54 protein-coding genes, 1 riboswitch and 1 other annotated feature (2 of these 56 cut by a window edge) are annotated in these 57,671 nt (G+C 43.4%); of the genes, 16 read left to right on the forward strand and 38 right to left on the reverse strand.

Annotation, left to right across the window (positions count from 1 at the left end; genetic code table 11):
- The 7 genes from pyk to dnaE all read right to left on the reverse strand — a co-directional run.
- A protein-coding gene (pyk, locus tag JNUCC41_RS01400) for a pyruvate kinase (RefSeq protein WP_192206043.1) crosses the window boundary here: on the reverse strand, positions 1-1,453 show its 5' portion. It extends 308 nt beyond the left edge of the window; the window shows 1,453 of its 1,761 coding nt (coding positions 1-1,453); the start codon lies at positions 1,451-1,453; its stop codon lies beyond the left edge, outside the window.
- Between the two features lie 101 nt (positions 1,454-1,554).
- Entirely contained in the window at positions 1,555-2,514 is a 960-nt protein-coding gene (gene pfkA / locus JNUCC41_RS01405) for a 6-phosphofructokinase (protein ID WP_192206044.1), read from the reverse strand.
- A 279-nt stretch (positions 2,515-2,793) separates the two neighbouring features.
- Positions 2,794-3,792: an acetyl-CoA carboxylase carboxyl transferase subunit alpha gene (accA, locus tag JNUCC41_RS01410; protein ID WP_098369978.1), complete on the reverse strand. Its 999-nt coding sequence runs from the start codon at positions 3,790-3,792 to the stop codon at positions 2,794-2,796.
- Positions 3,789-4,652, reverse strand: a complete 864-nt coding sequence (accD, locus tag JNUCC41_RS01415) for an acetyl-CoA carboxylase, carboxyltransferase subunit beta (RefSeq protein ID WP_192206045.1) — start codon at positions 4,650-4,652, stop codon at positions 3,789-3,791. The genes accA and accD overlap by 4 nt, the downstream gene beginning before the upstream one ends.
- Positions 4,653-4,742: 90 nt before the next feature.
- Positions 4,743-5,372 (reverse strand): FadR/GntR family transcriptional regulator, encoded by a 630-nt coding sequence (locus tag JNUCC41_RS01420; protein ID WP_192206046.1) that lies wholly within the window; start codon positions 5,370-5,372, stop codon positions 4,743-4,745.
- A 5-nt stretch (positions 5,373-5,377) separates the two neighbouring features.
- Entirely contained in the window at positions 5,378-6,619 is a 1,242-nt protein-coding gene (locus JNUCC41_RS01425; protein WP_192206047.1) for an NADP-dependent malic enzyme, read from the reverse strand.
- 112 nt (positions 6,620-6,731) lie between these two features.
- A complete protein-coding gene (dnaE, locus tag JNUCC41_RS01430) occupies positions 6,732-10,091 on the reverse strand; it encodes a DNA polymerase III subunit alpha (protein ID WP_342614272.1) in 3,360 nt (1,119 codons plus the stop codon).
- A 183-nt stretch (positions 10,092-10,274) separates the two neighbouring features.
- Between dnaE and JNUCC41_RS01435 the strand changes: the two genes are divergently transcribed.
- Both JNUCC41_RS01435 and ytrI read left to right on the forward strand, forming a co-directional pair.
- Complete coding sequence (locus tag JNUCC41_RS01435) at positions 10,275-10,610, forward strand: sporulation membrane protein YtrH (RefSeq protein WP_098369973.1); 336 nt, start codon at positions 10,275-10,277, stop codon at positions 10,608-10,610.
- Positions 10,607-11,110 (forward strand): sporulation membrane protein YtrI, encoded by a 504-nt coding sequence (gene ytrI / locus JNUCC41_RS01440; RefSeq protein ID WP_192206049.1) that lies wholly within the window; start codon positions 10,607-10,609, stop codon positions 11,108-11,110. The genes JNUCC41_RS01435 and ytrI overlap by 4 nt, the downstream gene beginning before the upstream one ends.
- A 55-nt stretch (positions 11,111-11,165) precedes the next feature.
- Here ytrI and JNUCC41_RS01445 read toward each other — a convergent pair whose 3' ends face one another.
- Positions 11,166-12,104, reverse strand: a complete 939-nt coding sequence (locus JNUCC41_RS01445; RefSeq protein ID WP_192206050.1) for a DHH family phosphoesterase — start codon at positions 12,102-12,104, stop codon at positions 11,166-11,168.
- A 168-nt stretch (positions 12,105-12,272) separates the two neighbouring features.
- On the opposite strand from JNUCC41_RS01445, the gene JNUCC41_RS01450 reads away from it, so the two are divergent.
- Positions 12,273-12,575, forward strand: coding sequence for a YtpI family protein (locus JNUCC41_RS01450; protein ID WP_192206051.1), 303 nt, complete (start codon positions 12,273-12,275; stop codon positions 12,573-12,575).
- Positions 12,576-12,602: 27 nt separating this feature from the next.
- Here the strand turns inward: JNUCC41_RS01450 and JNUCC41_RS01455 are convergent, their stop codons facing one another.
- The 3 genes from JNUCC41_RS01455 to JNUCC41_RS01465 all read right to left on the reverse strand — a co-directional run bounded on the left by JNUCC41_RS01455 (position 12,603) and on the right by JNUCC41_RS01465 (position 15,089).
- Positions 12,603-13,922 carry a DRTGG domain-containing protein gene (locus tag JNUCC41_RS01455; RefSeq protein ID WP_137018167.1) on the reverse strand — a complete coding sequence of 440 codons (1,320 nt, stop codon included), beginning with the start codon at positions 13,920-13,922 and terminating at the stop codon, positions 12,603-12,605.
- Positions 13,923-13,993: 71 nt separating this feature from the next.
- On the reverse strand, positions 13,994-14,218 hold the full coding sequence (locus tag JNUCC41_RS01460; protein ID WP_098369970.1) for a hypothetical protein: 225 nt from the start codon (positions 14,216-14,218) through the stop codon (positions 13,994-13,996).
- A 190-nt stretch (positions 14,219-14,408) separates the two neighbouring features.
- Positions 14,409-15,089, reverse strand: coding sequence for a metal-dependent hydrolase (locus JNUCC41_RS01465; protein WP_192206052.1), 681 nt, complete (start codon positions 15,087-15,089; stop codon positions 14,409-14,411).
- Between the two features lie 119 nt (positions 15,090-15,208).
- Here JNUCC41_RS01465 and JNUCC41_RS01470 point away from each other — a divergent pair, with 119 nt between their 5' ends.
- Both JNUCC41_RS01470 and JNUCC41_RS01475 read left to right on the forward strand, forming a co-directional pair.
- Positions 15,209-16,306, forward strand: a complete 1,098-nt coding sequence (locus JNUCC41_RS01470) for a M24 family metallopeptidase (RefSeq protein WP_192206053.1) — start codon at positions 15,209-15,211, stop codon at positions 16,304-16,306.
- 454 nt (positions 16,307-16,760) lie between these two features.
- Entirely contained in the window at positions 16,761-17,195 is a 435-nt protein-coding gene (locus JNUCC41_RS01475) for a universal stress protein (protein WP_192207994.1), read from the forward strand.
- A gap of 56 nt (positions 17,196-17,251) precedes the next feature.
- Here JNUCC41_RS01475 and argH read toward each other — a convergent pair whose 3' ends face one another.
- Positions 17,252-18,631, reverse strand: a complete 1,380-nt coding sequence (gene argH / locus JNUCC41_RS01480) for an argininosuccinate lyase (protein ID WP_192206054.1) — start codon at positions 18,629-18,631, stop codon at positions 17,252-17,254.
- Complete coding sequence (locus JNUCC41_RS01485) at positions 18,628-19,833, reverse strand: argininosuccinate synthase (protein WP_192206055.1); 1,206 nt, start codon at positions 19,831-19,833, stop codon at positions 18,628-18,630. Before JNUCC41_RS01485 ends, argH begins: the two co-directional genes overlap by 4 nt.
- 212 nt (positions 19,834-20,045) lie before the next feature.
- Here JNUCC41_RS01485 and JNUCC41_RS01490 point away from each other — a divergent pair, with 212 nt between their 5' ends.
- The gene (locus JNUCC41_RS01490; RefSeq protein WP_076364723.1) at positions 20,046-20,360 is read left to right on the forward strand and encodes a hypothetical protein; all 315 of its coding nucleotides are present in this window, start codon (positions 20,046-20,048) and stop codon (positions 20,358-20,360) included.
- Between the two features lie 59 nt (positions 20,361-20,419).
- Here the strand turns inward: JNUCC41_RS01490 and JNUCC41_RS01495 are convergent, their stop codons facing one another.
- From JNUCC41_RS01495 to JNUCC41_RS01510, 4 genes are all read right to left on the reverse strand, one after another.
- Positions 20,420-20,932 (reverse strand): MogA/MoaB family molybdenum cofactor biosynthesis protein, encoded by a 513-nt coding sequence (locus JNUCC41_RS01495; RefSeq protein ID WP_192206056.1) that lies wholly within the window; start codon positions 20,930-20,932, stop codon positions 20,420-20,422.
- The gene (locus JNUCC41_RS01500; protein ID WP_192206057.1) at positions 20,929-21,771 is read right to left on the reverse strand and encodes an EcsC family protein; all 843 of its coding nucleotides are present in this window, start codon (positions 21,769-21,771) and stop codon (positions 20,929-20,931) included. The genes JNUCC41_RS01495 and JNUCC41_RS01500 overlap by 4 nt, the downstream gene beginning before the upstream one ends.
- Before the next feature lie 209 nt (positions 21,772-21,980).
- Positions 21,981-23,186: an acetate/propionate family kinase gene (locus tag JNUCC41_RS01505; protein ID WP_192206058.1), complete on the reverse strand. Its 1,206-nt coding sequence runs from the start codon at positions 23,184-23,186 to the stop codon at positions 21,981-21,983.
- Between the two features lie 181 nt (positions 23,187-23,367).
- Complete coding sequence (locus JNUCC41_RS01510) at positions 23,368-24,354, reverse strand: class I SAM-dependent methyltransferase (RefSeq protein ID WP_076364715.1); 987 nt, start codon at positions 24,352-24,354, stop codon at positions 23,368-23,370.
- Between the two features lie 408 nt (positions 24,355-24,762).
- On the opposite strand from JNUCC41_RS01510, the gene JNUCC41_RS01515 reads away from it, so the two are divergent.
- The gene (locus JNUCC41_RS01515) at positions 24,763-25,074 is read left to right on the forward strand and encodes a FliH/SctL family protein (protein WP_192206059.1); all 312 of its coding nucleotides are present in this window, start codon (positions 24,763-24,765) and stop codon (positions 25,072-25,074) included.
- Positions 25,075-25,161: 87 nt separating this feature from the next.
- On the opposite strand, the gene tpx is transcribed toward JNUCC41_RS01515, so the two are convergent.
- The 5 genes from tpx to sppA form a co-directional block, all read right to left on the reverse strand.
- A complete protein-coding gene (gene tpx / locus JNUCC41_RS01520; protein WP_034309176.1) occupies positions 25,162-25,662 on the reverse strand; it encodes a thiol peroxidase in 501 nt (166 codons plus the stop codon).
- Between the two features lie 179 nt (positions 25,663-25,841).
- Positions 25,842-26,318: a GerW family sporulation protein gene (ytfJ, locus tag JNUCC41_RS01525; protein WP_192206060.1), complete on the reverse strand. Its 477-nt coding sequence runs from the start codon at positions 26,316-26,318 to the stop codon at positions 25,842-25,844.
- Positions 26,319-26,333: 15 nt separating this feature from the next.
- Positions 26,334-27,026, reverse strand: coding sequence for a DUF2953 domain-containing protein (locus tag JNUCC41_RS01530; RefSeq protein WP_192206061.1), 693 nt, complete (start codon positions 27,024-27,026; stop codon positions 26,334-26,336).
- Between the two features lie 98 nt (positions 27,027-27,124).
- On the reverse strand, positions 27,125-27,664 hold the full coding sequence (locus tag JNUCC41_RS01535) for an RDD family protein (protein WP_228467486.1): 540 nt from the start codon (positions 27,662-27,664) through the stop codon (positions 27,125-27,127).
- A gap of 12 nt (positions 27,665-27,676) precedes the next feature.
- Entirely contained in the window at positions 27,677-28,678 is a 1,002-nt protein-coding gene (sppA, locus tag JNUCC41_RS01540; RefSeq protein ID WP_192206062.1) for a signal peptide peptidase SppA, read from the reverse strand.
- A gap of 206 nt (positions 28,679-28,884) precedes the next feature.
- On the opposite strand from sppA, the gene JNUCC41_RS01545 reads away from it, so the two are divergent.
- Entirely contained in the window at positions 28,885-29,685 is an 801-nt protein-coding gene (locus JNUCC41_RS01545; protein ID WP_192207996.1) for an NAD kinase, read from the forward strand.
- Between the two features lie 35 nt (positions 29,686-29,720).
- Here the strand turns inward: JNUCC41_RS01545 and JNUCC41_RS01550 are convergent, their stop codons facing one another.
- From JNUCC41_RS01550 to JNUCC41_RS01570, 5 genes are read right to left on the reverse strand one after another with little or no spacing between them, the layout of a single operon-like run.
- Positions 29,721-30,491 (reverse strand): TatD family hydrolase, encoded by a 771-nt coding sequence (locus JNUCC41_RS01550; protein WP_192206063.1) that lies wholly within the window; start codon positions 30,489-30,491, stop codon positions 29,721-29,723.
- Between the two features lie 15 nt (positions 30,492-30,506).
- Positions 30,507-31,250 carry an ABC transporter ATP-binding protein gene (locus JNUCC41_RS01555; RefSeq protein WP_192206064.1) on the reverse strand — a complete coding sequence of 248 codons (744 nt, stop codon included), beginning with the start codon at positions 31,248-31,250 and terminating at the stop codon, positions 30,507-30,509.
- Positions 31,234-32,016: an ABC transporter permease gene (locus JNUCC41_RS01560; protein ID WP_192206065.1), complete on the reverse strand. Its 783-nt coding sequence runs from the start codon at positions 32,014-32,016 to the stop codon at positions 31,234-31,236. Before JNUCC41_RS01560 ends, JNUCC41_RS01555 begins: the two co-directional genes overlap by 17 nt.
- Positions 32,013-32,297 carry a thiamine-binding protein gene (locus JNUCC41_RS01565; protein WP_034309193.1) on the reverse strand — a complete coding sequence of 95 codons (285 nt, stop codon included), beginning with the start codon at positions 32,295-32,297 and terminating at the stop codon, positions 32,013-32,015. Before JNUCC41_RS01565 ends, JNUCC41_RS01560 begins: the two co-directional genes overlap by 4 nt.
- 11 nt (positions 32,298-32,308) lie before the next feature.
- Positions 32,309-33,313 (reverse strand): ABC transporter substrate-binding protein, encoded by a 1,005-nt coding sequence (locus JNUCC41_RS01570; protein WP_192206066.1) that lies wholly within the window; start codon positions 33,311-33,313, stop codon positions 32,309-32,311.
- Positions 33,314-33,447: 134 nt separating this feature from the next.
- Positions 33,448-33,557, reverse strand: a riboswitch (TPP riboswitch).
- A gap of 291 nt (positions 33,558-33,848) precedes the next feature.
- Between JNUCC41_RS01570 and JNUCC41_RS01575 the strand changes: the two genes are divergently transcribed.
- Positions 33,849-34,676, forward strand: a complete 828-nt coding sequence (locus JNUCC41_RS01575) for a protein-glutamine gamma-glutamyltransferase (protein WP_228467488.1) — start codon at positions 33,849-33,851, stop codon at positions 34,674-34,676.
- A gap of 68 nt (positions 34,677-34,744) precedes the next feature.
- Here JNUCC41_RS01575 and rarD read toward each other — a convergent pair whose 3' ends face one another.
- The 7 genes from rarD to ezrA form a co-directional block, all read right to left on the reverse strand.
- Positions 34,745-35,674 carry an EamA family transporter RarD gene (rarD, locus tag JNUCC41_RS01580; RefSeq protein WP_192206067.1) on the reverse strand — a complete coding sequence of 310 codons (930 nt, stop codon included), beginning with the start codon at positions 35,672-35,674 and terminating at the stop codon, positions 34,745-34,747.
- A gap of 80 nt (positions 35,675-35,754) precedes the next feature.
- A complete protein-coding gene (locus JNUCC41_RS01585) occupies positions 35,755-37,356 on the reverse strand; it encodes an amidohydrolase (RefSeq protein ID WP_192206068.1) in 1,602 nt (533 codons plus the stop codon).
- A 152-nt stretch (positions 37,357-37,508) separates the two neighbouring features.
- Positions 37,509-39,092: an acyl-CoA synthetase MbcS gene (mbcS, locus tag JNUCC41_RS01590; protein WP_192206069.1), complete on the reverse strand. Its 1,584-nt coding sequence runs from the start codon at positions 39,090-39,092 to the stop codon at positions 37,509-37,511.
- 677 nt (positions 39,093-39,769) lie between these two features.
- A complete protein-coding gene (locus tag JNUCC41_RS01595; protein ID WP_125160175.1) occupies positions 39,770-39,976 on the reverse strand; it encodes an alpha/beta-type small acid-soluble spore protein in 207 nt (68 codons plus the stop codon).
- A gap of 82 nt (positions 39,977-40,058) precedes the next feature.
- Positions 40,059-41,270 (reverse strand): tRNA uracil 4-sulfurtransferase ThiI, encoded by a 1,212-nt coding sequence (thiI, locus tag JNUCC41_RS01600; RefSeq protein WP_192206070.1) that lies wholly within the window; start codon positions 41,268-41,270, stop codon positions 40,059-40,061.
- A complete protein-coding gene (locus JNUCC41_RS01605; protein WP_192206071.1) occupies positions 41,267-42,415 on the reverse strand; it encodes a cysteine desulfurase family protein in 1,149 nt (382 codons plus the stop codon). Before JNUCC41_RS01605 ends, thiI begins: the two co-directional genes overlap by 4 nt.
- A gap of 232 nt (positions 42,416-42,647) precedes the next feature.
- On the reverse strand, positions 42,648-44,342 hold the full coding sequence (gene ezrA / locus JNUCC41_RS01610; RefSeq protein WP_192206072.1) for a septation ring formation regulator EzrA: 1,695 nt from the start codon (positions 44,340-44,342) through the stop codon (positions 42,648-42,650).
- Positions 44,343-44,510: 168 nt separating this feature from the next.
- On the opposite strand from ezrA, the gene hisJ reads away from it, so the two are divergent.
- Positions 44,511-45,314, forward strand: coding sequence for a histidinol-phosphatase HisJ (gene hisJ / locus JNUCC41_RS01615; RefSeq protein WP_192206073.1), 804 nt, complete (start codon positions 44,511-44,513; stop codon positions 45,312-45,314).
- A gap of 1 nt (position 45,315) precedes the next feature.
- On the opposite strand, the gene refZ is transcribed toward hisJ, so the two are convergent.
- Positions 45,316-45,972, reverse strand: coding sequence for a forespore capture DNA-binding protein RefZ (gene refZ / locus JNUCC41_RS01620; protein ID WP_192206074.1), 657 nt, complete (start codon positions 45,970-45,972; stop codon positions 45,316-45,318).
- Between the two features lie 154 nt (positions 45,973-46,126).
- On the opposite strand from refZ, the gene JNUCC41_RS01625 reads away from it, so the two are divergent.
- Together JNUCC41_RS01625 and rpsD are read left to right on the forward strand one after the other, a co-directional pair.
- Complete coding sequence (locus JNUCC41_RS01625; protein WP_192206075.1) at positions 46,127-46,606, forward strand: GAF domain-containing protein; 480 nt, start codon at positions 46,127-46,129, stop codon at positions 46,604-46,606.
- A 506-nt stretch (positions 46,607-47,112) separates the two neighbouring features.
- Positions 47,113-47,715 (forward strand): 30S ribosomal protein S4, encoded by a 603-nt coding sequence (gene rpsD / locus JNUCC41_RS01630; RefSeq protein WP_192206076.1) that lies wholly within the window; start codon positions 47,113-47,115, stop codon positions 47,713-47,715.
- A gap of 98 nt (positions 47,716-47,813) precedes the next feature.
- Here the strand turns inward: rpsD and tyrS are convergent, their stop codons facing one another.
- Positions 47,814-49,070 (reverse strand): tyrosine--tRNA ligase, encoded by a 1,257-nt coding sequence (tyrS, locus tag JNUCC41_RS01635; RefSeq protein ID WP_192206077.1) that lies wholly within the window; start codon positions 49,068-49,070, stop codon positions 47,814-47,816.
- A gap of 66 nt (positions 49,071-49,136) precedes the next feature.
- Positions 49,137-49,353: a binding site (T-box leader), on the reverse strand.
- A 149-nt stretch (positions 49,354-49,502) separates the two neighbouring features.
- Here tyrS and JNUCC41_RS01640 point away from each other — a divergent pair.
- Positions 49,503-52,499, forward strand: a complete 2,997-nt coding sequence (locus tag JNUCC41_RS01640) for a transglycosylase domain-containing protein (RefSeq protein ID WP_192206078.1) — start codon at positions 49,503-49,505, stop codon at positions 52,497-52,499.
- A gap of 133 nt (positions 52,500-52,632) precedes the next feature.
- Here the strand turns inward: JNUCC41_RS01640 and acsA are convergent, their stop codons facing one another.
- Positions 52,633-54,351: an acetate--CoA ligase gene (gene acsA, locus JNUCC41_RS01645; RefSeq protein WP_192206079.1), complete on the reverse strand. Its 1,719-nt coding sequence runs from the start codon at positions 54,349-54,351 to the stop codon at positions 52,633-52,635.
- A gap of 345 nt (positions 54,352-54,696) precedes the next feature.
- Here acsA and JNUCC41_RS01650 point away from each other — a divergent pair, with 345 nt between their 5' ends.
- Genes JNUCC41_RS01650 through JNUCC41_RS01660 form a run of 3 tightly spaced genes read left to right on the forward strand, consistent with a single transcriptional unit; the run spans position 54,697 to position 57,180 of the window.
- The gene (locus JNUCC41_RS01650) at positions 54,697-55,329 is read left to right on the forward strand and encodes a GNAT family N-acetyltransferase (protein ID WP_192206080.1); all 633 of its coding nucleotides are present in this window, start codon (positions 54,697-54,699) and stop codon (positions 55,327-55,329) included.
- Positions 55,330-55,355: 26 nt separating this feature from the next.
- Positions 55,356-56,006 (forward strand): acetoin utilization AcuB family protein, encoded by a 651-nt coding sequence (locus JNUCC41_RS01655; protein ID WP_192206081.1) that lies wholly within the window; start codon positions 55,356-55,358, stop codon positions 56,004-56,006.
- Complete coding sequence (locus JNUCC41_RS01660; protein WP_192206082.1) at positions 55,999-57,180, forward strand: acetoin utilization protein AcuC; 1,182 nt, start codon at positions 55,999-56,001, stop codon at positions 57,178-57,180. The genes JNUCC41_RS01655 and JNUCC41_RS01660 overlap by 8 nt, the downstream gene beginning before the upstream one ends.
- Positions 57,181-57,257: 77 nt before the next feature.
- On the opposite strand, the gene ccpA is transcribed toward JNUCC41_RS01660, so the two are convergent.
- On the reverse strand, positions 57,258-57,671 hold the 3' portion of the coding sequence (gene ccpA / locus JNUCC41_RS01665) for a catabolite control protein A (RefSeq protein ID WP_192206083.1). It continues 591 nt past the right edge of the window; only the last 414 of its 1,005 coding nucleotides appear in the window; the start codon falls outside the window, past its right edge; it ends in the stop codon at positions 57,258-57,260.

Genomic DNA, 57,671 nt, shown 5'->3' on the forward strand with positions numbered 1-57,671 from the left:
TGCCGATTCCTTGAGCCTTTAAAAGAACCTCCCCTAACACATGAATTTTCATCAAGTTAGTCGTACCTGTTTCACCTACAGGCACACCGGCTGTAATGACGACTAAATCCCCATGGGAAACTAATCCGGAATGCAAGCTTTCATCTATTGCGGTTTGAAGCATTTCATCGGTAGTCGTCGCTTTTGGACCAATCTGCGGATAGACTCCCCAAGCCAATGCAAGCCGTCTTGAAACATGATCATTGGATGTAACCGCAATGATCGGTGCTTTAGGGCGGTATTTGGAAATCATCCTTGCCGTATGACCGCTTTCTGTAGGGGTGATGATTGCCCCGGCATTAAGATTAAGCGCGGTGTGGGCAACGGATTGACCAATAGCATCAGTAACATTATGACGGTTCACTTTGCTTCTGATTGATAATATATCCCGATAATCAAGGGCAGTTTCAGCACGTGAGGCAATGTTATGCATCGTTTGCACCGCTTCGACAGGATAGGTCCCAGCAGCTGTTTCGCCAGAAAGCATGATTGCATCCGTTCCATCAAATATGGCATTGGCGACGTCACTTGCTTCTGCACGGGTCGGCCTTGGATTACGCTGCATCGAATCGAGCATTTGTGTAGCAGTTATGACTGGTTTCCCAGCATTATTACATTTTTTGATCATTTGTTTTTGGACTAATGGCACTTCTTCTGCGGGAATTTCCACTCCCAAATCTCCCCGCGCTACCATCAAGCCATCTGAAACTTCCAAGATTTCATCAAGACGGTCCACGCCCTCTTGATTTTCGATCTTAGGGATGATTTGAATATGTTCCGCTCCATTTTGCTGCAATAATTCACTTACTTCAAGCACATCGGAAGCCCTGCGTACAAATGAGGCAGCAATGAAGTCAATGCCCTGTTCGATCCCAAAAAGGATATCCTGTTCATCTTTCTCCGTTATGCCAGGCAGGTTAACCGAAACTCCAGGAACATTCACGCCTTTTTTGTTCTTAAGTGTACCGCTATTCAAGATCTTGGTATGGATTTCTTTTCTTACTTTATCTATCTTCAACACTTCAAGCCCAATCAATCCATCATCCAAAAGGATTTTAGATCCTGGGTGGACATCATGCAGAAGCCCTTCATAGGTAATGGAGAATTTTTCAGGTGTTCCCAGGACTTCATTCATGGAAATAATGATTTCATTGCCGGCTACAAGCTCCATGGAGTCATTTTCCATATTATTTGTCCGTATTTCAGGTCCTTTTGTATCCAACAGGATGGCAACCTGTTTACCCGCTTTTTCGCTCGCTTCTCTGATATTGCGTATTCTAGCGGCGTGTTCTTCATGATTTCCATGAGAAAAGTTAAGCCGTGCTACATTCATCCCCGCCTCTATTAATTGAACCAGCTTTTCTATACTTTCACTTGCGGGGCCAATCGTACAAACAATCTTGGTTTTACGCATGTGGTCATCCTCCTTTAAGGAAAACTGCCGCCTGTCCACCTTTTGAAGACAGGGGAGCAGTGTTTTATATCTTCTTTAAACAATCTATCGATCAATAATGATTAAATGGATAGCTCAGCAGATAATTCATACATTTTCTTATCAATGGTATGCGGTTTAGCAAGAGCTTCGATGATATCATAATCAACGAGTTGATTTTGTTCTATCCCGACAGCTCTGCCTCCTTTTCCTTCAAGAAGCAGTTCAACGGCTTTTGCTCCAAGCCGGCTTGCCAATACACGGTCATTTGCCGAAGGAGAACCTCCGCGCTGAACATGGCCCAGGACCGTTACACGGGTTTCAAACCCTGCCTTTTCCTCAATTTTCCTGGAGATATCAACGGCACTTCCAACACCTTCAGCTACAATGATGATACTATGCTTTTTCCCACGGTCATGTCCGCGGTTCAGCTTCCCAATCAGATCTTCCATATCATATTCATATTCAGGACAAAGAATCGTTTCAGCCCCGCCAGCCAATCCAGCCCAAAGCGCAATATCGCCGGCATCTCTTCCCATCACTTCAACGACATAAGTCCTTTCATGAGAAGTGGCCGTATCCCGAATTTTATCGATGGCATCGATGACTGTATTAAGGGCCGTATCGAAACCAATCGTGAAGTCCGTACCCGGTATGTCATTATCAATCGTTCCAGGAACTCCAATACAAGGGAAGCCCCTTTCCGTTAAAGCTTTCGCTCCGCGGTATGAACCATCGCCACCAATGATGACAATGCCCTCGATACCAAGATTATTCAATTGTTCAATCGCTTTCAGCTGGCCTTCCTCCGTCTTAAATTCCGGACAGCGAGCCGTATGTAACATCGTGCCGCCTCGATGAATGATATCCCCGACAGACCCAAGTTCAAGCTTCTTTATATTTCCATTTATCAGTCCCTGATAGCCATGATAAATTCCGAAGACCTCAATTTCATGAAAAATTGCTTTCCGGACAACCGCTCGGACTGCCGCATTCATGCCAGGAGAATCTCCTCCACTTGTCAATACACCTATTCTTTTCATAAATGTCACCTCTCTACAGCACTAATCAATTTTTAGCCTCGTTATATCATTGTACCCTTTTTCAAGCTTCAATAAGCAGGAAACTGCTTCACTTATGCTTACTTGATGTAATAAGACTAACCGATTCTCATCAGAAATTGAAGTAAAATGGCGCAAAAGTTTACATTCTACACACAAACCATATTCTTTACATGTTTCTGTAATGAATGCATATGTGCCCATGAAAGGATGAAAAAACGTGTTGCCCCAGGCAGCACGTTTTCCCTTTTGTAAATGTGTTTATGAATGCTGTTCAACTTCCTTAGGCTCTCCCTCAGGCTGTTTTGCAAATTCATATTCACCGATTTTCTTGAATTTCATATAACGCTGGTTGATAAGATCATCACTATTCAATGGCAGAAGTTCATTGAATGAACGTTTCAGGATATCCTTGATGGCTTCTGCCTGTAAATTTGAATCCCGGTGGGCGCCGCCCCTCACTTCAGGAATGATCTCATCGATGACTCCTAAGCGGTTTAAATCGGGAGCCGTGATTTTCATCGATTCCGCAGCCCTCTTAGCCTGAGAGGCATCCTTCCACAGCAAGGCTGCAGCCCCTTCAGGGGAAATCACCGAATATGTTGAGTTCTCAAGCATGAAAATTCGGTCCCCGACGCCAAGTGCCAATGCACCGCCGCTACCGCCTTCACCGATGACAATACTGATGACAGGCACCTTCAGCCCCGCCATTTCAAAAAGGTTTTTCGCAATGGCTTCACTTTGCCCGCGCTCTTCAGCAGCTTTACCAGGGAAAGCTCCCTTCGTATCAATGAAACAAATAATCGGGCGGTTGAATTTTTCCGCCTGTTTCATCAGACGTAAAGCTTTTCGATAGCCTTCAGGGTGGGGCATGCCAAAGTTACGACGGATGTTTTCCTTCGTATCCTTACCCCGCTGATGACCGATGACAGTCACGGCAAGTCCATCAAATTCTGCAATTCCTGCTACAATCGCTTCATCATCCCCATAATAACGATCACCATGAAACTCGATGAAGTCATTGAATAATAGCGGAATGTAATCAAGCGTCGTCGGACGGGCTGGATGGCGGGCGATCTGGACGCGATCCCACGGTTTAAGATGGTTATAAATATCCACTTCCAGCTTCTCTAGACGCTTTTCCAATGTTTCGATTTCGGCTGTCAGGTCTACATCAGCGTCCTTCGAAATGGCCTTTAGTTCTTTAATTTTATTTCTGAGGTCCGTAATGGGACGCTCGAATTCTAATTCGTAAATCATAACCATTCACCGCCCGGGGCATGGATTTTAAGGATCGTCGTCAAGGTTTCCTTCATTTCGGTACGTTTGACGACCGCATCCAATTGGCCGTGCTTCATCAAGAATTCAGCCGTTTGGAAATCTTCAGGAAGCTCTTCATGGATCGTCTGTTCAATGATTCTTCGTCCCGCAAATCCAATAAGGGCTCCTGGCTCAGCTAGATTAATATCGCCAAGTGACGCGAAACTTGCCGAAACCCCGCCCGTGGTAGGATGGGTCATCATTGATATGATCAGTCCGCCTTCATTGCTGAATATCTTCAGTGCCGCACTTGTCTTCGCCATCTGCATCAAGCTTAAAACACCCTCCTGCATCCGAGCTCCGCCTGATGCCGTAAATATGATGAACGGAATCTTCAATTCACCTGCACGTTCAATGGCACGGGTGATTTTTTCCCCAACAACGGATCCCATGCTTCCCATCCGGAAATTTGAATCCATGATGGCCGTGGAAACTTGGTACCCATTGATGCTTCCCACTCCTGTGACAACCGCCTCATTAATCTTGGCTTTCTTTCTATCTTTTTCCAACTTCTCTAAGTAATCCGGAAATTCAAGCGGGTTAACTGAAATCATTTCTTTATCAAATTCATTAAAAGTGCCTGCGTCGAATAAAAATTTGATGCGCTCATGGGAAGACATCGGATGATGGTACCCGCAATGCAGACAGACTTTCTTGTTTTTCACCAATTCTTTTGTATACATGATTTTTTTACAGCCGGTGCACTTTGTCATGATTCCTTCCGGTACATCTTGTTTCTCACGATCTAAAGGAACCGTTGCATATTTCTTCTTAGACTTCGCAAATAGCTCTTTAAGCAAGCTTAATCCTCCCTTTACCACCAATTATCTATTTTATGATACTTGGTACAAACTATATCAGAAATAAAATTAGTATCGTGTAAAAAGGTGTCACTCGTCCTTCGACATATTTCTAATTCTAATAAGATACGTTTCGATGGCTTTTTCTTCATCACGTTCGAGCAAATATGTAAGAAGTGCCAGATAATCTTCTTTTTTCACATTACCCTGTACCATCTCTGATGTTCTGGCATAGCTGTTGACAATGCGCCAAATTCTTTCCAGCAATCGATTGCGATTCAAAATGGCAATTCTTAAAAAGAAATCATCATCATGAAACTCATCCGCTTTGACCCAGACCATTAATCTTTTGATATCATCAGCCGTAGCGAAAAAGGCGACGATCCGCAAACAGTCAATTTCAATCAGCCTTTTCGTCTCAGACAAATCTTCTTGTACTTTTTTATCTTGCAAAAAAAAGGTTCCCAGAAGCTCTACTAGCTTATGCTCCTGGAAATCCCTGATAAACGTCCCTTCACCGCGCCTTGTTTCTATTAACCCTAATAGTTCTAAGGCACGCAATGCTTCACGGACAGAGGAACGGCCAACATTAAAACGATCTGATAACTCCCGTTCTGATGGGATTTTATCTCCCGGCAAGAGGCTGTCCGCTTCAATCATGGTACGTAGGCTCTCAACGACATCGAGATAAATTTTGGATGAAGAAGTACGACCTGACAAATTAATTATTCCTCACTTTTTCCAATGATCGCTAATTTCTTTGTTTTTTCTTTAATTTCCTCTGGATCTACATTAATCCTAGCTACTCCCGTTTCCATTGCTGCCTTGGCTACAGCAGCCGCGACGGCAGGTGCTACCCTCTCATCAAATGGAGCAGGTATGACGTAGTCTTCGTTTATCTCATGTTCCTGTATTAAACCGGCAATGGCTTGTACTGCAGCAACCTTCATTTTTTCATTGATATGAGTCGCACGTGCATCTAGGGCACCACGAAAAATCCCTGGGAATGCAAGGACGTTATTGACCTGATTCGGGAAATCCGAACGGCCTGTTCCAACAACCTTGGCACCTGCCGCTTTTGCTTCTTCCGGCATGATTTCCGGATCTGGGTTGGCCATCGCGAAAATGATCGCATCCCGGTTCATCGAAGAAACCATTTCTTTTGTCAATGCACCTGCAGCAGAAACACCTATAAACACATCAGCGTTTTGAATGACAGTTTCCAAAGGTCCTGAAACCCTATTTCGATTGGTCACTTTCGCCACTTGTTCTTTCGTATCATTCATCCCTGTCGAACGGCCCTCATAAATGGCACCCTTCGTATCACACATGATGATGTCACGAACCCCATAGCTATAAAGCAATTTAATGATGGCAATGCCCGCAGCGCCTGCCCCATTCGCTACCACTTTAATTTCTGACATTGATTTATTCACTAGTCGTAACGCGTTCACAAGACCGGCAACAGTAACAATGGCTGTACCGTGCTGATCATCATGAAAAACAGGAATATTCATTTCTTTCTTGAGTCGTTCTTCAATTTCAAAACAATTCGGTGCGGCTATGTCCTCTAAGTTCACTCCACCGAATGTCGGTTCGAGTAACTTAACGGTCTCTACAATTTTGTCCACATCCGTCGTTTTTAAACAGATTGGGAAAGCGTCCACTCCAGCGAAACTTTTAAATAGAACGGCTTTACCTTCCATAACCGGCATGGCAGCTTCCGGACCGATGTTTCCAAGTCCCAATACAGCCGTTCCATCGGAAATAACAGCAACAGTATTCCCCTTCATTGTATAGTCATAAACGGTATCCGGTTTATCGTAAATATCTTTACACGGTTCTGCGACACCAGGAGAATAAGCCAGGCTTAAATCTACTGCATTCCTTACCGGTACTTTCGAAACTGTTTCTAATTTTCCTTGATTCAAGCGGTGCATATGTAATGCTTCTTCTCTCAATGTCATAGTTTCACTCCTAAACCAAATTGGGTATCCCATATCTTATATGCTGAAATCTAGTGGTCAGACCACAGCGGCCTGTTTTCAATATAACATAACTATTAAAGTTGTAAAACAGTTATTCTTTCTTGTAAACCACATTTCCTTTTCCCACCAAGTCAAATAATGCCTGCATCAGTCTATCTGTAGGATTGACCCAATCCCAATAAGATAGCTGTACATAGCGGTTTTCCCTCTCGTAAAAAAGCATGACCTTCGTTTCACCGCTATGCTGCATTAAAATTTTTTTTATTTTTTGCAGGGTATCATTCGTTTGCTTGCCAGCCTCTATTTTCAGGAATATCGTTCCGTTTTTTTCCTCTTTCATCTGCTTCACTTTTTCAAGCGGGTATACGTTCCTGATCAGGAGCTGTGTTTTTCCATCCCGCTCTTCCAATGTTCCTTGCAGCATGACGAGTTGTCCGTGATTCAAGTCGGCAGAGTGATTTTTATAAACATTTGGAAAAACGACCGCTTCAATATCCCCTTCTTCATCACTAACGCTCAAGAAAGCCATCACATCGCCCTTTTTTGTCCTTATGGTTTTAACCGACGTGATGTATGCGCCAAGCAAGACTTTTGATTCCTTTTTATTGGTGGCTTCATCTATGGTCAAACAGCCGAAGTGCTGAAAAAGTTCTCTGTAGCTTGTCACCGGATGATTCGATAGATAAAGCCCCAATGCGCTTTTTTCCAATGAGAGTTTGTGCTCGATAGGAATAGGCTCGACTCGGTTGTATTTCGGTTTGAGTGAAAACTCGCCATCCGAAAACATATCGAATAGGTCATCATCAGGATTAACCAATTCCGTATGATTGATCGCTACGTCCAAGCTCGCCAACAATGTTGCCCGGTCTTCACCGAATTCATCAAATGCACCTGAATGCACAAGCGCCTCCAACACTTTTCTATTTACGATTTTTCCCGAAACGCGCAAACAGAAATCGAATAAATCAGCGAACTTCTTTTGCCTCCTTGCAGCAAAGATTTCTTTTAGGACCGTACCGCCAATCCCCTTTATCGCTCCAAGGCTATAACGGATCCCTTCCTTTTCCGGTAAAAACGGGTAACCGCTCCGGTTAATCGAGGGAGTCAGAACCATTATCCCTTTCTTTTTGGCTTCACGGATATATTGCGAAATCTTTTCATCATTCCCGACGACCGATGTCAGGAGTGCTGCCATGAAATATTCCGGATAGTGGGTTTTCAAGTAACCCAACTGATAAGCGATGAAACTATACGCCACCGCATGGCTTCGGTTGAATCCATAGTTAGCGAAGCGGACAATCAAGGAATAAATTTCATCTGCCGTTTTTTCCGAGTATCCTTGTTTCAATGAGCCGTTCACGAAATGCTGCCGCTCTTGATCCAGAACATCCTTCTTCTTCTTCGAAACGGCACGACGGAGCAGGTCAGCCTCCCCTAATGAAAACCCTGCTAAGCGGGAGGCGATTTGCATGATTTGTTCTTGATAAACGATGACCCCGTATGTAGGCTCGAGGATATCCTTCAAATCCTCGTGCAGGTAATCAATCGGAGCCAGTCCATGTTTTCGCTCGATGAACAGCGGTATATTTTCCATCGGACCTGGACGATATAGGGCATTGACCGCGACGATATCCTCGAATCGATTCGGTTTCAGCTTGATCAAAACCTTTCGGATGCCATCCGATTCAAATTGAAACACTCCGGTTGTTTCGCCTCTCCCTAAAAGGGCTAGCGTCTCGGGGTCATCCATTGGGATATGGGACAAGTCGAGCTTTTTCCCCGATCCCTTTTTAATGTTATTTAAAATGTTATCGATGAGCGTTAAATTGCGGAGTCCAAGAAAATCCATTTTAAGAAGTCCCAGTTCTTCGAGAAGGTCCATTGGGTATTGAGTCAGATGGATGCCTTCATGCCCCCCCTGGATCGGAATATGCTCGGTCAGTGCCTGATCGCTGATGACGACGCCGGCGGCATGTGTCGAAGCATGGCGAGGCAGCCCTTCAAGTAATAAAGCGGTTTGAAAAAGTTTTTGATTCAGGTCACTCTCATTAACGAATTCCCTGAGCCTTTTCGATTCCTTGTAAGCCTCGGGAAGCGTAATGCCCAGGCGTCCTGGAATCATTTTCGATACCGCTTCCTGTTCCTTTGAATTCAAGCCGAAAACACGGCCTGTATCCCTTAATGCAGCCTTGGCAGCCAATGTCCCGAATGTAATGATTTGTGCTACATGAAGTTCCCCGTACTTCTTCGCGACATAGGCTATCACTTCTTCACGGCGGTTATCCGGAAAGTCAATGTCGATATCCGGCATCGAGACACGTTCCGGATTCAGGAAACGCTCGAACAGCAAGGAATGTTCGATTGGATCGACATCCGTTATCGACAGCACATAAGCGACCATCGATCCGGCGGCCGACCCCCTTCCAGGACCAGTCAGGATTTGATGGTCCTTGGCGAATTTCATGAAATCCCAGACGATCAAAAAGTAATCGCTGAATTTCATCTTGGTGATGATATCCAATTCATATCGCAGACGCTCTTCATATTGAATGGATGGCTCCGGCAATCTTTTCTTCAGCCCTTGGAAACAGATGGCTTCGAGCATTTCCTCGGCTGTGACACCATCTTCAGTAGGGTACTTAGGAAGCAGTGAACGGTGAAATGGAATTTCCAGATTGCATTGCGCGGCAATATGCAGTGTATTTTCGAGTGCATCCGGTCTGTCATGGAATAGTTCTGCCATCTGGGCCCGGCTTTTCAAATAAAATTGATCGGATTCAAGAACCGTATGCGTCTCATCCGCCAGCTTGTCGCCATTTCCAATTGCCAATAGGACTTCTTGAGCGAGTGCATCGCTTTCGTTCAAATAATAGACTGGATTCGTCGCGACAATCTTTATCTCTAAATCTCTCGCCAACTGACTTATGGCTTCGTTGCCTTTTTCCTCATTCGCGATTGAAAGTCTCTGTATGGATACATAAAAGTTATCATGACCAAAAATTCGCAGAAATCGTTCCGCTGCCTGTTTGGCCTCCTGTGGATTTTCTTCTCTCAATAGCGTTTCTATTTGCCCCTCCGCACCCGGAGTGATTGCTATCAGGCCCCGGGAATAGGCTTTAAGCCAATTCATTGGAATGCCTGACGGGGATTTCGTTTTTATGGCACTGCTTATTTTAAGCAGGTTTTGATATCCTTGTAGACTTTTTGCCAATAAAAGAAGTCCATGTGGCGAATCCCGTTCATCAAGGACATCCGCAAGTATGCCGATGATCGGCTTTATGCCCTGTCTCTTGCATTCTTTATAAAAATAGACCGAACCGTACATAACATTTCGATCGGTTAAGGCAAGACTTGTACAGCCATCCGCTTTCGCTTTGGCCACAAGTTCAGTGATCTTCACCGTACTTGTCAGCAGGCTGTATCCGCTCTGAATATGGAGATGAGTATACACGTTTTTTCTCCCACCTTTGTAAGGCATGTTTCTTTTCATTATAGTGTTTATTTCAAAAAAAAGAAAATATGTTCTCATTACCAAGGCAATTTAACTTCCTGATTTCCGACGACTATCATATTACCTCTGAACTTCCCATATAAATGGAATAGAAGAATATCAAGAAAAAAAGGATGATGATATATGAATGAAGCCTTTGTTCCAGCCTTCATCAACAGCTTTTTCATATCGCTTGGCGTATTGCTTGGCGGATCGATAATCGGGGGCCTCGCCGCTTTTTTTACTGGACAAGCCCCGATGACGACTGTATTCCGGCTGTCGGACAGCCTCCGTATTTGGGCGATTGTCGCTGCAATCGGTGGTACTTTTGATATGGTCTATAATTTCGAACGCGGTATTTTCCACGGGGAAACGAAGGATATAGTCAAGCAGGTCCTATTGATTCTATCTGCACTTGGCGGAGCTCAGACAGGAGCACTGATCATAAACTGGTTCACGCAGGAGCATATTTCATCATGAGGATTCCCCCCTATCACCGGTCTCCCACCTGGCAGCGCTTCTTTGCCGGAGCTGCACTTGGCGGATTGATCAGTTGGGTGATTTTCTTTTATATGCATGGTGTCCAGCAGGAGAAGCAGATCCGGACCCTTCACGAACAAAGTGAATTGATCACGGATTTAAACGGGAAAATCGCAATCTGGGAGCAGGATTATAAAAAATTGAACCAGAAAAACGAGGAGATATTGACGATTCAGGAAGTGGAAGTAACCATTACGAATGAAAAATACAGTCTCGATCGGCTGAGTATTGCAGAAGCCGAGGATGTGATCGAGGACGACCTTTCCTCTCTTCTTGCCAAAGATGTCGCCAGTGTCTATGAGGGAAAGGTGCTTTTGAAGAAGTCGATAGAAAATAAGATCGTGACCATCAATAAAAAGCGCTATCGACTTGAAGTCGTTGAGATTATGTTCTATACGAAAATGAATATTGAAATCAAACTAAAAAGGACTACTTCTTAATCAGGCCACTATATTTAAAGACCAAATCATATCCGATTTGGTCTTTAAGTTTTTTTCATTCCGATTTATTCAACTCTTCCATGTCGGCAAGGATATTATCCACATCATCCCAAGAATGAATCGAAGCCCCGGCTGCAAGCGGGTGGCCTCCTCCGTTATATTTACGGGCAATCGTATTGATGATCGGTCCTTTAGAACGGAAACGGACTCTGATTTCTTTATCCTCTTCAATGAAAAAGACCCATGACTTAACATTTTTAATCGAACCGAGCGAGGAAACGAGCTGAGATGCCTCAGATGTAGAAGCCTGGAATCGTTCAAGTATATCTTTTGTGATGATCATTTTCCCTGTGCCATATGGAAGGATTTCAAAATGCTGCAGCACATAGCCATTCAAACGGACTATGCTTTCCTCCACGTCATACATCTCCTGATATAACTGCGGGCGTGAGAACGAATAGTTAATCAATTCACTTGCATAGGCAAATGTCTTTTCAGTCGTATTCTGGAATAGGAAGCGGCCGGTATCGCCAACAATGCCTGCATATAGAAGGCGTGCCGCTTCATCACTCATCTTCAAGCCCTGTTCTTTACCGAACTGGTAAAATTCATAAATCATTTCACTTGTTGAACTTGCCGATGTATCGACCCAGCGCATATCCCCATATGGATCTTCATTAGGATGATGATCGATCTTAATCAGTTTATCACCCGTCGTGTACCTTGCATCACAAATCCGGTCCGTATTTGCGGTATCACAAACGATGACCAGAGCACCTTGATATGTTTCATCCGGAATCACATCGAGCCTTCTTAAATAATTCATTGACGGTTCTTCTTTCCCGACCGTAAAAATTCGCTTTTCGGGGAAAGTTGCTTTCAGGATTTCCGCCAATCCCCCCTGTGAACCATAAGCGTCCGGATCTGGACGGACATGACGATGGAGAATGATAGTGTCATAACGCTTTATATCTGCTAATATTTCAGCTTTCATATAGATCTCCCCTTTACATATGTATTATCGAGCCTTATAAAGATGATATATTTCATTTAATCAAAAAATTGGAGAAATAGAAAGACTCATCTTGTTTACGGTGGCATTCTCTTTCATTTCCCGCTACAATAAAAAGGTACATATGTTAAATTGGGGGAATTTCAAACGATGCCTATTCTTGTCACCTTGATCGTTCTTTCACTAGGGGTCTATCTGTTTTATAAAATCAAATCGGTCCGAACCAGGATGCCGATGGAGAAAAAGTGGATTTCAGGGAAGTCTTCCATCGCCCTTGGTGCGTTTGTCGCACTATTCGGAATCAATCAGCTTTTTCTGTTCCACACGACCATCACTTATATCATTGCTGCCATTTTCATCTTCGTTGGCCTATTCAGTGTTTGGGGCGGCTATAAAATGTATAAATTTTATTTGCCGCATGCAATCGAAGAAGCTGCAAATCAAAAAGGATAATCGAATTTCGATTATCCTTTTTATTTTTTATGATCGGTCCAGCAATTGGCAAGTCAACATCGCCTTGCCGACAAGTTTGCCTTGGTTAAACACCTCGACATCCACTTTTCCGAATTTACGTCCTACATCAAGGACACGCGGGTGGATTTCAAGCGTACTGTCGATCTGGACTGGCTTGATGAAGTAGATCGTCATGTTTTCCACGACCAAGTCACCGCGCTTATAGCTTCGAAGTGCACGGTTTGCTGAGTCGGTGACCAATGTAGTGAACACACCGCTTGAAATGGTCCCAAGGTAATTGGTCATCTGCGGAGTGACGCCATAGTTATACACTTCCTCGCCCTTGCCACGATTCGAAGTCATCACAAGCTGGCTTGTGATCGTATCGTCGATCGTTTCGCCTACCTGTGGCTGCCTTTGACTCATTTGCAGTGCCTTCAGCACATCCTGCCTGCTCACGATTCCTTTTAGGATATGACTGTCATTCACGACCGGGATTAATTCAATCCCTTCCCAAACCATCATATGTGCAGAAGATGCCACACTCATTTTATCGCCTACGGTCATCGGGTTTTTCGTCATCACCTTATCAATGAGCGTCAGTTCTTCCTGTCCGATGATATCTTTTGATGTGACCATTCCTTGAACCTTCATATTGTCATCGACAACAGGGAAACGGCTATGCCCGGATTCCTGATTCAATTCATGCCAAGTCTGAACCCGGTCACCCACAGTCAAAAAAGTCGTTTCCTGTACTGGTGTCAAAATATCCTCCACCAGCAAGATTTCCTTTTTGATCAATTGGTCATAGATCGCCCGATTGATCATCGTTGCGACGGTAAACGTATCGTAACTCGTTGAGATGACTGGCATCTCCAATTCATCGGCTAACCTTTTAACGGGCTCTTCCGTATCGAATCCCCCGGTGATCAGCACTGCTGCACCTGCTTTTAACGCGTGCTCGTGGGCCTGTGTACGGTTCCCGACGATCAGCAGGTTTCCTGCCCCTGTATATCTCATCATGGCATCCAGCTTCATCGCCCCGATGACAAATTTATTTAATGTCTTATGAAGTCCCGTTTTTCCACCAAGAACTTGTCCGTCAACAATATTGACTACTTCTGCGAAAGTGAGCTTTTCAATATTCTCTTTTTTCTTTTTCTCAATGCGGATCGTGCCTACCCGCTCAATCGAGCTCACGTAGCCCTGATTCTCCGCCTCTTTAATTGCCCGGTATGCCGTACCTTCACTAACATTCAATGCTTTCGCAATTTGACGGACGGAAATCTTTTCGCCAACAGGGAGCCCATCGATATGTTTTAATATTTGTTCATGCTTTGTAGCCAAGCGCTTCACCCTTTTCACGGTATTCCTATTCTCCATTATAAGGTCAAAGAGCCTAGTTTATCAAACAACTACTAGTATTGGCGCAACCTTTTGTATTCCAGCTTGCGTTTTACCTTTTGTTTCTTAGGAGAATATAGTATGCCCGTCAAGTTTCCAGCTACCGCCAACAATGCAAACAACAGCCAGGATCCTGCAAACAGACTCTCCAGACCGCCACTTTCCAACGACAAACGCGGCACGGCATAATACAGCATCACACCGCATAAAAGCAAACAAAGCAATAATCTCTGTTTCATCCAATCCCCCCTTTTTATTCATCTATTCATTTTATGCCTGTAAAAGGAAAAAAGACTCGGCTGCAGAACGTGACTTTACTTTCCATTGCAAGAACCATCTGCGTAAAGGGCAATGCAGCACGGAGAACAGTCAATCCGGTCGGCTATCCCCACAAAAAAAAACGGAAGCCCTTGCAGGCCCCCGCTTCTATTAAAGTTCTATTTCATCCCCAGCTTCCATGATCAGTCCATTTCCCTCTTCAAGCAAGTTGATGAATTTGTCAGGATCCTGTTTGATTACAGGGAAAGTATTGTAATGAATCGGCACGACTTGTTTGGCTTGAAGGAATTTCGCAGCAAGTGCCGCATCTTCAGGGCCCATTGTGTAATTGTCGCCGATTGGCAAGAATGCCAAGTCGATCGGATGACGCTCCCCGATCAGTTTCATATCGGAAAATACCGCTGTATCCCCTGCATGATAGATCGTTTTCCCTTCTATCATAAGCAATACGCCAGCAGGCATTCCTAAATAAATGATTTGACCCTCTCCGTTATTGAATCCCGTTCCATGGAAAGCTGGCGTCAGTTTCACTTTTCCAAAATCGAACTCGAAAGCTCCGCCGATGCTCATCCCGTGGGTTCTAACCCCTTGAGCACCCAGGTAGTCGGCAATCTCTGCAATGCCGATGACAAGTGCATCATGCCTTTTGGCCAATTCAACCGTATCACCGACATGGTCATTATGGCCATGTGTTAAGATGATCACATCCGGTTTCACATCTTCAACCTTCAAATCGGTTAATTCGTTTCCAGTAATGAATGGATCGATTAAAATGGTTTTACCATTCGTTTCGACTTTTACAACTGCATGTCCATGAAAAGATACTTTCACGTTAGATGCTCCCTTCCCATACCCACTAATTTTTTTAAGTAGCTTTCTTAGGCCTTTCCCATTTACTATACTTTTAAATATTGCTAAGGTAATTATATCTTATTAATGGAGGTATCGTCATGAATGAACGTTTAACAGAACTACAAAATTGGCTACAGGCCAATGAGGCTGAAGCCGCTATACTTACATCAACAGAGAGCATCTTCTATTTGAGCGGTTTTTATAGTGATCCTCATGAAAGACTGCTAGCACTTGCCATTTTTGCAAATGCCGACCCATTCCTTGTCTGCCCACAGATGGAAGTCCCGGATGCTAAACAGGCTGGATGGGCTGGAGATATCATCGGTTACACCGATATTGAAAATCCTTGGGAAAAAGTTAAGCAAGCAGTGAAGGATCGCGGGTTAACCATTCATACAATGGCCATTGAAAAAGAGCATATGAATGTAGAACGTTATGAAAAGGTCCAACAATATTTAGGAGCACCAAAGCTCGTTTCCGCAGAAGAGAAACTTCAAAGGATGCGAATGATCAAATCGGAAGATGAAATGGTCAAAATCCGTGAAGCATGCCGCCTTGCCGACTTTGCGATCGAAGTGGGCGTCAGCGAAATTCAAGAGGGTAAAACGGAAATGGAAATCCTTGCAGCGATAGAATACGAATTGAAAAAGGCCGGCGTCAGCCAAATGTCTTTTTCCACGATGGTCCTGACTGGTAAAAATGGCGCTTCCCCACATGGCACACCCGGGAATACGAAGGTTCAGCGCGGCGACCTTGTCCTATTTGACCTGGGCGTCGTTCATGAAGGGTACTGCTCTGACATCACTAGAACGGTTGCTTACGGGGATATCAATGATAAACAGGCAGAAATATATGAAACTGTACTTAGAGCACAAGAAGCTGCCGTTGCAGCCAGTAAACCTGGTGTATCCTGTTCCGAAATAGACTTGACTGCCAGAAACATCATCAGGAATAAAGGATACGGTGAATTCTTCCCGCACAGGCTCGGCCACGGACTAGGGATCAGCGTCCATGAGTACCCATCCTTGACTGAAACGAATTCCCTCGAACTTCAATCCGGAATGGTTTATACCATCGAACCTGGCATATATGTTCCAAATGTTGCCGGCGTCAGGATTGAAGATGATCTACTGATCACCGATACCGGCTGTGAAGTTTTGACCAAATTCCCGAAGAGCCTGCAAATCATAAAGTGAAGATGTTTTAACCCTTTAATAGATCGAAACTCGGATACCCCCGCCTTCATTTAAGACGGGGGTATCTATTGTTCAAAATTCATTTCAACTAAACGGTCCGAACCGGATATACTCTTCCTTCATCATCATTTAACATACCCGTGACAAAACCACACTATAATAGGAGAGAAAAGACAAGGCTTGAAATGATTATAAATCTAATTTTTATTTCCCTTTTATTATGGTGGCCCCAAAAATATTAAACTATGCATAATATTTAAACGCACTTTTGCATGCTTTGATATCTTTCATTATATTTTTCACATCACTTAATACGGTTAGAATCATTTTCCCTTTTTGATTTCCAGATAATTGGCTAAAACATTCGCTAATTTGTTACAATTGAAATCAGACCCATTAGGTAAACCATAGTATAATAGGAATATAATAGAAGGAGGAGATTCACTTGAATAGTATAGATTATAAAAACATTCTTGTAGCAGTGGACGGTTCGGAAGAAGCAGAGTGGGCCCTAAAAAAGGCAATCTATTTAGCAAAGCTCAGTGACGCTACCCTTGTGCTAACACATATCGTGGATACAAGGAATTTCCCTACTGTCGAAGCTTATGGTATGACTATCCGTGATCACTCTGAAACCTTTGCCAACGAGCTATTGGACAAGTATAAAACGGATGCCATTGCCTCCGGGATTGCAAAGGTCCAAACAGTGGTTGCATATGGTTCTCCTAAAGTTCAAATTCCAAGGGATTTAGCGAAAAAGCATAAGATCGATTTAATTGTATGCGGTGCAACGGGCCTTAACGCAGTCGAACGTTTCCTTATCGGCAGTGTGTCGGAAGGAATCGTTCGCCATTCCAACTGTGATGTAATGGTCGTGCGTACGAATTGATAAAAGAAATGATAGAAAAAGCTCGTTCGCCAAATTGGTGAACGAGCTTTTTCCTATTATTCACTTACTAGTTTTTCCGCTTTTTCAATCGCCAGCAAGACTTGGGCAAAACCTGTACCGCCCGCACTGTTCCGGCGTTTAACTGCTTCATAAGGATTTAATGCATCATAAATATCCTGTTCAAACAACTCGGAAGCTTCCTGGAATTGTTCCATGCTTAGGTCCACTAAATAGCAGCCATTCTGGACACAGAACAATACAAGCTTCCCGACCACTTCGTGCGCTTTACGGAAAGGCATACCCTTTGAAGCTAGGTAATCAGCTAATTCCGTCGCATTCGAGAAGTCATTTTTCGTTGCTTTTTCCATTACGTCCGTTTTCACTTTCAACGTTGAAATCATGCCGGCAAATATTTTAAGTGAACCAACAATGGTCTTAACCGTATCAAAAACGCCTTCTTTATCTTCTTGCATATCTTTGTTATAAGCAAGAGGCAGTCCTTTCAAAACAGTCAATAACCCCGTTAGGTTCCCATAAACCCGTCCTGTTTTACCACGGATCAATTCCGCCATATCAGGGTTTTTCTTTTGCGGCATGATGCTGCTTCCCGTGGAAAACGCATCATCCAATTCAATGAATTGGAATTCCTGGCTTGACCAGAGAATGATTTCTTCGCTGAAACGGGATAAATGCATCATCATTGTTGCACTGTTGCTCATGAATTCAATGGCAAAATCACGATCACTCACCGCATCAAGGCTGTTTTCGTAAATTCCCTCAAACCCCAATAGCTCCGCACTTAGGGCACGGTCAATCGGGAAGGTCGTCCCAGCTAATGCCCCGGCACCCAATGGAGAAATATTGATCCTTTTGAAACTCTCGGTGAAGCGTTGCTTATCACGCTCAAGCATCCAAAAATAAGCCATTAAGTGGTGGGCAAATGAAATGGGCTGTGCACGCTGCAAATGTGTATAACCTGGAATTAGTGTTTCCACATTTTTCTTGGCTTGTCCCAAAATCGCCATTTGCAAATCATTGATGAGTTCCAGAATCACTTTCGTTTGGTTCCGCATATAAAGATGAAGGTCGGTTGCAACTTGGTCATTACGGCTTCTTCCTGTATGAAGCTTTCCGCCAACTGGACCGATTTCGCTTATTAGCATACTTTCCAGGTTAAGATGGATATCTTCCATCTCAACCTTAAAAGTCAATTCACCCTTCTCAGCTTTTCCCTGTAAACTTTTCAGACCCGCAATGATCTGATCCGCATCTTCTTCAGGTAAAATGCTGCATTTCTTTAACATGGTTACATGAGCTAAACTGCCTTGAATATCTTCAAGGACAAGTTCCTGGTCAAAGGAAATGGAAGCACCAAATTCATCTACCCATTCTTCGGCAGATTTCGTGAATCTTCCTCCCCAAAGCTTGCTGCTCACACTGTCACCTTCTTGTTATTGACCATGCTGTTCACTTTCGTTGGAAGTCCCCATAACTTGATGAATCCAACTGCTGCATCATGATCGAACTCGTCCGCTTTTGTATAAGTAGCCAATTTTTCGTCATATAGGGAGTACTCGGATTTTCTTCCTTCAACAATCGCATGACCTTTGAATAGTTTCACACGGACAGTACCCGTTACATTCACTTGTGTTTCTTTCAGGAATGCAGCCAAAGCTTTTTGAAGCGGAGAGAACCAAAGTCCTTCATAAATCAATTCAGTCATTTTCTTCTCGATCACCGGTTTGAAGTGAGCCAATTCTTTTACAAGCGTGATATCTTCAAGTTCTTTGTGTGCAGCTATCAATGTCATTGCACCAGGGGCTTCATAGACTTCACGTGATTTGATTCCTACTAATCTATTTTCAACGTGATCGATACGTCCAACTCCGTGTTTGCCGGCAATTTGATTCAACTCGACGATCAGGTCAGCCAGTTTATAGTTTTTATCATTCAATGTAACCGGCACACCTTGTTCAAAACCAATTTCAATGATATCAGCAGTATCTGGCGTACATTCAAGGCTTGCAGTCAAATCATATGCATCTTCCGGCGGAGCTGCCCATGGATCTTCCAGGATTCCGCATTCGTTACTTCTTCCCCAAAGGTTTTGGTCAATCGAGAATGGACTCGCCATGCCAATCGGAACGGGAATGCCATTTTTCGCTGCATATTCAATCTCCTCTTCACGAGACCATTTCCAGTCACGAACAGGTGCAAGAACTTGCAAATTAGGGTTCAAGGCGGAGATGGATACTTCGAAACGCACTTGGTCATTTCCTTTTCCCGTACAACCGTGCGCAACGGCTACCGCGTTTTCCGCTTCAGCCACTTCCACTAATTTCTTCGCGATCAGCGGACGTGATAAAGCTGATACCAATGGATATTTCCCTTCATACAAAGTATGTGCCTGAAGAGCCGTCAATGCGAATTCATCAGCGAATTCATCCTTCGCATCAATGACATAAGAACTTACAGCACCGACAGTGATCGCTTTTTCTTTAATGAAATCCAAATCTTTCCCTTCACCGACATCCAAGCAGCATGCCACAACTTCGTACCCTTGATCTTGTAACCATTTAATTGCAACGGAAGTATCCAAACCTCCGGAATATGCTAAAACAACTTTTTGATTTTTCATTTCCATCGTCCTTTCGTGTGAATAAAAATTCATCGTTTGTTATTTTTATTCAATCTATGATAGTACTTTATCATCTTTATTAAAGGAATACAAGGGGTATTTTAAAGATTTTGCTAAATAATCCGCTAATATTTTCAGTGAATTTACACATTGGATGCTTCCGCGAGAATATAGTAAACTAGGAGTATGATAAATCGAAAAGCGGAGGGCATATGAAAGAACTATTTATCTATGATGAACGGCTTGGCATCTCCATTCCCGATTTGAATCTGGAGTGGGATGAATATACAAAAGGCGAGCAACAGCAAATACTCGTACATTGGGAGAATATCCGGGGAAGCATCCCGGACCGCATCAAGGAACTGGAATCCACCATTAACCGAAAGCAGTTTCGGCTCTCCGATGAGAGTAATTTCGCCAAATCATGCCAGCTCAATTCCGAAATTGCGGAACTTGCTTCCATCATCAATGATTTATGGCTATGGTATCGAGCCAATCAAGGCGTGACTGAAAAGATGCATAATTAAGGCCTATTCCATGCAAAAAAAGCCACAGTTTAAAACTGTGGCTTTTTTTTGCATCCCTCTTATAAATCCTTGCGAAGTTCACCAACGACATGTCCCAATTCCGGGAGAATCAATTTATTCATTGCAAGCCTAACGGCCCCTGAAGAGCCTGGTGTGGAAAAAACCGCTTTGTTGTTCACGACTCCGGCAATCGCCCTGGATAGGATGGCGGCGGAACCGATATCCTCTTGATAGCTGAGCATTCGAAAAATCTCGCCAAAACCGGGAATTTCCTTGGTCATCAACTCTTTGACCGCCTCGATCGTCACATCCCTATTGGCGATGCCAGTGCCTCCATTTGTTAATATGACATCGACCGTGCTGCTTTGGCTACCTGAAGTGACCGCATCCTGAATCGCTTTCCGTTCATCTTTAATGATTACATAATCCGTCACTTCATGCCCATTCGACTTCAGCAATTCCATCATCAGTGCTCCGCTTTTATCCGTTTCTTCATTTCGCGTATCGCTGACGGTCATCACCATGCAGCGAACTGCCTCCGTGATGGCTCTTTTATGATTCTTGACACTCATTCTTCATCAGCCTTCTTCTCCAGTAAATAACGGTATTGATAGAACTTTTGGGCAAATTCACTGACATTCCGGGTCATTTGATAATTGGACCCAGCACCTATGGCCATGCTGATGAACGGTATGCCCCGAACCAGTTTTTTTCGGAAAACAGTAATGGCCAATGCTTTCAACAGCTGCTTCAGCGGCTGCTCCATCCAGGTGGGGTTTGTCAGTTCCTCGATTCCTAAATAAAAATAATCATCTTCTGCAGTCTGGACCTCGCGGATCAATTCTTCCCAAGCTATTCCTTGGAGCCTCTTTGGCATCGCTCCTGCATTGAATACCTTAAGGGCCAGCATCATTTCAAACGGTGTATTCACCTCAACACCATAAGACATCGCAATCAGCTGTACGGTCCTGACATTGATGACCGTCATGGCCGGAATATCGCTCCCTAGCAGAAGCAGGCCTCCAGATCCGCTCATCCCGCCTTGTGCAAATGAATATAAGCGATGCTTAGCGATATGCTGATTGGCTATGTAATTCAACTGATCGATCGGTAAGTGTTTCAAATCGCTCAGCGTTTCGATTTCTTCATTAAACACGCGCGCAGATGCTAAAATCCGCTCTCTTGCATCTATTTGAACTTGTGAGCTCTGAACCATGGCATGCAAATGAAAAAGCCAAGTATCAAGCTTGTCAAAAAACTGTTGTTGGACGTTTTCCGGAAGCAGGGCAAACCCCTGCTCCAACCATTTATCATACAATGCAGCCAGATCCGTTGGCTCATATTGATAAAGTTTTTCCTGCCATTCATTAATTTCATCCAAAAGTTTCATTTCCCGGTTCGTGAATTCCATGCATCAAGCCTCCTATGTACAGAATTGGTGGATTCTCCCTTAAGTATAACATAGAGGGAAGCTTTTTTAGAGAATAGATGATGGCGATCCAGCGTTCAAGGGTTTGGATTGCATGGACATAAAACCAAGTGAAGGAGGGTTTTGAGGATTAAATTTCATGGGAAAGCCCCCTTACCAGAGAGATAAGGGGATCATCATAAAACAGGAAGTCATGCTTTCCAAGTTTCGCTCAAAGCTATTTTCATGGTATCCCTGACAATCATGATTTCTTCATTAGTTGGGATGACCATGACTTTCACAGGGGAATAGGGTGCATTGATGAACGCTTCCTTACCTGAGGTGCGATTGAGATCCTCATCCCAATATACCCCCATGAATTCAAGCCCCTCCAAGATCCGCCCCCTGATGGTTTGACTGTTTTCACCGATGCCCGCTGTAAATATGATGCCGTCCACGCCTCCCATTTTTGCTGAATAGGAGCCTATGTACTTGTGAATCCGGTCTGCGAACACTTTAAGTGCGAGTTCAGCCCGCTCATTGCCTTTGTCGGCTTCAACTTGAATATCGCGCAGGTCGCTGGAAAATCCGGAAAGGGCCAGCATGCCGCTTTTCTTATTCAGGATATCCAGCACTTCATCTGCTGTCTTTCCCGTCTTTTCCATGATATAAGGAATCAGTGCAGGGTCGATGTTCCCTGAACGCGTTCCCATAGTAACACCGGCCAATGGCGTAAATCCCATTGATGTATCAATTGATTTGCCGCCCTTTATGGCCGTAATGCTTGCACCATTCCCCAAATGGCACGATATCAACCGAAGCTGTTCAATTGGGCGGCCAATCATTTCGGCAGCCCGCTGCGATACATATTTATGTGAAGTGCCATGAAATCCATACTTCCTTATTCCGTACTTTTCATAATATTCAAGAGGTAAGCTGTACAAATAGGAACCCGCCGCCATCGTTTGATGGAAGGCAGTGTCGAATACCGCAACAGCTGGCACATCTTCCAGTATTCGCCTGAAGGCTTTGATTCCGGTGATATTAGCGGGATTATGAAGGGGCGCCAACTCGGAAAGCTTTTCGAGTTCCACTATTACGTCCTCCGTAATCAAGACCGATTCCGTGAATATCTCACCGCCATGCACCACCCGATGCCCTACACCATCTATCTCTTCAAAGGAGTCAATGATGCGATGGTCAATCAGCTTTTTCAATAAAAGCCCTACAGCTATTTCATGATTGGGTATATCCATCGTTTCAGTAACCTTTTCGCCTACGACGCTTAAGGTAAATGCGGAATTTTTCAAGCCGATTCTTTCTACAAGACCTTTTGTAATTACATTTTCACAAGGCATCTCAAAAAGCTGGAACTTCAATGATGAGCTGCCCGCATTAATAGCCATGATTTTTGACATCCATCCTGCCCCTTTACTCTAAGCTAGTTCTTCCAATATTCATCGCAACGAAACGTGCAGTGTATTGTACAATCTTATCATGGCAGGCGAATCCAACCAAATAATAATGAAAAATTGCAAATAATCACTCTTTCAAAAAAAAAAAAAGAAAGCCAATGCCTGCGGCATCAGCTTTCATTGACTATTTTTCTTCTTTAAACCAATCGTCCATCTGTTGCATGACAGACCTGGTCGCTTCGAAATCCGACAACTTCGGAAGTTGTACGAGCAATGCCTTCTTCGGTGCTTCGATACCCTCTTTTTTCTTTTGGAGGATCAGGATGCTTTTCGCAGCCGCTTCACTCTTAAACATGGAAAGCGGCAGTTGCACCATCCCTTGGATATGTGTATGCTTCTTCAAGAAATCATTGAGTTTCGGAGCTTCCTCCGAGACGAACAGGTTATTCGGGACAATGAAGAATAGGTGTCCGCCATCCTTCGCGTGTTTAACACCTTGTTCAATAAACAAATGATGTGCATACGAATGTCCTTTATCGGCCTTCAATTCATACTCAGCTGCACGCACATCATTCGGGTAATAGCCTATCGGCAAATCACTGACCACAACATCTGAAGGATCGATGAAAAGCGGCTCCAAGCTGTCCTGGTTGAAAAATTCCAGCGGGTGTTCTTGCAGGTTGGCACCTGCATATGCAAGCCTGATCAAGGTTTCATCAATCTCGACACCATATGAAGCGATGTTTTTATCAGTAAGTTGATTCAAAATCGCAAATAGTAAATTCCCCGTTCCAATGGCAGGATCGAGCATGACTATCTCTTTTTGATCCTTGGTGAATTTACCGACTAAATAGCTGACGAACATGCCGACTGCATCAGGAGTCATATGATGATTCGGCTGAACGCTCTGCTGCATGCCTTTTAAAATAGCAAGCTGATAAGCTTTACGGATTGCTTCCTTCTCATATTTCTCCGGTGAAAAATCTGCATAATGCTTCACTAACCTTTTCTTCGATACTTCACTGATTTCCTCCTGCAGGACTTTCCCTTGGAAGAAATTCTCGCCCGTTTCACCAAGGGCATCCAGATACGTACATGATAGTTCGCTTTGCAGTATTTGGGCTGTTTCATCAAATTCATAAAATAATTGTTCAACTGGGGTAGACTTCACTTATTAATTCCTCCTGTTTGCTTCTGTCCCTATTTTAAAGGTAAGAAGTAAGAGATACAAGCCGTACGTCCTGCCTATCATTCTTCGTTTGTTTAACGTACTGCGCGCACTCCTTTTTCAAAAATTTCAACCACGCGTAATTAAAAAGTAAATGAAATACCGGATGGATAATTTGGACGCTGATTTTCCCTCCTGGCACTCGCTTTTCCCACCTGAGTCCCCTCCAATCAACTTTGTTATAAAATTTGCTTCGGGTCAGTTGATTTTGGAAAAACATTTCAAAGGTACGTTTTTCCGAAGTCCTTTTGTCTACAAAATGAAATAATAGGGGTGTTGCCCTGTATTTTTTATTTTGGAAAAGCTCAATGAATGCCCAAATAGAATAGCATACATGAGGTGGTGATTATTATGGATAATCAATATCAATACTATCATGGGCAGGTTAATCCGATAAATCAGCAACATGATACACAGTCAGAAGATGAAATTAACAGGCAACAACAAGGGTTTCAAGAAGCGTTTAGACAAGGGTATCGACAAGGATATCGACAAGGGTATAGGGATGGATACCGAGCAGGGCAACAAGCGGGGTTTCCAGGACATCATCAAAGACAAATGCCGTCGTGGCCTAATGAAATTGATATAAAAGTGGGTACACCTAATGGTCAAGAGTGGTCTGGCAAAATTGTTTTACCACTGAATCCGAGTTTGGAGCCATAACTAAACCAAGCATATAAAATAACATCCGTTAAATAAAGCTAAAACAAAAAACCGGGCACATAGCGCCCGGTTTCTTAGGATTGCATCTTATTTTGCCGCTTTAGCCGCTTCGATTGCACCTTCGTAATTTGGATGGTTCGTACCTTCACTCACATATTCAACATATGTGATTTCATCAGAGCTGTTCACTACGAATACAGAGCGGGCCAATAGACGAAGTTCCTGCATGACGACACCATATGCTTCACCGAATGATAGGTCACGGTGATCGGAAAGAACTTGAACATTGTCCAAGCCGCTTGCCGCACACCAGCGTTTTTGGGCGAAAGGAAGATCGTTACTGATCGTCAGTACTTTCACATTATCCAATTTTGCCGCTTCTTCATTGAATTTACGTGTCTGTGCATCACATACTCCTGTATCCACGGATGGAACCACACTGATAATGCGGACAGAACCTTTGGAGTCGCTTAATGTAACAGGTGATAAGTCATTTGCCAATACTGTAAAATCAGGTGCTTTGTCCCCAACTTTTAGTTCTTGTCCCACTAAAGTGATCGGGTTGTTTTTAAATGTAACTGAAGCCATTAATAATTCCTCCTTTTTATGCTATATGTACAAGCATAATCATATTTGTTTTACCGGAATTTTGCAATAAATTGAATTGGGAAATGTGAGACGTGCTTGCACATGTCCGACATCCAAGCCTTTTATGGTGTATTGGCAGACTGCAGCAAAAAGAAAACTCGGCGGGTGCCGAGTCACAGTTAGAAATCTATATCCTGTTTAGGTTCTTGGTACCTGTTTACAGCTGGTTGACTGCCGCCTTGATTACTGCCTTGATTTTGATTACTGTCTTTCTTGGATAGCATGGACTGAATTTTATCGACGACTTGAGGAGCTAAATCCATCATTTTTTCGAGAAGATGCGTCCCTTCATCCAGATGAATCATTTTCACCCCATGGGAACCGACAATCAAAAAGGCAATTGGTGTTATGGAAACCCCACCGCCGCTACCGCCGCCAAAAGGTTGCTTGGAACCACCTTGCTGTCCTTGATGGTTCCCATCCATCATAAATTCGCTGCCACCGGCTGCAAAACCAAATCCCACTTTGGATACGGTTAAAATGACACTTCCATCCGGAGTCTCCACCGGATCCCCGATGATCGTATTCACATCAACCATTTCTTTCAGATTTTCCATAGCTTCTTTCATTAAACCTTGGATCGGATGATCTGACATTTAAATTCCTCCACTCTAGAACGATTGTTTATTGGAATCACCTGATAGCTTCGCTAATTTCCTGGATTTGAAATGCGGCTTTCCGCCTTTCCAATAACGAAGCAGTTTTATTCCAGTCACCATAGCCTGCCCGATTCTAAATTGTAATATGCAGGAAATCTTCGTGTTTGCCTGCCATCTCTGAAAGTCGGGTGTAATGGAATAGGAGGGCATGATCCGGAAATTGAAATAGGTTGTCAGCACCCCGATGATCGAACCTTTAAGTGCCCAGCATGCTCCAGTTAAAACACCGGTGTGTGCAGCGTTTTTAGTACCGACCATACTATGCCAGGTGAATTTTTTGACTTGGACTTTCCCTGTGAATTGACGGAGGATCCCATGAAATCCGATTATATGCTGAAGCATTTCCAGACTGTCTGCGAATCCGTCACGCAAATCTTCTGCTGTGATTTTTTTCTTTTCTTCCTTTTTGGTATTTCCGTTCATTTCTTGCTCTTCCTTTACTACTATAGCTGCAGAATCATCTTCCATTTTGATGACCGGAACCTTGAATGTATAGTGAAAAAGCCCATGCCAAGCTGATAATTTAATATGTATTTGATCATTAGTTTGGATACGTTTGTAGTCGATGTACACTCTTACTTTAGTGAAAACAACAATCAGCAGCACCAATATGAGGATACCTATAATCAACAATAGCCACTTCATGCACCCACACCCCTTCAGCCTATCATTATCGGCATATGCAAAAAAAATAAACCTGCAAAAGCGAAAATTCCGCTCTTACAGATTTATGAATGGAAGAATCATCTTCTGATCAACACAACGCCCGTGTCTGCAAAGACATCATGCAAAGCCTGCTTTTTCGGTAAAAGGCCTGCCAAGAGATAGCCAATCCATGTGACTTTTGAAATATAGCGGCCAATCAGCTCCCTGAACAATATCGTCCCCCATGAAATGGTTTTTTTCTCTTCCTTCAATGCAACGACTTTCAGTCCAAAAATCATCTTGCCAAGGGTCTGGTTCAAGAATTTGGTCATTAAAACAAAATATAGGAAGAATACGACCCCCGTTAAGAAGCCCTCTGCGGAAAACCAGAGGTCATCTGTCCCTTCATAAAACTTGAAGATCGGATGAATCAAAATCCGGTTCAAACTTCCGATAACCAATAAATCTGCTAAATAGGCCCAAAACCTCATCCAAAAACCAGCAAAATGCACTTTCTTGACTCCGTCATCATCCACAGTCTTACTGGCTGGTGTAAATTCCTGCTGAACGGGAACCTCTTGATCTGCCATTAGATTGGATGAAGCGATTTGTTCATTGTTTTCATTTCGTTCCGTCATCCTTCAGCCCCCCTATTCCGCATACAAATACATTAAGCGTGGAGAATTTGAAGAGGAAAGGATTTTTGTCAAGACTGCCGTTTCCACATCATTTCCCAACATTTTTTGCGCACCCATACTGAATAATGAACCGAAACCTGCCTCATCTGTATAACGGATAACTTGAGCATCCTTTTTACCGATATCCGTTTTCATTGCGGCAATTACATCATCCAAATGACCGAAATCATCGATTAGATGGTTTTCTTTAGCCTGACGCCCATCATAAATGCGTCCATCGGCAATTTCCCTTACTTCCTTCTCTGTCATTCCGCGTCCGTCTGCAATGACTTTTACAAATTGATCATAAGAATTATTAATCATGTTCTGCAGTATTTCTCGTTCTTCCCCAGTCATTTCCCTGGTTGGACTCATTATATCTTTGTGTGGTCCGCTTTTGATGGTTTCGAACTCGACACCATACTTCTTGGCCAGCTTCTCGTAATTATACCCATGCATGATGACGCCTAGTGAACCCGTCATCGTTTCCGGGCTAGCATAAATCTTATCGGCTGGTGCAGAAATATAATATCCGCCTGAAGCCGCCATTGATCCCATGGAAACATAAACAGGTTTTTTCACTTTCTTGATATCTAGGATCTTGTCATAGATCTCTGCACTTTCGACGACACCGCCGCCTGGAGAATTCACCCGAAGGATGATTCCTTTGATATCATCATTTTCCTCTGCCATCTTCAGCTTATCCATGAAGGCCCGGTGATTATATGTTGCTGAACTAAGTAATGAGGCTTCTCCTGTATCTTGAATCGTGCCCTCTACATCAAATACGGCAATAACATTTGAGAAATCATCACCTTCTATGACTTCCTCGTTAAATGCACTTTCGGAAGCAAATAATTCATCAATGATATTTTCCGTATCCGCTGTAAATAGAGTCGTAGCCGCCCCAACAGCAATAGAGACAAAAAATAAAACGGCTGCGATTCCAAGTGCCGCCCAACGCTTTCCATTCATCTGTTTTCCCCCTTAAATATATGTATCCTTCTTACCATACGAACTAATGACAAAAATGTTTCATTCCATGATAAACTAAGACATATAAAATTGTAGCAAAGAATCCTCAAATTGGAAATGCATTGGTCCATTATGCACAAATTGCATTTATCGTAAACAGGATAAAGAAAGCCCTTTCATCACCATACATACTAGGGGGGAACATGATGAACACTCGAAGGAATATTTATTTTTTCCATGCACCGAATGCAGAGATGATTAGCAAGGTAGAATACTTGTCGGACTTGGCTAATCAACATTCGTATGAAGTCATCCAGGATTTCACGAAAGCAAACATCATCGTAAGCATCGGTGATGACGGCACATTCCTGCAGGCAGCCCGGAAAACCGGATTCAGGGATGACTGTTTATATGCGGGCATTTCCACCACAGGTAACTTGAATATGTATTGCGATTTCCACTTGGAAGACAGTGATAAAATGATCGATGCCATGACAAAAGAGCAAATCGAGGTCCGTAAATACCCAACCATCGCTATCCAATTGGACGATCAACCCTCCTTTTATGCCCTTAATGAACTCAGTATCCGGTCTTCCATCACCAAAACGTTCATCATGGATATTTTCATCGATCAACTCCATTTTGAAACTTTTCGCGGGGACGGAATCATCATTGCGACTCCGACTGGAAGCACCGCCTATAATAAATCGGTCAATGGATCTGTTGTCGATCCCCTCCTCCCTTGCTTTCAAGTGAGCGAGCTTGCTTCCGTCAATAATAATACCTATCGGACCCTAGGTTCCTCATTTATTTTAAGCGGTGATAAGACGTTGACCGTCCACCTTGAAGAAAACGGACCAAGCTATCCGATCATCGGAATGGACAATGAAGCACTAAGTATCAATCATGTCGAAAAAGTAAAGGTCCGGTTAAGCGGTAAAGTCATCAAGACCGTTAAATTAAAAGACAATTCCTTTTGGGAAAAGGTTAAAAGGACCTTTCTATGAACTAAAAAAGGTACCGGGTATGGTAACCGGTACCTTTAAATATGATAAAAATCTTTCGTATTTTGATAAAGGATTTCATAGACATCCTCAATCGGCAATCCTTTAATCGAAGCAATCTGGCGCACACTGTCATGCATCATGCCGGGATGGGTCCATTTCCCATTGAAAACCCCTTCAAACGGCCATGGTCCATCCGTTTCAATCATCATCAGCTTAAGTGGGTATTCCGAAACCAATACCTGTATTTCCCTCTCATAACAAACATCAGGAGTAATCGAAATGCGATAGTCCTTTTCGGCCATTCTTTCGACTGTCCGGATATCGCCTTTAAACCAATGAAAGTGTGCCTTTGTGATTTGATGCTTATCCAAAAGGTCGCAAACGATGGGTGCATCGTCATGTACGGCATGGAGGATAACCGGCTTTTCAACCTCTTTAGCTAAGGTCAGGAACCTCTCCAGTATCGCTATATACGCTGACTTATCAATATCGGGATTTTCCTGCCTTAAATAATAGGGCAGCCCAACCTCACCTATGGCAACCATATCTTGATGATGTTCCCGCATCCAGTTCAAAAGTTCGTTCACTTCTTCATCACTTGGGAGGGGCTGCTCAGGATGAAAACCAAAGGCAGGCTTTATTCGTGAATCCTTCAGTGAGAGCTGATAATTATTAATCGAAGAAGCCAAATTCATGGAAACAGACAGTAAGGATTCCATATGAACCTTTTCCATGTCAGTCAGAATCTGCTTCCGCTTAACAACGTCATACCTGTCCAAATGGATATGACTGTCGATGATCCTCAAGTTTAATCGCCTCCCTTAAGTAGAAATAGTTGGCTTCAGCGCTGCATATAAGTCTCTCTTCAAATGAAAAAACTCATCACTAAGAAGCTGTTCTTCACTTCTTGGCCTTGGAAATGGAATTTCCACTTCTTTGATGACAGCAGCCGGTTTTGCTGATAACACATAGATTCTATCTGAAAGGAAAACTGCTTCATCTATGCTATGTGTAACAAATAGCACCGACCTCCGATTTTCTTCCCAAACCGACAATAGCCATTTTTGCATTTGCAATCTTGTCAGTTCATCCAAGGCAGAAAAGGGTTCGTCCAGGCACATCAAGTCCTGTGGACTTAAGATACTCCGGATGAATGCGGCCCTTTGCTTCATGCCTCCAGATAATTCATGCGGATATGCTTTCTCGTACTCTTCTAATCCGGCTTTCATCAATAGGGCTTTTGCCTTTTCTTTATCTCTGATCCCAGCAAGTTCACTTCCAAGCAAAACATTTTCCACTACCGTCCTCCAAGGTAAAAGGGAAGGCTGCTGAGGCATATAGCTGATATGGCCCTTTAAGCCGTTTATCTTTTTGGCACCCAGTGAAATGATTCCCTGATCCGGCTTCAAAATGCCGCCGATCAAGTGGAACAATGTACTTTTACCGCTGCCTGATGGCCCAAGGATCGTGACAAATTCCCCTTCATCCACATGGAAATTCATATTCTCCAATATATTCTGTTTACCATCGAAAGAATAGGAGACATCTTTAATTTCCAGATTCATCCCTTTTCCCCTCCTTTCTCTTCCAAGAAACTAAGTATTTCTCCAGGACGGTGATGATTCCAAAAAAGATCAGGCTCATTCCCATGATGATGAAAATGGCAACAAACACCCGATCTGTCCTGAACGCAGAGGAAGCGAGAGTCATATAAACACCAATCCCCGATTTTGCTCCAAGCCATTCCGAAATAACCGCACCCATTACACTATAGGTGGCCGAAATTTTCAGGCCGGAGAAAATGAACGGAATCGAGTGAGGAAGTTCCAGCTTCCAAAATAACTGGCTTTTTCCCGCTCCCATCATCTTGAAATAATGCTTAAGTTCGTACGGTGTCTGGCGTAAACCATCCAATGATGCAACCGCAACCGGAAAAAAACATACAAGCGATATCACGATTAACTTAGGCAGCATGCCAAAGCCAAACCAGATCACCAAGAGCGGCGCCAGAACAATGATGGGTATATTTTGTGATAGTATGAGCAGAGGATAAACCGCATCCTTCACACCTGGAAATAGGCGTAAGATTGCCGCGATCAATAAGCCGATGCAGCTTCCAATAAAAAAACCCGACAACGCAAGCTCGGTTGTGGATATAAGGTGTCCGTATAGATTGCTGGACGACTCAATTCCTTCAATGAAAATGGCCGATGGAGCGGGAAACAGCCATTCTTCGACTTTCAATAAAACTGTCACTGACTCCCATACTATCAGCAACAATAATAAAAGAAAGAAGGGAGCCCCCTTCTTCCAAATTCCCCTTCCGTTCATGCCCTATATTTCTCCGTTAACGTATCCATCGTTATCCCGCTTGGCTGATATAATATTTTCACTTGGGAAATGACATTCGGCGATCCTATTTCAATCATTCTTACATTCATTTTTTCTATCACGGCAAAAAGTTCGGAAAGCTCACCCTCCATTGTCGTTTCAAGCGGGTGAACCTCATACTTGACACCTGATTCTTCAATGATCTTGATTGCTTCATCGACCATGGGGATGACATTTTCCCCTTTAGGAATGATCTGTATGCTAATTAATGAGTTGGCCATTGTATTTCCTCCTATTTTGGTAAAAATTCATTTGTAAATGCCTTTTCAGGATTGAAATCACCTTCAAGAAGCTTATTTTCAGTCATCCAATCACTGTAATTCTTCCAAATTGCAAGCTTTTGCTCACCCCATCGCGGAGCATCATCCTGATACTTGTCTGCCAGCCACTCCTGGCTTTTCTTCACTAGTTTTGCATCAAGATCCGGTGCAGATTTAATTAACATGTCCGCTGCATCATCAGGATTCTTGATCGCAAACTGGTACCCTTTCGAAGCTGCATGTACGAATGCTTTAACAGTCTCCGGATCTTCTTTTATCATCTTTTCATTCGTAGTCAATACAGGCGTATAGTAATCAAGCTTATCAGAGTATTCGGTTAAGTAAACCATATTAAGCTTTTCATTTCGCAATTCAGCCTCAATCCCTGTCCATCCATAATAAATCCAGGCAAAATCTATATCCCTTTTAACCGAAGTGAAAAAATCCGTGTCTCCTGTATTGACTATATCCACTTTATTTACATCCGCATTTTCTTTTTTCATGAGTGAATCAATGATGGCCTTTTCAACCGGAGACCCCCAGCCACCATACGTTTTCCCTTCAAAATCCTTGGGAGTTTTAATGTTCTTTGCCTCAGGTGAAGCGAATCCCGAGGTATTATGCTGGATGACGGCAGCTACCGAAACAATCGGCACGCCCTGCACGCGGGCCTGCGTTATGCCCTCCTGGTAACTCACGCCAAATTCAGATTTCCCTGAAGCGACAAGCTTATCAGCCCCGGCTTCACCTGGCATGATGATTTCCACATCAAGACCTTGTTCTTTAAAATAACCTTTTTCCTTGGCTACATACAATCCTGTATGGTTTGTATTAGGTGTCCAATCGAGCACGACCGATACTTTTTTTAATTTTTCATTTCCTTCATTTTTAGATGCTTCTTCTTTTTCATTAGTTCCGCCTGCACCGCATCCAGCCAAAAGGAACAACGAAGTTAACAGTGGCAAGAATTTATTCAAGTCATTATCCTCCTACACATCATATAAGATCCATATGCCGGAACCATAATGGGGCTCCAGGGTTTATTCAAATACTGGATGAAAAAGCAAAAAACGCCCGAAGATGGATTCGGACGTTAACATACAAAACAGAAAGTCAGTAATAATATGTTCCCTCCGCTGGCATCATCCAGATCAGGTTCAAAGAGTCAGCATCTAAAGGATGCAATCTCAGCCAGCAGTACTGGCCCCCCTACATTTCTCGTACATATGAACTTTTCTCTCTCATTATATCAATTCATGGGGAAAAAGGAATACTAATTTGCTTCTTCTCGCTAATCGGAGAGGTATTCCTGCACTCTAGGATTTCTAGCAAAACATCTTTTGGAATAAAAGCAAAAAAAATTCTGCCTCTTTTCATTCCAATCATTCTCAGCTGTCACGTTCCAAATAGTCAATTCAAAGCTTGCATTCATATAATGAGCATTATATGTAAACATTTTTGTTTACCGGTTTTATAAACCGTTCATTTCATAAGTAAAAGGTGGATATGATCATGATAAAGATTAATCACAAACGGTTAGATGTCAGTCAAATCCAACCAGGAATAGTATCTGCGAAATCACTTGAAATCGTCCAATTGCTGGCGGAGGATTCCAACATTTTTGAATATCGGAACTTTAGAATGTTTAATTTCGAGATACAACTGAGGAACCGGGTCATTGCGGCAGCTATTGCGTTGGATAAAAGTAATGCAGAATTTTCCACACTTGAAGAATCGGCATCCAATCAACAATATTGGCACCTTTCAAAGGATGGCACCTTTACCCTTCAGCCAGGGGTTCTCCCTCATGCTGCACTCGTTGATATTTTCATAAATGGAGGGCTTTATGCTTTTGAATGCGGGACTGCAATAGTCGTCACTTTTTTAAAGGCCATTTTGGATTTGATCGGCCCTAGGAATTTCGACGACCTTTTTTCAAACCTAGTTTTATATGACTGGCACCCTCCACAAAATATGGAACTCATTGTTCATAAAGGAAGGGATTATTTACCAGGTGATTGCCTTTACTTCAAAAACCCTGAGCACGACCTGGCAACTCCTGAATGGCAAGGTGAAAATGCCATATTATTAGGAAAAGACCTCTTATATGGCCATGGGATCGGGATTACCAGTTCACAGGGAATCATCGATGAATTAAATAGCAATAGAAAGCCGTTCGCCACCATATCGGCATTCCTGACAGATCATATCATTTTCCTGGATAGTTCCTTCTATAGTCAATTCCAACAAAATATCCCCCGTGCAAAGTCCGATTACAGTCCTGTCAGCCTTTCCAATTGTATTGTATCAGAAATAGGTTCGAGTTTTTACCTTTCATGACCCGGGCATTTTCTCCTAACCGGCATAAAAAAATGCTTGGAGAGAAATCTCCGAGCATTTTTTGTTATTCACGCACCAATATTCCCTTTGCCTTTGAACCTGCGGGCACTTGCCTGACCCCATTTCGTTATGGATAATGTATAAACAGCCAAGGCTGACCATATGAACAAAAAGGCTAAAAGGTGTGCTTTGGTAAAACTTTCATGATAGACGAATACCCCGATCAATAAAGATAAGGTCGGAGCGATATACTGAAAAATGCCAAGCATCGATAACGGGATCTTCTCCGCCCCTTTCGCAAAATATAAAAGAGGCAATGCCGTGACAATCCCGCCGCCCACCAACAGCAAGCTTGTACTTCCCTCTGTAAAGAATTGCATTTCTGATTGGTTCATCAAGTATATCAGGTAACCCAGGGCAAGAGGCGTTACCATCATCGTTTCGAGCGTCAGCCCGATCGCCGATTCGGCCTTGATCATTTTTTTTGCCAGACCGTATAATCCGAACGTCATGGCCAAAACAAGAGAGATCCACGGGATGGTGCCGAAATGAATGCCAAGGATCAAGACTCCGATTCCTGCAAGCAGGAATGAAATGATTTGGGCCCGGCTCAGTTTTTCTTTTAAGACTATCACTCCCAATAGTACACTGACTAGCGGATTGATATAATATCCAAGGCTCGTGTCGAGGATCCGTCCTGAGTTAACGGCCCAGATGAACACTCCCCAATTAGCTGTAACAAGCAGTGACGCCGTTAGTAATGCCGTAAAGAGTTTGGGATTTCCCATTATGTTTTTGACATAATCAAGAAACGCTTGCCATTTTTTCATGAACATCAATAAAACCAGCATGAACACGAAAGACCATAATACCCTCTGAGCTAAAATTTCTGTTGCACCGACTCCCTGAAGGAACTTCCAGTAAATCGGCACGACTCCCCACATCATGTAAGAAAGGGCTGCATAGATTGCCCCTTCTCTTTGTTCATCCACTTTCATAACAAGCCTTCTTTCCATTTACATTCCTTTATCTAATTCCATCTAATAATTTTGTATTTCCATTTCTTTTTTTGCAACTGTTATTTTTTATCATACATGATTTTGTCATCGATGACCGTCATGACCGCCTCTGCTTGTAGGAGATCATCCGGCGCCACAGCAAAAACATCCAGATTAAATACGGTAAAATCGGCATCGTACCCTTCATTGATCACACCGCGGCGCTTTTCCTGGCCGATTGCTGCAGCACTCCCTTTTGTATACAGTGAGAAAGCCTCGTATACGGAAAGCCTTTCGCCCAAGCCATATACGGTCGGGTCCTCACTGTTGATTTTCTTCCTTGTGATAGCTGCATGAATGCCCAAAATTGGATTTAATGGTTCAATGGGTGCATCCGACCCTCCCGCACAAATGATGCCCAAATTCAAATAGGTTTTCCAGGCATAGGAGGATTCCAGTAGATCGGCTGGAACCTTTTCTTCCACCCACGGAAAATCGGAAGGGACGAAACCCGGCTGGATATCAAAGATTACCGGCAGTTTTGCCGCCCGCTCCAACAGCTCCGGCCGGACAATCTGCGCATGGATGAGCCGGTCCCTCTGCCCCTTTATTGGCGGGAGGGCTTCTACTGCATTCAGGACGTATTCAAAAGCGAGATCGCCAATCGCATGTACAGCAATCGGCATTCCGGCATCCCTTGCTTTTTTCACCCATTCCTGAAGCTCGTTTTCAGTGAATATCGCGACTCCATTCGTATCCTTTTGATCTACATAAGGCTCGCTCAACAGAGCTGTGCGGCCGCCCAAGGAGCCGTCGGTAAATATCTTCATGCTGTCAAATTTGATATATCGCGTACCTTTCTGATAGCCGCCGCCTGCTGCCAGCATTTCTTCAAACGCTTTGTGATGGACGAGCAAATTGGCGCGAAAGGCCATTCCCCGGTCCTCGATAACCGATTTAAACGCCTGATATGCCGGCATGAAGCCATTGTAATAATAAAGGTCTTCGGTATGCCCCCCTGTCAAACCTAGCTTATATGCGTCTTCTATGGCCTCTGTGAGCGCGTTTTCGATATACTCTTGATCAATCCCGGGAAGTCTGTCTAAAATAAAGTTCTGCGCTTGACTTTCTTTAAATAAACCATTTAAACGCCCGTCAGGATAACGGCAGATCACCCCGCCTGTAGGTTCCTTTATATCTTCTTTAATATCCGCTTCCAATAGGGCGCGGGAATTGACCACCAAGGCATGACGGCAAATCCTTTTCAATACGATGGGATGTTCTGTCGATATCTCGTCAAGCTCATCCCGTAATATCAATTCAGGACTCGGCCATTCATTTTCATTCCATCCTTCGGCAACAATCCACTTTCCGGCCGGGGTTTTTGAGCACTTTTCCTTCAAGGATTTCAAGATGGCCTCCCTGCTATCCATCAAAGAGAGGTCTAAACGAAGCAGCCTTTCACCATGCCCGACCAAATGAAGGTGACTATCCACTAACCCCGGCAGCATCGTTTGTCCATTTAAGTCGATTTCCCTGGAAATATTGCCGGCATATTCATTTTTCAAATAGTCCTGGCTGCCGGTATCAACAATTACCCCCTTTTCAGTGAAGACTGCCTTCACTTGATCGTTTTCTTTAATCATCGTATAAATCGACCCATTGAACCATAACGTTCCCATTCCGGCTTTACACTCCTTATTAAATGATTGTTACTGTGCAGATATGCAGTAAGTGTACCATCTCATATCACGGAATCCCATATTTATGCTTTTATCCAAGTACCTGTAATAAAAAAAACGCCAGCCGTTGGGGCTGACGGTAATGCTTTCAATCAATTGTTAAGGAGTGCTTCTTCCCTTTTCCGTAAATCCACCCGTTTGATTTTACCTGATGTCGTTTTGGGCAGTTCTTCTAAAAATTCGATTTTCCTTGGATATTTATATGGGGCAGTCAATTCCTTCACGTGCGTTTGGAGCGTCTGGATCAAGCCTTGACTGTTCGGATCGATATCCTCCATCAAGACTACATATGCCTTGACCACATTTCCCCTTATTTCATCAGGACTTGCTATAACGGCACACTCTTTAACAAATGGATGCTTCACGAGTGCATCTTCCACTTCAAACGGTCCAATCGTATATCCCGAGCTGATGATGATATCATCAGATCGACCCTCAAACCAGAAATAACCATCTTCATCCTTTTTCGCTTGGTCACCGGTAATATAATAGTCCCCGCGGAACTGCTGTGATGTCCGCTCCGGATCTTTAAAATATTCTTTAAATAGAGCAGGTGTATCTACATGTACGGCAATATCCCCCACTACGCCAGGAGAACAAGGTTTGCCTGAATCATCAATGATTTCCACATGGTTGCCCGGAGTCGGTTTGCCCATGGAGCCCAATTTAATATCCATGCCTTTCGTTACCCCTACCAACAGGGTATTTTCGGTCTGTCCATAACCATCACGCACTTCAATATGGAAATGGTTTTTAAAGACCTCGAACACTTTTTGATTTAAAGGCTCTCCCGCTGATACAGCACTATGAAGATGGGATAAATCATAGTCATCAAGGTTATCCGCCTTTGCCATCAATCGATACTCGGTCGGCGTGCAGCATAATGCATTCACTTTGTAGTCCTGAAGCAGCTGAAGATATTTTTTCGCCTCGAACTTCCCATGATAGGCAAGACCGGTCGCTCCCGTTCCTAGAACCGCCAGGAAAGGACTCCAGATCCACTTTTGCCACCCTGGGCCTGCCGTTGCCCAAACCACATCCGTTTCGCTTATGCCAAGCCAGTTTGCCGCAGACGTTTTCAAATGGGCATAAGCCCATCCATGTGTATGGACGACCCCTTTTGGATTTCCTGTCGTTCCGGAAGTATATGATAAGAACGCCATATCCTCACTCTTCGTGTCGGCCATGGGCAGCTGATCTGATTCCTCATCGGCAAGCTCATTCAAATCCAGCCAATTTTCGATTCGTTTTCCGATTGAAAATTTGAGGAGGCTTTCCGCCCCTTCTACTTCATTCAATTCATGAGTATATTCATGGTAACTGATGATTCCTTTGACATCACCATGGTTGACTCGATACTGCAAGTCCTTCGCACGAAGCATTTCGGAACAAGGTATGACAATCATGCCAATTTTCAATGCGGCTAAATACACTTGATAAGCTTCCACCAAACGAGGGATTATGATAAGGACCGTATCACCTTTACCCAGTCCTTTTTTCTTGAAGGCATTTCCGATTTTATTTGCACTTTTTAATAAGTTCTCATATGTAAGTTGTTTTTTATCCCCGTTTTCGTTCTCCCAGAGGACGGCAACTTTTTCTGGATCTTTTGCAAAACGTTCCATTTCACTAACTAAGTTGTAATGTTCCGGAGCCAATAAGTCTTCACGCTTCATATTCTTCCCCTCCAATTATGAACTCTTAGTACCTACTCATTATACAAGATACTTCTCTAATATTTCTATTTATTTTTACAATTAAATAAAGAGAGTGGGTGTTAGAACCCGCCCTCTGTAGACTGTAGTCAAATTCGATGAACATCCAGTTTTCACTAAAAAAACCGTTCCAGTTGATTTCAGAAATCCGCCGACTGTCTGCCAAGCCTCATCAAAGCAAGCGTCTGTGGGGTCTCGGCCTGCCAGTTTTTCAAGCAGGGGTGTCGCAAATTTCTTCAATCCTGTGAGTTTTCATTTAACAATGAAATACCCAAAGTGTAATCATTTCTTAATCAAAGTTAGGGATGAGACCAAACTATAGTTTTTTCTTAAAAAAACAATCCAGTTGATTGGAACGGAAGGTACGAGACTCCTGCGGGAAAAGCGTGTCCAAGGGAGACCCCACAGGCGCAAAGAGCGCCGAGGAGGCTCCCGGACCGCCCGCGGAAAGCGAGTGCCTGGAGAGGAAACCAACGTCCTAGCTGATTTCATATTATATAAAACAGTTAAAAATCATGTAGTATATCTAAATCTTGTTTAATATAATGGTTCACACTTTATCGGCCGCCACGAATTTTGTCAACAAAAATAAAGAGAGCGGGTGTTAGAACCCGCTCTCTGTAGCCATGTTTATTAAATTATCTGTTGAATCCTCCGCCTAATTGTTGTTCAGCCATTTGAACAAGGCGTTTTGTGATTTCTCCACCAACTGAACCGTTAGCGCGAGATGTTGTGTCGGCACCAAGTTGTACGCCGAATTCTGAAGCGATTTCATATTTCATTTGCTCTAGAGCTTGTTCAACTCCAGGTACCAATAATTCGTTTGAGCTGTTGTTGTTTGCCATGTGTTTTTCACCTCCTTGTGATTATAGAGTGTGTTAAAACACATGGCTTCATTCGCACAATTTTATTGGTAATTACAGGATATTAAAATAGGTCTTCCATCGCTTCTTCCTTATCGAAAGTCTGACCAGGTTTAACCGTTAATATTTCAGTTTCGGAGACCGCTTTTTCAATCAAGGATTCAAAGTCGACGAAGCTTTCATAGTAATTGACTTTTTCACGTTTCGGTTTCGTTTTTGGGCTTGCCGGCGTAAAGACCGTACAGCAATCCTCGTACGGCAGATTGGATATTTCAAAAGTATCGAGCTCTCTCGCAATTTTGATGATTTCTGTCTTATCCATGGTAATCAGCGGACGCAGGATCGGTGTATTCGTCACCTCATTGATGGCAAACATGCTGCTCATCGTCTGGCTCGCAACCTGTCCAAGGCTTTCACCGGTAATCAGTGCCATGGCTTCTTCCTTTTCACGGATTCGATCGGCGACCCGCATCATTAAACGCCGGGTTGTAGTCATTGAGTAGTTTTCCGGGATTTGTTTTTGAATCAATAATTGGATTTCCGTAAATGGAACGATATGCACTTTCATGCTTCCATTTATTTCTGCAAGCTTGCCTGCCAAATCAATGACCTTTTGGCGTGAACGTTCGCTTGTGAACGGCGGGCTATAAAAATGGATCGCTTCCACGTCCAATCCCCGTTTCATCGAAAGGAATCCCGCAACAGGGCTATCAATCCCGCCTGAAAGCATCAGCATCGCCTTCCCGCTTGAACCGAATGGAAGACCGCCTGCCCCCTGGATGATTTCACCTGTCAAATACACGGCTTCGCGTCTCACTTCCACTAGCAGGTTCAAATCAGGGTTCTTTACATCCACTTTTAAATCTTCTGTATTTCGAAGTAAATGCCCGCCGATTGCCCTGTTAATTTCATCTGTATTATATGGAAAATCCTTATCCGCGCGTTTTGTCGTGATTTTGAACGTGTTCACCTCTTCAAGAGTATGATTAAGATAATACAGTGCTGCATTTTTCATCACTTCCAGATCACGCTCTATTTTTATTGCAGGGCTTAATGACTGAATTCCAAAAATGCCTTTCAACCGCTCAATGACAGGCTTATGGTCCGCACCGTTCAGGAGAACGTACATCCGCTCCCTGTTGGCAGTGAGCACTACACCTTCTATATCTTTTAAACTCCAGCGGATATGTGCCTTCATTTTGTCTACAAAGCCTTTGCGGTTTCTTTTTTTCGTGGAGATTTCTCCATAACGGATAATTATATGATCAAATTTCATTTTGCAACCCTCATTATTTTTTCTAAATTAGCGACTATTTTCTGTATCGCCGCCAGAACTTGCTTTGCTTCTTCCATTTCATTTCCATAGGTAGTACTGATCCGGATGACGCTTTCGGAACGGGCTGTATTATGGAACATTGCATCCACCGTTTTGCTTACCGTCCTTTTTTTCGAAGAACAGGCACTGGTCGTCGAAACATATATTCCTTCCGATTCAAGTGCATGCAGCAATACCTCGGATTTAAGCCCCGGAACGGAAAAATTCACAATATGGGGTGCACCCTCTTCAGGACTGTTAACCATTACCCCGTCCATTTCCTTCAAGCCTTTATATAAATATGTTTTGATTTGCTGCAGCTTATCAAGATACAGCAATTGATTGTTCATGCTAATACGCAAAGCCTTCGATAGGGCGACGATTCCTGCAACATTTTCAGTGCCGCTCCTGATTTTCGTTTCTTGATTGCCACCATGGAAAAGCGGATCGACCCGAACGCCTTCACGAACATAAAGGATGCCCGTCCCCTTCAAGCCGTGAACCTTATGGCCGGAAATTGTACATAAATCCACATTGGCTTCGCGCAATGATAACGAAACTTTGCCTGTTCCCTGTACATTATCGACATGAAAGAGCACGTTTGGGTATTGTTTTAACAATTTGCCAATTTCAGCAATCGGCTGTATCGAGCCAACTTCATTATTAACATGCATGACGGAAACCAAAATGGTATCTTCCCTCAATGCTTCCTTAAGATCCGTTACATCAATTTGCCCACATTCGTTAACGGGAAGATATGTGATCTCATAGCCCATTTTCGTCAATGATTGGCATGCATCTTCAACAGAAGGATGTTCAATCGCAGTCGTGATTATGTGTTTGCCGCGATTTCCCTGAGATTGGGCGGCCCCTTTGATGGCAAGATTATTTCCTTCCGTCCCCCCGGAAGTGAAATATATTTCCGAACTCTTCACCTTTAGTAAATCAGCGACCTGCTTTCTTGCAGCGGAAAGCAGTTTTTCGGATTGCACCCCAAGTCCATGAAGCGAAGAGGGATTCCCGAAATAGTCCGAAGTAACCTTCATGAATGATTCGATTACTTCGGGATATGGTTTTGTTGTTGCACTATTATCAAAATAAATCATGGGTTCACCTTCCATGTTTTTGTATCTATGATGGTCACTCTACTGAATATAAGTTTGAATGTTGCTGTTGCAACTTCTAATATTAACATAATTGAATTTGAAAGAGAATGTAAAACACTGGTCCACTGAAATGATAGGAGACCTGCTTTTTTTAGTCCCGCAGAACGATTTAACTTCCTGCCTAGTCTATTGCAGCGTCCTGTAAAAGAAAAAACCCGCCATGGCGGGTTTTTTAGGAAAGGACTTCTTCTATGTTCGTCCCGATTTTTCGTAAACTGCCTGGGTCGACCTTTTCTATGGCCGTGGCTGCCGTTTCCAAGGCGGCTTGATATTCGTAGCTTCGGAATTTGGCCTCGGCCTCCCTAAGGCTCTCGGCTACCATATCGTGACTGCTGCGATAGCGATTTCCGAATTGGATCACCTTTTCGGCCAAATACATATGTTCAATCAATTCATTGGCTTTTTCGTGGACCTTATTCACCTGTTGAACCGCCTTTTCCAAGTAAATATAAACAGCGGCCATGTCAAGCGGCTTTTCTTCAAGTTTCCCCTGAACATCGTCCATGCTTTCTTTGGCGTCCTGAAGCACCACTTTATATTCTTCTGGAAGACCTGGAATATTGCTTTTTGCAATTAAACGTCCAGTATCGACCATTTTGCGCTTCAATTCGGCCAATGCATCCCTGGCATCCATTTCATCTTTTCGCAAAGCCTGTAATTTAAGGGTAAAGTCTTTCTGATTTTCCTGCAATTCCTTCAGCTGTTCCGACAGTCCCTGCATCTCTTCGCTGATAAGGGAGCTTGCCATCACATTATCCTCCATTTTCAAGACAAGCAATTGATGGCGTTTCGAAATCTGGGCAATCTGCTTTTCCATTTTCCGTTGTGCATCAAGCTCATTTTCCGTCAAATGATAGGTGTGTTGAACATGTATGGTTTCAACTTTAAGTTTATCGTTTTCATATTCAAGGTCACTTAACGTTTTTCTGAGAACTTCATCATTTTTCAAGATATACTGTTTTGAAAGTACTTCTTTTTCCAAAAGGTCATAAAGAACCTCGATGCTTTCGCGCATTTCTTTAATGCCTTTTTCCACGGCTTCCGTTTCGGCATTGTCCAATTGTGTTTTATAAAGTTCCAGTTCTTCCTCAAGCCGTGATATTTCCTGCTCGAATTGGATATGGCTCAACAGATACCCTTGTCCTGACATCTCCTCATAACCATCCTTCAATTCCTGAAGCTGGGAATGCAGCTCTGATTGGCTATCCAACAATAATTTTGGGAGCATTTCCATTTTAACTGACAGAACCGCCAATTTTTCCTTAATGGATAGAACTAGCTCCCTCGCATTCAAATAATTGCCGTTCACGGTCTCTTCTTCATACTTCTGGAGGATTTGCAATACTTCATCCAAGGAATTTTCCAGCTTATCAGCCGCTTTCCCATAATTATGCCTGTGCGCAAGCAGGGATTTCTTCAATTGACGGTAGGATTCTTTGATATCCTCAATTTCCAATCGATTCTTTTCCTCACTGCCTACGAGTTCATTCAGTTCATATAAGATCTTTTTGATCATTTCCTCGATTTCATTCAGCTTGACTGTAATTTTGCGCTGTACCTCTTTTGATCGGCTGAAACGGTATTTATCGACGAATTCCTCGGCATCGAATAAAAGCTCTTCGACTTCGGGCATATGATCCGTAATGATGGCGTCCCATTCAATTCGCCAGTTTTCGAACATTTCCTCTGTTTCACCTGTCATGTTCAATTGTTTGACTTTAGAAAGCTCTTCCAGCACGGGGCGGTGCGTGATGCTTATTTTCCAGGATTCCAGTCGATCGATTTCTTTAAAATATCTCTTTTTGAAAAAATAACCCCAAATGATGAAAATCAAAATTAATACAATTACCCCAATTATGTAATCCATGGTAAGCCCCCTGTTCTAGTCCTTACAGTCTTGCTCGTTTATATATCAATTTTATAAATGTTAAATTTAATGCTTTTATGATACCATGTTAGCAATAATTTTTGACGAGAAAAATGATTTTTTTGTAGAAAATTGCTACAAATACCTGTTTTTTGGGAGGGAAGAACCATGAAAGCTGACGGTCATGTGCACACTCCGTTTTGTCCACACGGCTCTACGGATAAATTCGATGAATATATTACGCGGGGAATCGAGCTAGGATTAAAGGAAATCACATTTACGGAACATGCTCCATTGCCAAGGAATTTTCAAGATCCTACGCCTGAAAAAGACAGCGGCATGGACGCTGCCCTGCTCCTGGATTACTTTCAAGAGCTCCGCGTACTGAAAGAACGCTATAAAGACAAAATCCTGATCAAAACAGGCCTGGAGGTTGACTTTATAGAGGGGTATGAAAATGAAACAAAAGCATTCCTCGACGAAATCGGTGAATTCCTTGATGATAGTATACTTTCCGTCCACTTCATCAAGCATCAAAACAGTTGGCATTGCATCGATTTCAGCGATGATGGGTTTAGTGAGATTGCCAATGAACTAGGTTCAGTGGAATCGGTTTATACCAAATATTACGATACACTGGAAAAATCAATAGAAGCTGATTTAGGCATATATAAACCAAAACGGATCGGGCACATTACGCTTGTCCATAAATTCCAGCATCGATATCCGCCGGCATCAAGTTTTGACGAGCGGGTTTACAAGGTTCTCGATATGATCAAGGATCAAAGGTATGAACTGGATTATAATGGAGCCGGGCTTGTAAAGCCGCTATGCGGTGAGCCCTATCCCCCTGAACGATTTGCAAAACGTGCTTTAGATCTCGGCATTCCGCTTATTTACGGTTCCGATGCCCATCAGGCTAAAGATTTGGGTCAGGGCCATCAGGCACTGATTGCAGGGTATAAAGGATAACTCATGTATACACTTCAGGCCGGCCGGCTAACAGTGGCTGGAAGTCTTCGGCATTGAAAAGGGTATCTTGCAGAAAACGTCCGACTTCATTGGCATAAATATTCGTGTAATAGGCTTCCTGCGGGAAGACGTGAAGCACCTCCATCGCATAATGGGTATGCAGGACAGGGGCCGTCAATAAACCCTTCAACTGCAGCATATACATGGGAACGGATACTTGCTGGAAACTCCTGCTCTTGATTCCTTGTTCCAAAATATATTGAAAATAAGACTTTTCCTTAGTAAAATAAGTCGAATGAATTTCGCGGTTTAAATTGGAATCTAGTGAAGATTCCCCATATATGAACCGTGCAGCAAGGAAGTTTTCCCTCTGGAAAGCGAGAATATCCTTTACAAGATTCATCAAGCAATGTTGCGGGCCTTTAAGTTCGAGCAATGTCATGTTCTTCTCAAGGACCAGGATATACTCTTCTAAATAGGAAATGAAGCAGAATTCCAGCAACCCCTGTTTATTCTTGAAATAGTAGGCAATATTTGCAGCGTTCACTTTCGCTTTATTTGCAATATCCCGTATGGATGTAGCATGATAGCCTTTTAAATGAAATAAATGCAATGCAGCTTCCACAATGGCTTGTTTCGTTGGCGTCTGGCGATTCATTCAGGCAATCCCTCGCTTTCTTTGAGACAAGTCTTGTGGACTACTTCTTCACGGAAGAGCCTGAATCCTTTAGTAATTTCTCGACAATTTCCCAACAATAAAGCATCATGATTAGATAGTGCTGTAAAAATATGCGGAAGACAGGTGAACGCTTTTGTTTAATGTCGAAATGTATCAAGGAAAAAAAGAAAAAAACTATGAACTGGTCCAAAAACAACTACTTGCCTTAATCGAAGATGAAACGAACCGGATAGCAAATTTAAGCAATGCGGCAGCTTTACTTAATCTGTTTCTCGATGAGATTAACTGGGTAGGTTTTTATTTATATGAAGAAGGCCAATTAATTCTAGGACCCTTTCAAGGTCTTCCAGCCTGTGTCCGCATTCCAATGGGCAAGGGCGTATGCGGGACTTCAGCTGCAACTGAAACAACCCTGCGTGTAGAGGATGTCCATCAATTCCCTGGACATATCGCCTGCGATGCGGCATCAAGATCTGAAATTGTCATACCGCTCATGAAGGATGGCAAATTGCTCGGTGTCCTCGATATCGACAGCCCGATAACGGACCGTTTCGATGAAATGGATCAGCATGGACTGGAGAAGTTCGCTGAAATCCTTTCCAATCATCTATAAAGTAAAAGGGAGCGGCAAACCTTGCCTGCTCCCTTTTCCATTACTTGTACATGTACCCGTTCCTTCCTGAATTCAGCGACCATTTTGACATTTTCAGCAAAGAAACAGGATTGAACCACCCATGGCATAGGCACCCAAGAAATGTCTCAAACCATCCATAATTTTTGGATTCATTACCTCATTACGCTTACAATGGAAAAAACCTCTCTATAAAATTGCATTTTTTTAATATATTGTCTTTCCTCCTGTGATTCTCTTTATCCATTCCTTAATTAATCACAACTGTCCTTGACTCATTGAGCAGAATATTATACAATACTCCTTGTGTAAAATATTGCAGCCTATGTGACAGCCTTTATGTTCTCATTTTGTTCCTCAATACAGAGGTGTATCTCGTAACTCTCTGCTGCTAGGGCGAAGGTACATGAAAACAAAATGGTCATGATCGTACATTCACACGGTTTTTATTTTACCAAAATAAAAACATTTAAAGGAGGAGTCATCCTATGGCTCGTTATACTGGCCCAAGCTGGAAACTATCCCGTCGTTTAGGAATTTCCCTAACAGGTACTGGTAAAGAATTAGAAAAACGCCCTTATGCTCCAGGACAACATGGTCCTAACCAACGCAGAAAAATTTCTGAATACGGAATGCAACTGCAAGAGAAACAAAAACTTCGTCACATGTACGGAATCACTGAACGTCAATTCCGTTCAATGTTCGACCGTGCTGGCAAACTTAAAGGTGTTCATGGTGAAAACTTCATGATTCTTCTTGAATCACGTCTTGACAACCTAGTTTACCGTCTTGGTTTAGCTCGTACACGTCGTCAAGCACGTCAACTTGTTAACCACGGTCACATCACTGTAGACGGAGGCCGCGTAGACATTCCATCTTACAAAGTGACTCTTGGACAAACAATCGCAGTTCGTGAAAAATCACGCAACTTCTCAATCATCAAAGAATCAGTTGAAGCAACTAACTTCGTTCCTGATTTCCTTACTTTCGATGCTGAGAAATTAGAAGGTACTTTCACTCGTTTACCAGAACGTTCTGAATTGCCTGCTGAAATTAACGAAGCTCTTATCGTTGAGTTCTACTCTCGTTAATAACTTCAAAAAAGCCCATCCTTGGATGGGTTTTTTTTTGCACCTAAACACCTTTGCATGAACAAAGCCCGGCTGGGATTCAGCCGGGCTTTGAATAATCATTTCACTAATGTGTATTTCTTCTTGCCGCGACGAACGAGGATGAACTCCCCTTCAATCTTGGCAGCTTCCGTCACTACATATTGCAGATCAGTCACTTTCTCCCCATTTATGGAGATTGCCCCATTCTGAATATCCTCACGGGCTTGACGCTTGGATGGCGAAATTTTCGCTTCAACGATTAAATCTACCAAACCGATATCTTCTTTGCTTTCACGTTCGAAGCTAGGGACATCTTTAAAGCCCAATTTGATTTCCGCTGCACTTAAATTCTTCACCTCGCCGCTGAATAGGGCGGCAGAGATTTTGATTGCTTGGTCTAGAGCTTCCTGACCATGAATCAAACGTGTCATTTCTTCTCCTAATGCTTTTTGCGCTTTACGCAAATGCGGTTCGGTCTGTACAGATTGCTCTAACTCTTCAATCGCCTCACGAGATAGGAATGTGAAGAATTTCAGGTATTTCACAACATCAGCATCGGCTGTATTGATCCAGAATTGGTAAAATTCATACGGAGTCGTCTTTTCCGGGTCAAGCCAAATCGCTCCGCCTTCCGTTTTACCGAATTTCGTTCCATCCGCTTTCGTTACGAGCGGGATCGTCATACCGAATGCTTTAGCATTCTCATCATTGGATTTCCTGATCATTTCAAGACCGGTCGTAATGTTGCCCCATTGATCACTGCCGCCAATTTGCAATTTACAGTTGAAATTGCTGTATAAATGACCGAAGTCAATTCCTTGTAAGATCGTGTACGCAAATTCAGTAAAGGAAATCCCCGTATCCAAGCGGGAAGCAACCGTATCTTTTGCCAGCATGTAGTTAATGCCGATGTATTTCCCGTAATCACGCAAGAATGTAACCATATCGATTTTACCTATCCAGTCATAGTTATTGACCATGACCGCACCATTATCACCGTCGAATTCAAAGATGTGGGATAGCTGCCCTTTTATGCAGTCTGCATTATAAAGCACTTTTTCCAGTGTTTGCAGCTGGCGTTCCTCTTTTTTACCGCTTGGATCACCGATAAGTCCAGTCGCACCGCCTACTAGCACAAGTGGACGATGACCGTGCTGCTGGAAACGGCGCAATGTCAAGAATGGCAATAGATGTCCGATGTGCATACTATCCGCAGTTGGATCGACACCACAGTATAAAGAAATCTTTTCTTTTTCTAAAAGGTCCTTAAAACCCTCTTCATCCGTTTGTTGATAAATAATCCCTCTCCACTCGAGGTCTTTAAGCAATTCCATTAAATATTCCTCCTCCATCTTAGAAAAAAACCGCAAAAAACACACAAAAACGCCCCTTCATAAATATGAAGGGACGAATGAATTCGCGGTACCACCCAACTTGAGGACATAATATGCCCTCCGCTCAAGACGAATAACGGTCGTCAACCGTTTCCTGCTACTAATCATTTCACAGCAAATGCTCCAGGAAGTAATTCATCATACCATTTGTACCGATTTCCACTAACCACCGGCTCTCTGAAACAGGGATAGTCTGACTACTGGGTCCTATCATCGCAATCATTTCATCATTTTATTGTTGTTAATAAACTTTTATCATACATAAGAATCCTTGTCAACATCACCCTTACGGATTATAGAAAAATAAGAAAGATGCCCTTTCCCCTACCTGTTATATGCTATAATATATGTGATTTCAGGGGGTATGATACGATGAATAATAATCAAAAAGATAGATTTCAAACAGTCTGGAAGCAGCTGACCCGTTTTTTTCAAAATGAAAAAACACAAAAGAACGCGCGGGTTACATACCAAGTCATTTGGAATTTAACGCTGATCCTCATTATTGTCGGGATCCTAGGATTCTCATTCGCCGGCGGCGTCGGAGCCGGCTATTTCGCTGCCCTCGTCAATGATGAGCCGGTACGCTCAAAGGAAGATTTAAAAAAGGACATCTACAATTATGAAGAGACCTCTGAGGTATACTTTGCGGATAACGTATACTTGGGCAAGCTTAAGAGTGACCTTGAGCGTGAAGAAGTGTCCATCGATAAAGTTTCCGAGTATCTTAAAAATGCAGTCATCGCTACAGAAGATGAGTATTTTTATGAACATGACGGGGTTGTCCCGAAAGCCATCCTGCGTGCCATTTACCAGGAATTTACCAATGCGTCCGTCCAATCGGGAGGAAGCACTTTAACACAGCAGCTCATTAAAAACCAGGTACTGACCAACGAAGTATCATTTGACCGGAAAGCAAAAGAAATCCTGCTTGCACTCCGTGTCGAAAAGTTCTTTGAAAAAGAAGAGATTTTGGAAACCTATTTAAACGTCTCCACTCTGGGACGAAATTCTTCCGGTCGTAACATCGCAGGTGTCGAGTCCGCTGCTGAAGGTATTTTCGGCGTGGAGGCCAAAGATCTGACACTGCCCCAATCTGCCTTTATTGCTGGATTGCCGCAAAGCCCTTTTGGCTATACTCCCTATACTCAGCAAGGGAAACTTAAAGATAATCAAGAACCCGGCATTAACCGGATGAAAACGGTTTTAAAACGGATGTATAGTAATGGATACATAACAAAAGAGCAATATGATAAAGCAATCGCATACGACATAACAAAAGACTTTATCGGTAAAAAGGCGTTGCCATCTGAGAAATATCCATGGCTCACCTATGAAATCGAAAAACGCTCCATCGAAATCCTTTCTGTCAGTCTGGCAAAAGAAGATGGATATGAAGAGAAAGATTTAAAGAATGATGATTTAAAAGATCAATATGTAGCACTTGCCGATCGTAAGCTACGTCAAAACGGCTATCAGATTTATACGACGGTCAATAAAAAGGTATATGATAAAATGCAGGAAGTTACGAAAAACTATCCAAATTTCGGATACGATAAAGCGGGTGAGCCCGTTGAAGCCGGGGCTATTCTAATCGAAAATAAAACAGGAAAAATCATCAGTTTCGTAGGTGGCCGTGATTTCAAGCGGGAGCAGACGAATCATGCGACCACATCACTGCGATCAAATGGATCAACGATGAAGCCTTTGCTCGTATATGGTCCTGGCATTGAGTTAGGAAAAATCTCACCTGGAAGCGTATCGGCCAACGTACCCATTTCCATTCCAGCAGGCAGCAAAGCGTGGCGTCCAGGAAACTATGGCGGCGGAAGCTATACGGGAGTAACAACAGCCCGGGAGGCATTGAAGAATTCCTATAATATCCCGGCAGCGCTCTTTTACAAGAAAATAATCAACCTAAGCCCCGCTTCCTATTTGGAGAAGATGGGATTCTCCACCGTGACGAAAGGGGATTACTCCAATCTTGCCATGTCATTAGGTGCCATGGACGAAGGTGTGACCGTTGAAGAAAATGTCAATGCATTTGGCACATTTGCCAATTCAGGGGAGTTCATCGATGCTTATATGATCGATAAGATCGTATCGAAGGATGGCAAGGTCATCTATGAACATAAAGTGAAACCAGTGGAAGTATTCTCTCCTCAAGCCGCTTACCTGACGCTTGATATGATGCGTGATGTCGTAAACAGCGGGACGGCCGCTTCGGTCAGGAACCGACTTGCTTTCTCAAGTGATTGGGCAGGTAAGACCGGAACTTCACAAAACTATTGGGACGCTTGGTTCGTCGCAACCAACCCTAATGTATCATTCGGTACATGGCTGGGTTATGACACACCGAAATCCTTACAAGGGACCTATAATGGTCTAGAATATAATAAACGTAATATGTATTATTGGGCAGATCTGATCAATGCCGCATACAAAGTCGATCCTAAACTCATCGACCCCGATAAGCGGTTTGAAATGCCGGGCGGAATTGTCAGCCGTTCCTTCTGTGGCGTTTCAGGACTGCTGCCTTCAAGTGCATGCCAAAAGGCAGGTCTTGTAAAATCAGATTTATTCATCGCCAAATATGCTCCATCCAGGGCGGATGATAGTTTCATAGATGGACAGTATGTATCAGTCGGCAGCAAACGCTACGCAGCCCTCCCGCAAACGCCTGGCGAATTCACAAGCGGCGGGTTCATGTTGAATCCCGATTCCTATGCAGATATCGGATTGGAATATGTCGATGACCCGGGATCCGTGATTCCTGGAGGCGAAAAATCAGGAAATGTCGTCGGGGCGAAAGCAAAATTGAATGATAATGGCAAAGCACCAGATCCCCTATCCATAACGATCAGTAACGATAAGATTACATGGGGCTTGCATCATGAAGGAGATGTCGTCGGTTATCGTGTCTATAAAGACGGCAAAAAAGTGGCGAGCATCAATGCTGGCGGGAGTCTTGTTTACAAAGTCGGCTCAGGCGGTTCCTATTACGTAACGGCCGTAGACATAGTCGGTAAAGAATCAGCCCCTTCTCAACGTGTTGAAAGCGGCGCTAAAAAGACAGGTTCGAAAGAAGATTCCGCAAAAAATAAAGATGATCGCGGAAAAGATAAAGTAGCTAACGAAGATAAAAAACCGGACTCAAAAGAAAAGAACGGTTCGGATAAAGATAAAGATAAAGATAAAGATAAAGATAAAGAACCAGAAAAAGAAACGGATAAAGATAAAGAGCCAGCTCAAGACAAAGATCAAAACAAGGAAAATACAGATAAAGAAATTCAAGAGACCGACAAAGATCAAGACACAGTCAATGATAAAGAGAAAGAAACGGATAAAGCTGAAGAAGAGGAAGAATGACACTCTTTCTTGAACTAAAACAGGCTGTCGGGTTCGCCCGGACAGCCTGTTTCCTTATAATCTCCCAAAAAGGCATCCATTGTCCCTTTCATGGATGCCTTTTCCTTTTCAATAATCAGCACGGCTCAGTTTCTCAATCCTCCATCGATGATAAATCACCAGTTGGCAAATCAAGTTCCCAAGCTTTCAGGACACGGCGCATGATTTTACCGCTTCTTGTTTTAGGAAGTTTATCCCTGAATTCAATTTCACGAGGTGCCGCATGTGCTGCTAGACCATGCTTTACAAATGTACGAATTTCCTCAATCAACTCTTCGTTTGCATCGTATCCGTCACGAAGAGCGATAAACGCTTTGATAATTTCCCCCCGAACCGGATCGGGCTTACCAATGACCCCCGCTTCAGCTACGGCAGGATGCTCGACCAACTTGCTTTCCACTTCGAAAGGTCCGACTCTTTCCCCTGCCGTCATGATGACATCATCAACACGGCCTTGGAACCAGAAATAACCATCTTCATCCATATATGCGGAATCTCCCGAAACATACCAATCACCAGGCATAAAGTAAGATTCATATTTCGCTTCATTCTTCCAGACCGTCTTCATCATCGAAGGCCAGCCTTTCTTGATGGCAAGGTTCCCCATTCTATGCGGCGGAAGCTCGTTGCCTTGATCATCCACTATCGCCGCCTTCACACCAGGAATCGGTTTGCCCATCGAACCCGGTTTGATTTCCAGGCAAGGATAATTGCAGATGACCTGAGCCCCGGTCTCCGTCATCCACCATGTATCATGGATACGGTGATTGAATACCTTCATTCCCCAGCGCACCACTTCCGGATTCAACGGTTCACCGACACTTAAAATATGGCGGAGAGCGCTTAAATCGAACCGCTTAACGATTTCGTCACCTGCGCCCATCAGCATCCTGAAGGCCGTTGGGGCACTATACCATACCGTGACACCAAAGTCTTCCAAGGTCTTGTACCAGGATTCAGGCTTGAACCGCCCGCCTACAATGACATTCGAGGTTCCTGTCAGCCAAGGTCCAAAGATCCCGTAAGACGTCCCTGTCACCCATCCAGGGTCCGCTGTGCACCAATACACGTCCTCATCCTGCAAATCAAGGACCCATCTTGCCGTTTGATAATGCTGGATCATCGCATTATGGACGTGAAGCACTCCTTTTGGTTTGCCTGTGGAACCGGAGGTATAGTGAAGAATCAGACCGTCATTCCGATCCACCCATTCAATTTCGAAATTTTTGTCGGCTTCTTTTAACTTTTTATTGAAGTGATGGTACTTTCCTTCTTCTTTTATATTTTCCCCCACCAAGAAAATATGCTTTAAATGGGGTAGCTCATCCACTGGGACGCGCGGCAAAAGTTCAGGTGTCGTCACAATCACACTTGCCTCACTATCTTCAAGGCGATCCCTTATTGCGCCTTCCATGAAGGCTTCGAACAACGGCCCTACGACCGCTCCCGTTTTAATCGCACCCAACAATGCAAAATAAAGCTCCGGGGAGCGAGGCATGAAGATGAAAACTCGATCACCTTTTTCCACATTGGCAATGTTCTTGAATACATTGGCCGCTTGATTCGTATAATCTTTCATTTCCTTGAATGTATACTTTTCATTTCTTTTATCGTCTTTGTAATAAAGGGCTACCTTATTCTTTTTGTATGTGTCGACATGGCGGTCAATGGCTTCATATGCAAGATTCACTTTACCGGTTTCAGACCAGGAGAATTCCTTTTCCGTCTCAGACCAGTCAAACTTCTTGTATTTTTCATCATAATTCTTTAAATTAAAATTACCTTCCACTACTGGCAACGCTTTCACATTCATACGACAAACTCCCCCTTCATTCGGCTCTATATTTTTATTATAGTATAAAAAGACAATTTTCTCAATTTTTAAAATATTAAGAGCTTCCATATTAGGGAAAATCCCGCTTGCTGAATTTTGAGAATGACAAGTATGTTAGAGTTAAGGTGAATTCATGTTGATGGCTGGGAAAGAAGGAGTACTGTAACAAAAGATTCATATATGTGTTGAACTTTCTAAATTATGCCCCTTGTTTTTATGTATAATTTATTTAAGCTTTCCATTTGGTCAGTTTTTAAAAGCAACGCTTCTTATACTCCGGAATGCCAGAGTATAAGATTACTACATAACAAGGGTGGTGAAAGAATGGAATATAATAAGACCTTTTATACTAAAGAACTGCAGACATCGAGCGGGACGCTCATCATTGAAGGTCCGTTGAACGGCGAAAAAATGTCCGCTTATGAGTTTCACGAAGATTTGGTCGCCTTTCGCCCGCCTGCTTTGCAGCATAAAGCGTTAATAGAGATTGCAGACTTGCCTGAGGGCAGGATCTTCATCGCCCGTGAAAATGAAACGATCGTGGGGTATGTAACTTACTTATATCCCGATCCCTTGGAGCGCTGGTCGGAAATTAAGATGGAGGACCTGATTGAGCTTGGTGCAATCGAGGTCATTCCTAAATACCGGGGTGCCTCCGTCGGGAAGAACCTGATCCGCCTTTCCATGGAAGACGATTCGGTTGAAGACTTCATCATCATCACCACTGAATACTATTGGCATTGGGATTTGAAAGGGACAGGTCTGAATATTTGGGATTATCGCAAAGTCATGGAAAAAATGATGAGTGCGGGTGGCTTGGTCTACTTTGCAACAGATGATCCTGAAATCAGTTCCCACCCGGCCAACTGCCTGATGGCCCGTATCGGCAAAAGAGTCCCGCCTGAATCCATCCAGAAGTTCGACCAATTGCGTTTTATGAATCGGTTTATGTATTAAAGAGGCGAATAAGAGGAGGAAGGAAAATGATTGTAGAAACAATAATGAATGAGGATATTATCACCCTCACTCCAACAGATACAATCCATAGCGCTGTCATGATCATCAAGGAGAAGCGAATTCGCCATATACCCATTGTCGATGACAGCTATCATCTTGTGGGATTAGTCAGCGACCGAGATATTCGGGATGCTGCACCTTCTATATTCCGTACCGCAGAATACAAAAATGATTTACAAAAACCATTATCAAGCATCATGAAAACGGAAATAATCACGGGGCACCCGCTGGATTTCGTGGAAGAAATCGGGGCTGTTTTCTGTGATAACAATATCAGCTGCCTTCCAATCGTAAAGGGAAGGCAGTTAGTGGGCATCATAACCGGTTCCGATTTACTTCATTCATACGTTGAGTTGACTGGAGTCAATCAGCCCGGTTCCCAAATTGAAATCAGAATCCCGGATAAGGCAGGTTCCCTTCATGATATTGCCCATATTTTCAAAAGGCGCAATTCGAATATCCTGAGCACCCTTGTTTATCCTGAAAAAAATGGAAGCGATTATAAAATTCTTGTAATTCGTGTACAGACGATGAATCCATTTATGGTGGTGGAGGATTTGAAGAAAGAAGGCTATACCGTTTTATGGCCTAGCCTACCGGGGATTTCACATGAATGATACATCCCTTTTCGTCTATTCGGATGAACTGCTTACCTACAAATTCAACGATGAACATCCATTCAATCAAAAGCGGCTTAAACTCACGCTTGATTTATTAAAAAAACACCATGCCATCCATGATGATCAAATTATCAAGCCCAGAATGGCTACCGATGAAGAATTGGAACTGATCCATGATCACCATTATGTAAACGCTGTCAAACTGGCGGGCCAGGGAAAGCTCCCCCCTGAAAAGGCAGTAAATTATGGACTGGGAACAGAGGATACCCCTATCTTCCCCAAAATGCACGAAGCGAGTGCCTTGCTTGTAGGCGGCACCTTGACGGCTGTGGATGCCGTCATGACCGGTCAGTCCCAGCACGCACTTAATCTTGGCGGGGGCCTGCATCACGGTTTCCGGGGGAAGGCGTCAGGCTTTTGCATTTACAATGATAGTTCGGTCGCGATTAAATACCTGCAAAATAAATATGGGGCACGTGTCTTGTATGTCGATACCGATGCACATCATGGTGACGGAGTCCAATGGTCATTTTATGATGATCCCGATGTATGCACCCTATCCATTCATGAAACGGGGCGCTACTTATTTCCCGGCACCGGCAATATTAACGAGCGGGGCCAGGGAAAAGGCTACGGCTATTCATTCAACATCCCGGTCGATGCGTTCACTGAAGATGAATCCTGGCTCGAATGTTATAGGGATTCCTTTAAGGAGATCATTGAATTCTTCAAACCGGATGTCATATTAACGCAAAACGGGGCCGACTCCCATTATTACGATCCGCTCACCCATTTATCTGCCACCATGAAGATTTATAGGGAAATACCAAAGTTGGCCCACGAAATGGCCCATAAGTTCTGCGAAGGACGGTGGATTGCAGTAGGCGGCGGCGGATATGATATATGGCGCGTCGTTCCGAGGGCTTGGGCGAGGGTCTGGCTTGAAATGACGAACAATGATATATCCGGTCCCCTATCAAAGGAATGGCTCGATTGCTGGCAGCCTGAATCCCCTGTCACGCTGCCGGATGAATGGGATGATATGGAGGATATTTACGAACCGATTCCGAGGAAGCCTGAAATTACCGAGAAGAATGCCCTGACGCTTGAAAAGGCCCTTTATCCCATCAGGTCTTCCAAGCAAACGTCGAAAAGCAATGAACAAAGTTAAAAGTTTGAAAAACGATCCTTTTTGTTCGGGTTGGGAAATAAAAAGAGAGTGTCCTCCGGGACACTCTCCAAACAAGTTTATTTCGTTGATTGACGGTTTTCAATCCGGTGCGGGAGGATCACTTTTTCAAGACCTTCCTCCACTTGTTCTTTATTCATCAACTTTGTAAGGAGCCTCATCGCAACCGCACCAATGTCATATAAAGGTTGAACGATCGTGGTGATTTGCGGACGCACCATCAAGGTCAATCTCGTGTTATCGAAGCTGATCACTTCAAAGTCTTCCGGTACATTATACCCTTTGTCCTGTGCGGCATGGACAATTCCAAGAGCCATTTCATCAGCACCGGCGATGAATGCCGTCGGTCTGTCTTCAACTTCCAGGTACTTTTCAAAAGATTCAATTCCTGAATCATATGTATAATCACCTTCAACAATATAACTTTCATCAAATGAAAGACCAGCTTCTTTCAATCCTCGTTTATAACCAGT

It is taken from the genome of Brevibacillus sp. JNUCC-41 (assembly GCF_014844095.1).
In the GTDB taxonomy this organism is placed as follows: domain Bacteria; phylum Bacillota; class Bacilli; order Bacillales; family DSM-1321; genus Peribacillus; species Peribacillus aracenensis.

Bases quoted from the DNA above. Each gene is read 5' to 3' on its own strand.
- pfkA (WP_192206044.1), bottom strand. From the start codon at position 2,514: ATGAAAAGAATAGGTGTATTGACAAGTGGAGGAGATTCTCCTGGCATG.
- accA (WP_098369978.1), bottom strand. From the start codon at position 3,792: ATGATTTACGAATTAGAATTCGAGCGTCCCATTACGGACCTCAGAAAT.
- JNUCC41_RS01425 (WP_192206047.1), bottom strand. From the start codon at position 6,619: ATGACATTGAGAGAAGAAGCATTACATATGCACCGCTTGAATCAAGGA.
- JNUCC41_RS01435 (WP_098369973.1), top strand. From the start codon at position 10,275: ATGAATGAAGCCTTTGTTCCAGCCTTCATCAACAGCTTTTTCATATCG.
- ytrI (WP_192206049.1), top strand. From the start codon at position 10,607: ATGAGGATTCCCCCCTATCACCGGTCTCCCACCTGGCAGCGCTTCTTT.
- JNUCC41_RS01445 (WP_192206050.1), bottom strand. From the start codon at position 12,104: ATGAAAGCTGAAATATTAGCAGATATAAAGCGTTATGACACTATCATT.
- JNUCC41_RS01450 (WP_192206051.1), top strand. From the start codon at position 12,273: ATGCCTATTCTTGTCACCTTGATCGTTCTTTCACTAGGGGTCTATCTG.
- JNUCC41_RS01460 (WP_098369970.1), bottom strand. From the start codon at position 14,218: ATGAAACAGAGATTATTGCTTTGTTTGCTTTTATGCGGTGTGATGCTG.
- JNUCC41_RS01470 (WP_192206053.1), top strand. From the start codon at position 15,209: ATGAATGAACGTTTAACAGAACTACAAAATTGGCTACAGGCCAATGAG.
- JNUCC41_RS01485 (WP_192206055.1), bottom strand. From the start codon at position 19,833: ATGAAAAATCAAAAAGTTGTTTTAGCATATTCCGGAGGTTTGGATACT.
- JNUCC41_RS01490 (WP_076364723.1), top strand. From the start codon at position 20,046: ATGAAAGAACTATTTATCTATGATGAACGGCTTGGCATCTCCATTCCC.
- JNUCC41_RS01495 (WP_192206056.1), bottom strand. From the start codon at position 20,932: ATGAGTGTCAAGAATCATAAAAGAGCCATCACGGAGGCAGTTCGCTGC.
- JNUCC41_RS01500 (WP_192206057.1), bottom strand. From the start codon at position 21,771: ATGGAATTCACGAACCGGGAAATGAAACTTTTGGATGAAATTAATGAA.
- JNUCC41_RS01505 (WP_192206058.1), bottom strand. From the start codon at position 23,186: ATGTCAAAAATCATGGCTATTAATGCGGGCAGCTCATCATTGAAGTTC.
- JNUCC41_RS01515 (WP_192206059.1), top strand. From the start codon at position 24,763: ATGGATAATCAATATCAATACTATCATGGGCAGGTTAATCCGATAAAT.
- tpx (WP_034309176.1), bottom strand. From the start codon at position 25,662: ATGGCTTCAGTTACATTTAAAAACAACCCGATCACTTTAGTGGGACAA.
- ytfJ (WP_192206060.1), bottom strand. From the start codon at position 26,318: ATGTCAGATCATCCGATCCAAGGTTTAATGAAAGAAGCTATGGAAAAT.
- JNUCC41_RS01530 (WP_192206061.1), bottom strand. From the start codon at position 27,026: ATGAAGTGGCTATTGTTGATTATAGGTATCCTCATATTGGTGCTGCTG.
- JNUCC41_RS01535 (WP_228467486.1), bottom strand. From the start codon at position 27,664: ATGACGGAACGAAATGAAAACAATGAACAAATCGCTTCATCCAATCTA.
- sppA (WP_192206062.1), bottom strand. From the start codon at position 28,678: ATGAATGGAAAGCGTTGGGCGGCACTTGGAATCGCAGCCGTTTTATTT.
- JNUCC41_RS01545 (WP_192207996.1), top strand. From the start codon at position 28,885: ATGAACACTCGAAGGAATATTTATTTTTTCCATGCACCGAATGCAGAG.
- JNUCC41_RS01555 (WP_192206064.1), bottom strand. From the start codon at position 31,250: ATGAATCTGGAAATTAAAGATGTCTCCTATTCTTTCGATGGTAAACAG.
- JNUCC41_RS01560 (WP_192206065.1), bottom strand. From the start codon at position 32,016: ATGAACGGAAGGGGAATTTGGAAGAAGGGGGCTCCCTTCTTTCTTTTA.
- JNUCC41_RS01565 (WP_034309193.1), bottom strand. From the start codon at position 32,297: ATGGCCAACTCATTAATTAGCATACAGATCATTCCTAAAGGGGAAAAT.
- JNUCC41_RS01575 (WP_228467488.1), top strand. From the start codon at position 33,849: ATGATAAAGATTAATCACAAACGGTTAGATGTCAGTCAAATCCAACCA.
- rarD (WP_192206067.1), bottom strand. From the start codon at position 35,674: ATGAAAGTGGATGAACAAAGAGAAGGGGCAATCTATGCAGCCCTTTCT.
- JNUCC41_RS01585 (WP_192206068.1), bottom strand. From the start codon at position 37,356: ATGGGAACGTTATGGTTCAATGGGTCGATTTATACGATGATTAAAGAA.
- mbcS (WP_192206069.1), bottom strand. From the start codon at position 39,092: ATGAAGCGTGAAGACTTATTGGCTCCGGAACATTACAACTTAGTTAGT.
- JNUCC41_RS01595 (WP_125160175.1), bottom strand. From the start codon at position 39,976: ATGGCAAACAACAACAGCTCAAACGAATTATTGGTACCTGGAGTTGAA.
- thiI (WP_192206070.1), bottom strand. From the start codon at position 41,270: ATGAAATTTGATCATATAATTATCCGTTATGGAGAAATCTCCACGAAA.
- JNUCC41_RS01605 (WP_192206071.1), bottom strand. From the start codon at position 42,415: ATGATTTATTTTGATAATAGTGCAACAACAAAACCATATCCCGAAGTA.
- ezrA (WP_192206072.1), bottom strand. From the start codon at position 44,342: ATGGATTACATAATTGGGGTAATTGTATTAATTTTGATTTTCATCATT.
- hisJ (WP_192206073.1), top strand. From the start codon at position 44,511: ATGAAAGCTGACGGTCATGTGCACACTCCGTTTTGTCCACACGGCTCT.
- refZ (WP_192206074.1), bottom strand. From the start codon at position 45,972: ATGAATCGCCAGACGCCAACGAAACAAGCCATTGTGGAAGCTGCATTG.
- rpsD (WP_192206076.1), top strand. From the start codon at position 47,113: ATGGCTCGTTATACTGGCCCAAGCTGGAAACTATCCCGTCGTTTAGGA.
- tyrS (WP_192206077.1), bottom strand. From the start codon at position 49,070: ATGGAATTGCTTAAAGACCTCGAGTGGAGAGGGATTATTTATCAACAA.
- JNUCC41_RS01640 (WP_192206078.1), top strand. From the start codon at position 49,503: ATGAATAATAATCAAAAAGATAGATTTCAAACAGTCTGGAAGCAGCTG.
- acsA (WP_192206079.1), bottom strand. From the start codon at position 54,351: ATGAATGTGAAAGCGTTGCCAGTAGTGGAAGGTAATTTTAATTTAAAG.
- JNUCC41_RS01650 (WP_192206080.1), top strand. From the start codon at position 54,697: ATGGAATATAATAAGACCTTTTATACTAAAGAACTGCAGACATCGAGC.
- JNUCC41_RS01655 (WP_192206081.1), top strand. From the start codon at position 55,356: ATGATTGTAGAAACAATAATGAATGAGGATATTATCACCCTCACTCCA.
- JNUCC41_RS01660 (WP_192206082.1), top strand. From the start codon at position 55,999: ATGAATGATACATCCCTTTTCGTCTATTCGGATGAACTGCTTACCTAC.